45 protein-coding genes and 1 pseudogene (1 of these 46 running past the window's edge) are annotated in these 57671 nt (G+C 69.3%); 30 read left to right on the top strand and 16 right to left on the bottom strand.

Annotated elements, in window-relative coordinates:
- From LR394_RS31560 to ahcY, 5 genes and pseudogenes are all read left to right on the top strand, one after another.
- Positions 1-1155, top strand: the 3' portion of a protein-coding gene (locus LR394_RS31560; protein ID WP_231448265.1) for an SIS domain-containing protein. Its footprint begins 18 nt before the window's first position; the window shows 1155 of its 1173 coding nt (coding positions 19-1173); its start codon lies beyond the left edge, outside the window; it ends in the stop codon at positions 1153-1155.
- A gap of 70 nt (positions 1156-1225) precedes the next feature.
- On the top strand, positions 1226-2167 hold the full coding sequence (locus LR394_RS31555) for a cation diffusion facilitator family transporter (RefSeq protein ID WP_231448264.1): 942 nt from the start codon (positions 1226-1228) through the stop codon (positions 2165-2167).
- Between the two features lie 171 nt (positions 2168-2338).
- The gene (locus tag LR394_RS31550) at positions 2339-2713 is read left to right on the top strand and encodes a hypothetical protein (protein ID WP_231448263.1); all 375 of its coding nucleotides are present in this window, start codon (positions 2339-2341) and stop codon (positions 2711-2713) included.
- Between the two features lie 48 nt (positions 2714-2761).
- A pseudogene (locus LR394_RS31545) lies at positions 2762-3082 on the top strand (ArsR/SmtB family transcription factor); the annotation flags it as partial.
- Between the two features lie 307 nt (positions 3083-3389).
- Entirely contained in the window at positions 3390-4826 is a 1437-nt protein-coding gene (gene ahcY, locus LR394_RS31540) for an adenosylhomocysteinase (RefSeq protein WP_231448261.1), read from the top strand.
- Between the two features lie 1054 nt (positions 4827-5880).
- Here the strand turns inward: ahcY and LR394_RS31535 are convergent.
- Positions 5881-6807, bottom strand: a complete 927-nt coding sequence (locus LR394_RS31535; RefSeq protein WP_231448260.1) for an RDD family protein — start codon at positions 6805-6807, stop codon at positions 5881-5883.
- Positions 6808-7027: 220 nt separating this feature from the next.
- Here LR394_RS31535 and LR394_RS31530 point away from each other — a divergent pair, with 220 nt between their 5' ends.
- Together LR394_RS31530 and LR394_RS31525 are read left to right on the top strand one after the other, a co-directional pair.
- Entirely contained in the window at positions 7028-8023 is a 996-nt protein-coding gene (locus LR394_RS31530) for a stage II sporulation protein M (RefSeq protein WP_231448259.1), read from the top strand.
- Positions 8024-8059: 36 nt separating this feature from the next.
- Positions 8060-8632 carry a dienelactone hydrolase family protein gene (locus LR394_RS31525; RefSeq protein WP_231448258.1) on the top strand — a complete coding sequence of 191 codons (573 nt, stop codon included), beginning with the start codon at positions 8060-8062 and terminating at the stop codon, positions 8630-8632.
- Positions 8633-8859: 227 nt separating this feature from the next.
- On the opposite strand, the gene LR394_RS42275 is transcribed toward LR394_RS31525, so the two are convergent.
- The 5 genes from LR394_RS42275 to LR394_RS31495 are packed head-to-tail and all read right to left on the bottom strand — an operon-like array spanning position 8860 to position 14509.
- Positions 8860-10152 carry a DUF58 domain-containing protein gene (locus LR394_RS42275; RefSeq protein ID WP_331283118.1) on the bottom strand — a complete coding sequence of 431 codons (1293 nt, stop codon included), beginning with the start codon at positions 10150-10152 and terminating at the stop codon, positions 8860-8862.
- Entirely contained in the window at positions 10149-11132 is a 984-nt protein-coding gene (locus LR394_RS31510; protein ID WP_407937161.1) for an AAA family ATPase, read from the bottom strand. The genes LR394_RS42275 and LR394_RS31510 overlap by 4 nt, the downstream gene beginning before the upstream one ends.
- Before the next feature lie 46 nt (positions 11133-11178).
- Positions 11179-12441, bottom strand: a complete 1263-nt coding sequence (locus tag LR394_RS31505; RefSeq protein WP_231448256.1) for a DUF4350 domain-containing protein — start codon at positions 12439-12441, stop codon at positions 11179-11181.
- Positions 12438-13082, bottom strand: coding sequence for a DUF4129 domain-containing protein (locus LR394_RS31500; protein WP_231448255.1), 645 nt, complete (start codon positions 13080-13082; stop codon positions 12438-12440). The genes LR394_RS31505 and LR394_RS31500 overlap by 4 nt, the downstream gene beginning before the upstream one ends.
- Positions 13079-14509, bottom strand: a complete 1431-nt coding sequence (locus LR394_RS31495; RefSeq protein ID WP_231448254.1) for a hypothetical protein — start codon at positions 14507-14509, stop codon at positions 13079-13081. Before LR394_RS31495 ends, LR394_RS31500 begins: the two co-directional genes overlap by 4 nt.
- A 300-nt stretch (positions 14510-14809) precedes the next feature.
- Between LR394_RS31495 and mtrA the strand changes: the two genes are divergently transcribed.
- From mtrA to LR394_RS31465, 6 genes are all read left to right on the top strand, one after another.
- Complete coding sequence (gene mtrA, locus LR394_RS31490) at positions 14810-15487, top strand: MtrAB system response regulator MtrA (protein ID WP_231448372.1); 678 nt, start codon at positions 14810-14812, stop codon at positions 15485-15487.
- Positions 15488-15489: 2 nt separating this feature from the next.
- The gene (gene mtrB / locus LR394_RS31485) at positions 15490-17385 is read left to right on the top strand and encodes an MtrAB system histidine kinase MtrB (RefSeq protein WP_231448253.1); all 1896 of its coding nucleotides are present in this window, start codon (positions 15490-15492) and stop codon (positions 17383-17385) included.
- Between the two features lie 59 nt (positions 17386-17444).
- Positions 17445-19340 carry an LpqB family beta-propeller domain-containing protein gene (locus tag LR394_RS31480; RefSeq protein ID WP_231448252.1) on the top strand — a complete coding sequence of 632 codons (1896 nt, stop codon included), beginning with the start codon at positions 17445-17447 and terminating at the stop codon, positions 19338-19340.
- Between the two features lie 410 nt (positions 19341-19750).
- Positions 19751-20524, top strand: a complete 774-nt coding sequence (locus LR394_RS31475; RefSeq protein WP_231448251.1) for a ComF family protein — start codon at positions 19751-19753, stop codon at positions 20522-20524.
- Positions 20525-20758: 234 nt separating this feature from the next.
- Positions 20759-21508, top strand: coding sequence for a ribosome hibernation-promoting factor, HPF/YfiA family (gene hpf / locus LR394_RS43335; protein ID WP_231448250.1), 750 nt, complete (start codon positions 20759-20761; stop codon positions 21506-21508).
- Between the two features lie 140 nt (positions 21509-21648).
- The gene (locus LR394_RS31465; protein WP_269330111.1) at positions 21649-22869 is read left to right on the top strand and encodes a winged helix-turn-helix domain-containing protein; all 1221 of its coding nucleotides are present in this window, start codon (positions 21649-21651) and stop codon (positions 22867-22869) included.
- Between the two features lie 24 nt (positions 22870-22893).
- Here the strand turns inward: LR394_RS31465 and LR394_RS31460 are convergent, their stop codons facing one another.
- Positions 22894-23454: a GNAT family N-acetyltransferase gene (locus LR394_RS31460; RefSeq protein WP_231448248.1), complete on the bottom strand. Its 561-nt coding sequence runs from the start codon at positions 23452-23454 to the stop codon at positions 22894-22896.
- Positions 23451-24605, bottom strand: a complete 1155-nt coding sequence (locus tag LR394_RS31455; RefSeq protein ID WP_231448247.1) for a GNAT family N-acetyltransferase — start codon at positions 24603-24605, stop codon at positions 23451-23453. Before LR394_RS31455 ends, LR394_RS31460 begins: the two co-directional genes overlap by 4 nt.
- Positions 24606-24779: 174 nt before the next feature.
- On the opposite strand from LR394_RS31455, the gene secA reads away from it, so the two are divergent.
- Entirely contained in the window at positions 24780-27512 is a 2733-nt protein-coding gene (gene secA, locus LR394_RS31450) for a preprotein translocase subunit SecA (RefSeq protein ID WP_231448246.1), read from the top strand.
- Positions 27513-28569: 1057 nt separating this feature from the next.
- Here the strand turns inward: secA and LR394_RS31445 are convergent.
- Together LR394_RS31445 and LR394_RS31440 are read right to left on the bottom strand one after the other, a co-directional pair.
- Entirely contained in the window at positions 28570-29667 is a 1098-nt protein-coding gene (locus tag LR394_RS31445) for an Rv3235 family protein (protein ID WP_231448245.1), read from the bottom strand.
- A complete protein-coding gene (locus tag LR394_RS31440; RefSeq protein ID WP_231448244.1) occupies positions 29664-30695 on the bottom strand; it encodes a LysM peptidoglycan-binding domain-containing protein in 1032 nt (343 codons plus the stop codon). Before LR394_RS31440 ends, LR394_RS31445 begins: the two co-directional genes overlap by 4 nt.
- A gap of 174 nt (positions 30696-30869) precedes the next feature.
- Between LR394_RS31440 and LR394_RS31435 the strand changes: the two genes are divergently transcribed.
- Positions 30870-31433 carry a hypothetical protein gene (locus LR394_RS31435; RefSeq protein WP_231448243.1) on the top strand — a complete coding sequence of 188 codons (564 nt, stop codon included), beginning with the start codon at positions 30870-30872 and terminating at the stop codon, positions 31431-31433.
- Here LR394_RS31435 and LR394_RS31430 read toward each other — a convergent pair.
- Positions 31430-31663: a helix-turn-helix domain-containing protein gene (locus LR394_RS31430; protein ID WP_231448242.1), complete on the bottom strand. Its 234-nt coding sequence runs from the start codon at positions 31661-31663 to the stop codon at positions 31430-31432. The genes LR394_RS31435 and LR394_RS31430 overlap by 4 nt on opposite strands.
- A gap of 281 nt (positions 31664-31944) precedes the next feature.
- Between LR394_RS31430 and LR394_RS31425 the strand changes: the two genes are divergently transcribed.
- From LR394_RS31425 to LR394_RS31405, 5 genes are read left to right on the top strand one after another with little or no spacing between them, the layout of a single operon-like run.
- On the top strand, positions 31945-32622 hold the full coding sequence (locus tag LR394_RS31425) for an SAF domain-containing protein (RefSeq protein WP_231448241.1): 678 nt from the start codon (positions 31945-31947) through the stop codon (positions 32620-32622).
- Complete coding sequence (locus LR394_RS31420; RefSeq protein WP_231448240.1) at positions 32619-33971, top strand: AAA family ATPase; 1353 nt, start codon at positions 32619-32621, stop codon at positions 33969-33971. The genes LR394_RS31425 and LR394_RS31420 overlap by 4 nt, the downstream gene beginning before the upstream one ends.
- 32 nt (positions 33972-34003) lie before the next feature.
- A complete protein-coding gene (locus tag LR394_RS31415; protein ID WP_231448239.1) occupies positions 34004-34642 on the top strand; it encodes an HAD family hydrolase in 639 nt (212 codons plus the stop codon).
- A 49-nt stretch (positions 34643-34691) separates the two neighbouring features.
- Entirely contained in the window at positions 34692-35792 is a 1101-nt protein-coding gene (locus tag LR394_RS31410; protein WP_231448238.1) for a patatin-like phospholipase family protein, read from the top strand.
- 15 nt (positions 35793-35807) lie between these two features.
- Positions 35808-36314: a DUF6912 family protein gene (locus tag LR394_RS31405; RefSeq protein WP_231448237.1), complete on the top strand. Its 507-nt coding sequence runs from the start codon at positions 35808-35810 to the stop codon at positions 36312-36314.
- Between the two features lie 65 nt (positions 36315-36379).
- On the opposite strand, the gene LR394_RS31400 is transcribed toward LR394_RS31405, so the two are convergent.
- The gene (locus tag LR394_RS31400; protein WP_231448236.1) at positions 36380-36880 is read right to left on the bottom strand and encodes a DUF2505 domain-containing protein; all 501 of its coding nucleotides are present in this window, start codon (positions 36878-36880) and stop codon (positions 36380-36382) included.
- 200 nt (positions 36881-37080) lie between these two features.
- On the opposite strand from LR394_RS31400, the gene LR394_RS31395 reads away from it, so the two are divergent.
- From LR394_RS31395 to LR394_RS31385, 3 genes are all read left to right on the top strand, one after another.
- Positions 37081-42045, top strand: coding sequence for an NAD-glutamate dehydrogenase (locus tag LR394_RS31395; RefSeq protein WP_231448235.1), 4965 nt, complete (start codon positions 37081-37083; stop codon positions 42043-42045).
- 132 nt (positions 42046-42177) lie between these two features.
- Positions 42178-43677 (top strand): sensor histidine kinase, encoded by a 1500-nt coding sequence (locus LR394_RS31390; protein ID WP_231448234.1) that lies wholly within the window; start codon positions 42178-42180, stop codon positions 43675-43677.
- Between the two features lie 121 nt (positions 43678-43798).
- The gene (locus LR394_RS31385; RefSeq protein WP_231448233.1) at positions 43799-43942 is read left to right on the top strand and encodes a hypothetical protein; all 144 of its coding nucleotides are present in this window, start codon (positions 43799-43801) and stop codon (positions 43940-43942) included.
- A 182-nt stretch (positions 43943-44124) separates the two neighbouring features.
- Here LR394_RS31385 and LR394_RS31380 read toward each other — a convergent pair whose 3' ends face one another.
- Entirely contained in the window at positions 44125-44373 is a 249-nt protein-coding gene (locus LR394_RS31380; protein ID WP_231448232.1) for a WhiB family transcriptional regulator, read from the bottom strand.
- 754 nt (positions 44374-45127) lie between these two features.
- Between LR394_RS31380 and LR394_RS31375 the strand changes: the two genes are divergently transcribed.
- Positions 45128-45547 (top strand): hypothetical protein, encoded by a 420-nt coding sequence (locus tag LR394_RS31375; protein WP_231448231.1) that lies wholly within the window; start codon positions 45128-45130, stop codon positions 45545-45547.
- A gap of 144 nt (positions 45548-45691) precedes the next feature.
- Here the strand turns inward: LR394_RS31375 and LR394_RS31370 are convergent, their stop codons facing one another.
- The 3 genes from LR394_RS31370 to LR394_RS31360 form a co-directional block, all read right to left on the bottom strand.
- Positions 45692-46747, bottom strand: coding sequence for a SigB/SigF/SigG family RNA polymerase sigma factor (locus LR394_RS31370; RefSeq protein ID WP_231448230.1), 1056 nt, complete (start codon positions 46745-46747; stop codon positions 45692-45694).
- The gene (locus LR394_RS31365) at positions 46744-47247 is read right to left on the bottom strand and encodes an ATP-binding protein (protein WP_231448229.1); all 504 of its coding nucleotides are present in this window, start codon (positions 47245-47247) and stop codon (positions 46744-46746) included. The genes LR394_RS31370 and LR394_RS31365 overlap by 4 nt, the downstream gene beginning before the upstream one ends.
- 258 nt (positions 47248-47505) lie before the next feature.
- On the bottom strand, positions 47506-51663 hold the full coding sequence (locus LR394_RS31360) for an FtsK/SpoIIIE domain-containing protein (protein ID WP_231448228.1): 4158 nt from the start codon (positions 51661-51663) through the stop codon (positions 47506-47508).
- Positions 51664-51860: 197 nt separating this feature from the next.
- Between LR394_RS31360 and LR394_RS31355 the strand changes: the two genes are divergently transcribed.
- The 6 genes from LR394_RS31355 to LR394_RS42260 all read left to right on the top strand — a co-directional run bounded on the left by LR394_RS31355 (position 51861) and on the right by LR394_RS42260 (position 57576).
- Positions 51861-53090 (top strand): CpaF family protein, encoded by a 1230-nt coding sequence (locus LR394_RS31355; protein WP_231448227.1) that lies wholly within the window; start codon positions 51861-51863, stop codon positions 53088-53090.
- Between the two features lie 4 nt (positions 53091-53094).
- Positions 53095-53955 carry a type II secretion system F family protein gene (locus LR394_RS31350; RefSeq protein ID WP_231448226.1) on the top strand — a complete coding sequence of 287 codons (861 nt, stop codon included), beginning with the start codon at positions 53095-53097 and terminating at the stop codon, positions 53953-53955.
- Positions 53955-54869, top strand: coding sequence for a type II secretion system F family protein (locus tag LR394_RS31345; protein ID WP_231448225.1), 915 nt, complete (start codon positions 53955-53957; stop codon positions 54867-54869). The genes LR394_RS31350 and LR394_RS31345 overlap by 1 nt, the downstream gene beginning before the upstream one ends.
- 866 nt (positions 54870-55735) lie before the next feature.
- Positions 55736-56086, top strand: coding sequence for a TadE/TadG family type IV pilus assembly protein (locus LR394_RS31340; RefSeq protein WP_231448223.1), 351 nt, complete (start codon positions 55736-55738; stop codon positions 56084-56086).
- A 455-nt stretch (positions 56087-56541) separates the two neighbouring features.
- Positions 56542-56949, top strand: coding sequence for a pilus assembly protein (locus tag LR394_RS31335; protein WP_231448221.1), 408 nt, complete (start codon positions 56542-56544; stop codon positions 56947-56949).
- Positions 56950-57576: a pilus assembly protein TadG-related protein gene (locus LR394_RS42260; protein WP_331283117.1), complete on the top strand. Its 627-nt coding sequence runs from the start codon at positions 56950-56952 to the stop codon at positions 57574-57576.
- Positions 57577-57671 lie beyond the last annotated feature (95 nt).

The raw sequence follows: 57671 nt of genomic DNA, 5'->3' as shown, positions 1-57671 counted from the left end.
CTGCTCGACGACCCCGACGGCCTGGCCGCGGCCGATCCATCCGGCAGCCTGCGGGCCCTGGCGATGGCCGGGGCGCAGGTCCGGATGGCTCTTTCGGCCACCGCCGAGGCCCCGGTCTCCAAGATCGTGGCGGACGGCCGTCCGCGGGCGGTCGTGGTGGCCAGCCTGGGCGGCTCGGCCGTGGTCGGCGATGTCCTGATCCTGCTGGCCGGCAGCGGTGCCCCGGTGCCGGTCTCGGTCCGGCGGGGTCTGCCGTTGCCGGGCTGGGTCGGCCCGCTCGACCTGGTCGTCGCCGTGTCGATGTCCGGCCGGGCGCCGGGCCCGCTGGGTCTGGCTGCCGAGGCGGCCCGTCGTGGCTGCCGTCTGCTGACGGTCGGCGCGCCGCGTTCCCCGCTGGCCGAGGTGTCGGAGCGCACCGGCGGCGTGCACGTCGCCGTCCCGCGTAACGAGACTCCGGCGGCCCGGGCCTCCCGGATGGCGCTGTGGTCGCTGGCGATCCCGGTGATCTCGGTGGCTCACCAGCTGGGGCTTACGGACGCGTCCAACGAGGTGCTGGAGCGGGTCGCCGACCGGCTCGACGCCCAGGCGGACAAGTACCGGCCCTCCTCCGACGCCTTCGTCAACCCGGCCAAGTCGCTCGCCCTCGAACTGTCCGGCGTGATGCCGGTGGTGCTGGGCGACGGAGACGTCACCGGTGTGGCTGCGCTACGGGCCGTTTCGATGCTCGCCCGGACCGCGCGGGTTCCGGCTATGCGTGGAGCCCTGCCCGACGATGCGGGTGACGTGGTCGCCACCTTCGACGGCCCGCTGGCCCGGCGGCCTGCGGCGGACATTTTCGCGGACCCCGAGTTCGACGACGTCCCGGCCGCCTCACCGCAGATGCGTCTGCTCCTGCTGCGCGATGCGGCGCCCACCCTGGACCGGCCGGACGGTTCCTGGCTGGAGACGAGTCGTACGGCCGATGCGGTTCGGGCCACAGCAGAGGACGCGGGGGTACGGGTCACCGAGGTCGCTGCGGATCCGGGGCATCCCCTTGAGCGGCTGGCCGACCTGGTCTCGCTCACCGACTTCGCCTCGGTGTACATGGCCCTGGCCAGCGGGATCGATCCGCTGACCTCGCCGCACGTGGCCGACCTCAGGGATCGCACTCAATAAGTGGTTTCCTCCGGCAAGTAGTACCTTGCTCCCGCTGTGTTCCAGGCGTTTGTCCAGGCGGGAGACGGGTATGTCCACCGAGGGTGGGTCCAAGGCGATCATTGCGGCGCTCAGCGCCAATCTGGGGATCGCCGCAACCAAGTTCGTTGCCTTCGCGCTGACCCAGTCCAGCTCGATGCTGGCCGAAGGCATCCACTCGCTGGCTGACTCGGGCAACCAGGTGCTGCTGCTGATCGGTGGCCGGCGGGCGGAGAGGCGGGCCAACGAGGAGCACCCGTTCGGGTACGGGCGTTCGCGCTACCTGTACGCGTTCCTGGTGTCGGTGATCCTGTTCAGCGTCGGCGGGTTGTTCGCGCTGTACGAGGCGTACCACAAGTGGTCGCACCCGGAGCCGATCGAGAACTGGCAGTGGGTGCCGGTGGTGGTGCTGCTGGCAGCGATCACGATGGAAGGTCTCAGCCTGCGGACCGCGGTGCGCGAGGCCACCCCGCAGCGGGACGGCCGCAGCTGGTGGCGGTTCATCCGGGAGACCAAGTCGCCCGAGCTGCCGGTGGTGCTGCTGGAGGACACGGCGGCCGAGCTGGGTCTGGTGTTCGCGCTCTTCGGGGTCTCGATGACCCTGGTCACCGGCGACGGGCGGTGGGACGCGGTGGGTACGGCGATGATCGGGCTGCTGCTGATCGTGGTCGCGGTGATCCTCGCCATGGAGACCTCCTCGCTGCTGGTCGGCGAGGGAGCCACGGCCGACGACCTGGCGCAGATCAAGCAGGCGCTGATCGGGTCGGGCGTGAACGGGGTGATCCACATCCGCACGCTGTACGTCGGGCCGGACGAGCTGCTGGTGGCGGCGAAGATCGCGGTGGTGCCGACGGAGTCGGCGGTCGAGGTGGCCGAGGCGATCAACGAGGCCGAGGTCCGGGTCCGGGCCGCGGTGCCGGACGCCAAGCTGATCTTCCTGGAGCCGGACATCGCCCACGGAGACGGCGGACCGGCCGGAGTTCCCGCGAGCTAGGGCCCTCTGGTGGCTGGCATAGGAGTGCTTTAACGACGTGGACAGCGATAACGCTGGCCTAGCAGGCGCTTGACCGTCGATTCGGATTCTGTGGGTAGCGTCGGAACAGTTCCGCCGCTCCACCCTGTTCGGACCCGATTCATGCCTGTCACTTCGAGTCAGGAGGCCGTCGTGCGCGCTGACCCCGCACCCCGCACGCTCCGTCCTGTCCTGCCGCACCAGGCCCGCAGGCCGGATCGCTGGGCGCAGTACCCGGACGGCGCCGAGCCGCAGCGCTTCGGCTGGTTCGGCCGCTGGTCACGGCGGTCCCGGATGGCCGCCACGGTCGTCGTGATCGCCTCGCTGGCCCTGGTCGGCGCGCTGGTGATCAGTTCCGCGCAGGCGGTCAAGGCGGTGGCCGGCACCAACGACGGTTCCCGCTACGGCCGTTCCGCGCAGTACCAGGTGCCGGTCCCGCCGGGCGTCACCCAGGAGCCGGGGTACCTGCCCGGGCACCCCGACGGTGGCACCGGCTCGATCGGGGCGGCGGACATCGACACGCCCTAGGATTGACCCTCCGGTCAAGATCGGCAGCGTGCTGCGGAGGAGGTTCTGATGTCGGTGATACCTCGCTCCGGTGGCCGTCGCCCCCCGCAGCACGTGCATCCGCAGGACGTGAGCATCGAGACCGCGCTCACCGCCCTGGCCGATCCGGTCCGGCTCTCGATCGTGCGGTGCGTGGCCGCCGCCCCGGACTGGGCCCTGCCCTGCGGATCGTTCGAGGTCGGCGTGGGCAAGGCCACTCTCAGCCATCACTTCACCGTGCTGCGCGACGCCGGGCTGGTGGAGCAGCGCGACGAGGGCGCCCGCCGCACGATCCGGCTGCGGCGGGACGAGTTCGACGAACGGTTTCCCGGCCTGCTGGCTCTCGTGCTGCCCCCGCAGGCCCAGGTGGGAGCGCAAACGGGCGCACCCACGTCCGTTGCTCGATCCGGAACTGACCACGAACAAACCGCACCGGCGGATCCCGAACCGTGACCGGATTGCTATCGTGGACCGTGTTCCGGCGTAGGTGATGCCGACGGCCTAGAGGGGCCGCGCCGGGTCTGGCAAGGCGCACGTCCTGGCCGGGTCGCTTCTGACCCGGATTTTCGGTGGACCTGCTTCGCCCTGCCTCGACCCGTTCACCCGCGACTGGGACTTCTCTATTTCCAGCCGCATCCCACGATGCCGAAGGACAGGTATGACGTTCGAATACAAGGTGGCCGACCTCTCGCTGGCCGAGACCGGCCGCCACGAGCTGCGTCTGGCCGAGCACGAGATGCCCGGCCTGATGGCCCTGCGGGCCGAGTTCGGTGACAGCAAGCCGCTGGCCGGCGCCCGGATCACCGGCTCCCTGCACATGACCGTGCAGACCGCCGTGCTGATCGAGACGCTGACCGCGCTCGGCGCCGAGGTCCGCTGGGCCTCCTGCAACATCTTCTCCACCCAGGACACCGCGGCCGCCGCGGTCGTCGTGGGCCCCAACGGAACCCCCGAGAACCCGCAGGGTGTGCCGGTCTTCGCCTGGAAGGGCGAGACCCTGGAGGAGTACTGGTGGTGCACCGAGCAGATCCTCAACTGGGGTGACGGCCAGGGCCCGAACATGATCCTGGACGACGGTGGCGACGTGACGCTGCTGGTGCACAAGGGCGTCGAGTTCGAGAAGGCCGGCGCCGTGCCGGCCACCACCGAGAACGACAGCGAAGAGTACGGCGTCATCCTCGAGGTGCTGCGCCGCTCGCTGAAGGACTCGCCGGAGCGCTTCACCAAGATCGCCTCCGAGATCAAGGGCGTCACCGAAGAGACCACCACCGGCGTGCACCGGCTGTACGAGATGTACCGCAACGGCACGCTGCTCTTCCCGGCGATCAACGTCAACGACTCGGTCACCAAGTCGAAGTTCGACAACAAGTACGGCATCCGGCACTCGCTGGTCGACGGCATCAACCGCGGCACCGACGTGCTGATCGGCGGCAAGGTGGCCGTGGTCTGCGGTTACGGCGACGTCGGCAAGGGCGCGGCGGAGTCGCTGCGCGGCCAGGGCGCCCGGGTCATCGTCACCGAGATCGACCCGATCTGCGCGCTGCAGGCGGCGATGGACGGTTACCAGGTCGCCACCCTCGAGGACGTGCTGGCCCAGGGTGACTTCTTCATCACCACCACCGGCAACTTCGACGTGATCACGGCCACCCACATGCAGGGCATGAAGGACAAGGCCGTGGTCGGCAACATCGGCCACTTCGACAACGAGATCGACATGGCCGGCCTGGCCAAGATCTCGGGCATCACCAAGACCGAGATCAAGCCGCAGGTCCACGAGTGGACGTTCGCTGACGGCCGCTCGATCATCGTGCTGTCCGAGGGCCGTCTGCTGAACCTGGGCAACGCCACCGGCCACCCGAGCTTCGTGATGTCGAACTCGTTCGCCAACCAGGTGATCGCGCAGATCGAGATCTTCACCAAGCGCGACGAGTACGAGACCCAGGTCTACGTGCTGCCCAAGCACCTGGACGAGAAGGTGGCCCGGCTGCACCTGGACGCGCTCGGCGTGAAGCTGACCGAGCTGACCAAGGCGCAGGCCGAGTACATCGGCGTGCACGTCGAGGGCCCGTACAAGCCGGAGCACTACCGCTACTGATCGCGTTTCGCCAGAGGGCGCATCTTCTTCCTTCGGGAAGAGGGTGCGCCTTCGCGCTTTTGGGCTTTCTTGCTTGAGGACGTTGCGGCTGGCCGAGTTTCTCGGTGGCACCTTGAGTTTCGGCCTGGGTGGTGGGGCCGCTTCACCGTCCGGGCCGGAAAGGTTTGCGATGTGTGCATCGCGTACTTCCGGTACCAGGCGTACACATTCGCCCGGCGACTTCACGCGATCCCTTTGATCGCCCGCACCAGCGCCCGGCCAGCGGAGCCACCCCCTCGCTGTGGTGCACCCACGCGGCCTTTACTCCAGTGCTATGGCACAGAGCCCGGCGAACAACTACTCGCGATGTGTAAAGGTGGTGCATCTGGTGCCAGGTGTACACATCATCGAGGTGTCCCCGCCCAACCGCTCACGGTCCGGGACTGCTTCCCCTCTATGCCCGGTGCGGTGACCACACGCCTTGACCAGATCAACTCCGCCCCGCGGTAGGCAAGATCCGCAGGACGGGCCCTCAGGTTGTGTTTTGAAAGTCACGCCGACCTTGCTTCTTCCACACCCCAGCTGCTTCCCGGCGAGAACACGACAATGCGTGAACAAAGTGTCTCTGGCGGCACTTTGTTTACGCACTCTCTCGAGTCGCCTTCGAGTCGCCCGGTCGGCGGGTCCACCCCACCCGGCCCTGGGCGGTCGGGGACCACTTCTCCTTGCCGGGCGCGATGCGGTGGTCACGAACCTTGACCGGGCCGACTGCGCCCCGAAAGTAGGCAAAGATCCGCAGGACCGGACCTGGCCGCAATGTCGTTACTTAGACGCGGTGCGGGCCGACCGACGGGGGCGTGGTCTGGGCGGACAGGCCCAGACTCGGCCTTAGCTGAAAAGCATTGGCCCTAGGTCGTATTCGAAATTCCATGCCTACTGCCGGGCGCACCGGGGCGCCGTCTGACCGTGGCAGGTGGGGCCCCACGTAGAACACCGCTACGAGAGGCCCCACCGGCCACGTCGGCCGACACCTCGGGCGCCTCCTCGCCTACGGCGGCGCATTCCAAAACACTCCCTAGTCGCGGTCGGGCAGGCCGAAACCGGTGGAGGACAGCGGGCTGGCGGCGGCGCGGCTGGCGCGGCGGGCGGCTCGTTGCTGGGACTCTCGCCAGAGGCGGGCGTAGTCGCGGTCGCGGCGCTCGGCGAGGACTGCGGCCAGGAAATCTTCGGGGTGTGTGCCGGGCGGAGGCGGCGGCGCGACGAACTCGCCCACCTGACCGGCCAGTGACCAGCCGAGCCGCTGCCGGGCCTCGGGGGTCAGGCGGGTGGCGCGGGCCAGGAACTGGCGGCAGGCCCGGGCCAGCGGGTCGGGCAGACGGCCCAGGTCGGCGTTGCGGATCCAGGGGGCCAGGTGCGGCGGCATCGGCACGGCCGGTGGAAGCTGCTGGGGCTGGCGCTCGCGGATCACGTAGGTGCCCGCGACCAGGTCGCCCAGGCGTTTACCGCGCTTGTTGAGCAGCGACGTGACCAGGGCGATGGCCCCGAGCGACCAGTAGATCTCGAACACCGCGAGCAGGCCCCGGATCAGCGCGTGCCGGGCCCGGATCGGACCCCCGTCGTCGCGGACCACCCGGAGCCCGGCCAGCCACTTGCCCAGGGACCGGCCCCGGGTGAGGGTCTCGACCAGGATCGGGATGCCGATCAGCACGGCCAGGGAGGCGACCAGGCCCAGCGCGCTGCCCGCGGCCGCGTCTATCTCGCCGGTGGTGGCGTAGAGCAGCCAGTAGAGCAGCAGGAAGGCCACGACGGTGACCAGCACGTCGACCGCCACCGCCAGCGCCCGGGTGATGAACGAGGCGGGCCGCAGTTCGAGGACCACCGCCTCGCCGGTGATCAGTTCGTCGGAGAAGTCCAGCTCGTCGACGCCGACCAGCCCGGCGACGGTCGCGCCGGAGCGGTCCGGCGAAGGGCCGGGCAGCGGGGCGAGCGGGTCTGTGATCACGGGAACCAGACTACGTGGGGCCACCGACAGTCTTCCCGGCTAGGGCTTGTCTTGGAGTTCGCTGCCGTAGCGAGGAGGTGCCCGGGGCGTTGGCTGGGCGTGGCCGGTGGGGCCCTGCGTAGCGGTGTTCTACGTGGGGCCCCACCGGACACGGTCAGATGGCGTCCCGGGTGCCCCGCAGTAGGCATGGAACTTCAAAACATGACCTAGTCTCAGGGCTGTGGACTTGGATGCCTTCGTCGCGGTGCACTCGGCCGACTGGGACCGGCTGGACCGGCTGACGAAGCGGCGCCGGCTGTCCGGCGCCGAGGTGGACGAGATGGTGCTGCTGTACCAGCGGGCGGCCACCCACCTGTCCGTGGTGCGTTCGTTCTCACCCGACGCCGGCCTGGTGGCCCGGCTGTCCGGAACGGTGGCCCGGGCCCGCACCGCGATCTCGGGCGGCAACGAGCCGCTGCTGCGGGAGTTCGCCCGGATGGCCGCAGTCTCGTTCCCCGCCGCCGTCTACCGCTCCCGCTGGTGGGCACTCGGCGCCACGGCCGGGACCGTCCTGGTCTCCTTCGTGGTCGCGGTCTGGGTCGCCGCCAACCCCGAGGTGCAGGCCGCCTTCGGCACCGAGCAGCAGATCCAGCAACTGGTGAACAACGACTTCGAGAACTACTACTCGGAGAACGCCGCCTCGGGCTTCGCGGTCCAGGTCTGGACCAACAACGCCTGGGTGGCGGCGCTGTGCTTCGTCCTCGGCATCACCGGGATCGGTGTGGTCTGGGTGCTGGCGCAGAACGCGCTCAACCTCGGCCTGACCGCCGGGCTGATGGCCGCGAACGACCGGCTGGGCCTGTTCTTCGGCCTGATCACCCCGCACGGCCTGCTCGAGCTGACCGCCGTCTTCGTCGCCGCCGGGGCCGGGCTCAAGGTGTTCTGGGCCTGGGTCGACCCGGGAGCCCGCACCCGGGCCCGGGCGGTCGGTGAGGAGGGCCGGGCGATGGTGACGATCGCGATCGGCCTGGTCGTGGTGCTGCTGGTCTCGGGCGTGGTCGAGGCGTTCGTGACCCCGTCCCCGTTGCCCACCTGGGCCCGCATCGCGATCGGGTTCGTGGTCTGGGCGGTGTTCGTCGGGTACATCTGGCGCTTCGGTAAACCGGCTGCACAAGCCGGTGAAACCGGCGATCTGGCAGCTGAATTGGCGGGAGACGTGCGGCCTGTGGCAGGCTGAGCCGTAGATCGTACATATGTTCGAGGGGAGCGAGCAATGGCCGAGGTTCTTCTGTTCCACCATGCCCAGGGGCTCACGTCCGGGGTGCTGGAATTCGCGCAGGTAGTTCAGCAGGCCGGGCACACCGTGCACACCCCGGATCTGTACGAGGGCAAAACGTTCTCCGGGCTGGACGAAGGGGTGAACCACGCCCGTTCACTGGGCTTCGACACGGTGCTCGAGCGCGGTGTGCAGGCGGCCCAGGCCGTGCCCGAGAACGTGGTGTACGCCGGGTTCTCGCTCGGCGTTCTGCCGGTGGCCAAGCTCGCCACCACCCGGCCCGGCGCGGTGGGGGCGCTGTTCCTGAGCGGTTTCGTGCCGCCGTCCGAGTTCGGTACCTGGCCGGGCATTCCGGCGCAGATCCACGGTATGAACGCCGACCCGGAGTTCGCGGACTCGGGCGACCTGGCCGCGGCGAAGAGTTTCGCGACCGACTCGCAGGGCCGGGCCGAGGTATTCGTCTACCCGGGCTCGGCGCACCTTTTCGCCGACGCCAGCCTGGGGGAGTACGACGAGTCGGCTGCCGGGCTGCTCACCGAGCGAGTACTGGCCTTCCTCACAACGGTCTAGCCCGGCCGGGCGCAGAACACCCGACGCGAGCCGGGCTCGGAGTGCCTGACGTGAGCCGGGTTCGGAGTGCCTGACGTGAGCCGGGTTCGGAGTGCCTGACGTGAGCCGGGTTCGGAGTGCCTGACGTGAGCCGGGTTCGGAGTGCCTGACGCGGGCTGGGTTCGGAGTGCCTGACGCGGGCCGGGTTCGGAGCACCCCAAGAGCGCGCTGGGCCCAGGAGGTCTGGCTCAGAGCAGGCCGGCGGCCTTCAGGGCCAGATACCGGTCGGCCAGTTGCGGCGGCAGATCCTCAGGCGAAGCGTCCACCACATCCACGCCCATCCGCCGCAGCTCGGCAGTGGTTGCCGTACGGTCCAACTCGGCCCGTCCGGCCGCCGCCGCCCCGTAGACCGCATACGCGTCACCACGTCCGTCGGCCATGGCCGCCATCTGCGGATCGGCCACCGAGGCCACCACCACCCGATGCCGCGTGCAGAGCTGACCGATCACCGGCATCAGCCCTTCCTCAATCGCCGCACCCTCCAGCGAAGTCAGCAGCACCACCAGTGCCCGCTGCGACGTCCGCGAAAGCACCGTCGACACAATGGCCGGCCAGTCCGCCTCCACCAGATCCGCCTCCACCGGGGCCATGGCAGTCACCAGACGCGGCAGCAGATCGCTGCGGCTGGCCCCTTCCACCCGAGCCCGCACCCGGCGGTCCATGGCCAGCAGATCCACCCGGTCGCCCGCCCGGGAAGCCAGCGCAGCCAGCAACAACGCAGCATCCATGGCCGCATCCAGCCGCGGCTCGTCACCCACCCGGGCGGCCGAGGTGCGCGAGGTGTCCAGCACCAGCAGCACCCGGCGGTCACGCTCCGGGCGCCAGGTACGCACGACCACCGCTCCCCGCCGGGCCGTGGCCCGCCAGTCGATCGACCGCACATCGTCGCCGCCCACGTAATCACGCAGCGAATCGAACTCGGTGCCCTGCCCGCGCACCCGCAGCGAGGTACGGCCGTCCAGTTCACGCAACTGCGCAAGCTTGCTGGGCAGATGCTTGCGCGAGCCAAAAGGTGGCAGCACACGCGCAGTTCCGGGCGCCGGCAGCGAGAACTGGCGGGCCGCGACACCGAGCGGACCGAAGCTGCGCACCGTCACTTCTCCGGCCCGGCGGTCACCACGGCGGGTAGGACTCAGCGTGGTGACCAAGCGACGGCTCTGTCCGGCCGGAAGGTCCACCGGGTGACGGTCGAGCGCAGCCCCGGCCGAGGGCTGCCAGGCATCCCGCAGCGAACCGCGCACCGTGCGCCGGCCCGCATTCGTCAGCACGAACGACGCGGTGGTGGCGGTGCCGAGCCGGACCGTGGCCACCGGTTCCCGCCGCACCCGCAGAGCCCGCGGCGATCCGGCGAGCAGCAGATCGGCCAGCACGACCACGGCGAGCAGCCCGGCCCAGCCCAGCAACGATCCCCAGCCCGGCCACAGAACAACCGGAATCAGGCCGACCGCGGCCAGAAGCACCGCGCGCCCACTGATCGTCACCGGGGAACGGGAACGCTGGCGAGCACGGTGTTCAGCACGCCGTCGGTGGTCAGGCCCTCCAGTTCGGCCTCCGGGCGAAGCTGCATCCGGTGCCGCAAAGTGGCCGGGGCCAGCGCCTTCACGTCATCCGGGGTGACGTACGGCCGCCCCTGCATCCAGGCCCAGGCCCGCGAGGTGTTCAGCAGACCAGTGGCACCACGAGGGGAGACTCCGAGCGCCAGGGAAGGCGAGGAACGCGTGGCCTGCACGACGTCGACGATGTACCCCATCACCTCACGGCTCACCTCGACGGTACGCACCGCCCGGGTGGCGGCGGCCAGATCGGCCGGGCCCGCCACCGCCTGTACCCCGGCCGCGGCCAGGTCTCGCGGGTCGAAACCGGCGGCGTGCCGGGCCAGCACCTCAAGCTCCACGTCACGCGGGGGCAGCTGCATGTGCACCTTGAGCAGGAAGCGGTCCAGCTGCGCCTCGGGCAGTGGGTAGGTGCCCTCGTACTCGACCGGGTTCTGGGTGGCCGCCACGACGAACGGGTCGGGCAGCTTACGGGCCTGGCCGTCCACGCTGACCTGGCGTTCTTCCATCGCCTCGAGCAGCGCGGCCTGGGTCTTCGGCGGCGTCCGGTTGATCTCGTCGGCCAGCAGCAGGTTGGTGAAGACCGGGCCGTTGCGGAACGAGAACTCGCCGCTGCGGTTGTCGTAGACCAGCGAGCCGGTCACGTCGCCGGGCATCAGGTCGGGGGTGAACTGCACCCGGCTGGTCTCCAGGTGCAGCGCCGCCGAGATCGAGCGCACCAGCAGGGTCTTGGCGACCCCGGGCACCCCCTCGAGCAGGATGTGGCCCCGGCACAGCAGCGCGATCACCAGCCCGGCCACCGCGTCGTCCTGGCCCACCACGGCCTTGCGCACTTCGTTGCGCACCCGGTTCAGCGCCTCCCGGGCGGTCTCGGCGTCGCCGTGCTGCTGGTCGGTGTCCGGGTACACGGTCGGGTAGTCGGTCACGAGGCGAGCCTCTCAGATCGTGAGGAGTTCAACGGTTGCGGGTGGGGGAGGGCACGACGCCGGCGGCACGTTCGATCTGGTCCAGCCGATCGGCCAGTTCGACCAGTTCGCCGTCACTGCCGGGGGTGGGACCGATCAGAGCCTGCCCGATCTCGTACTGGTTGCCGCCGGTCCGGGCCGCCACCTGGACGACCAGCTGTTCCGGCGTAATGCCCGGGGAGGCAGCGATCCGGCTGGCCAGACGCCGGAGGGTGGCGGTACGCAAGGTGGCGGCGGCACGGCCGCGGGCGTGGAACTGCCGATACAGCCGGGCCCGGCCCTCCTGGGTCTCGGCCGCCCGGACGATCACCGGCAGCGGTTCGCCGACCAGGCGACCGAAACGCCGGGCCCGCCAGAACATCGCCAGCAGGGTGATCAGACCGATCTGGATCAGCACCCACACCACCCAGTCCGGCGCCAGTTCGTCGATCGACTGCCGCTGCCCGGAGCCGACCACTTCCAGCGGATCGGGCATGTACCAGACCAGTTCGGGCTGCGCGCCGAAGGTGTGCAGGGCCAGCGCGGCGTTGCCGCCGGCGGGCAGGTACTCGTTGGTGATCAGGTCGGACTGACCGATCACGATGATCTGCTTGCCCCCTGACACGGTGACCACGTACGTGCCGCGATCGGTAGCGCTGTCCACGTCCGAGGTGTCGTCCGAATCGGACTGGGGGTAACAGATGGCGACCCCGCCCTCGGAGGCGCCACCGGAGCGCGCGTACAGATTTCCGCCTCCCCGTACGGCTCCGGCGGTGACGGCGGCCTCGATCGAGCAGCGAGGGTCGCGCACGTCCAGGCGATTGCTGTAGCCGGCGGTACGTACCTGCGGGGCAAGCACACTCAGGGTCAGCTCGTCCGGCTCGATCAGAATCAGGCGGGACGCGTCGTCGCGGGCCAGACGGTCGAGCTGCTCCGGAGCCAGCAGCTTGGTGTCGGTGACGACCAGGGTGCTGTTCGGCGTGGTGGCCTCGGTGACTGCGGTGGAGCGTTCTGCCTGGATCACTTCCACCCCCTGCCGCTGAAGCACCTGGGCCAGACCGCGGCTGCCTTCCGGCGCGGGGTTGGCCGGGCTGAGCCGGCGTCCGTCCGAGGAGGTGGGCACGGTCAGCGCGACCACGGCGACCGAGAGCGCGATGACCACTGCAACGGCCAGCGGCCAGCGCGAGCGGATGGCCAGAGCACGCAGATCCTGAATTACGGACGGGGTGGTCGCCGGCGCTTCCACCGTGGTCTGGGTGGGTGGCTGGGTCATGCCGGCACCACCGGCTCCGCCTTGGCGCTGCGCACCTTCTCGTCCAGCTCCCGAAGGAATCGGTCCACCTCCGGCCCCGCTGACTCCGTCAGCTCCAGATGCCCGTAGCAGACGTCGTCAAAATGCCGTGCCGCAGTAAGCAGTTCCCCCGCCAACCCAGGCACCGCCGCCCCACCGTCGCGCGCTACCTCAGCCGCAGTAGCCCCGGGGGAGGCCGAAACCAGCGCACGCTCGGACAGCTCGCGGGCAACCGCCCGGAACCGCTCCAGCACCGCGTCGGCCCACTCTCCCTGAGCGGCGTGCCGGTCAGCCGCGGACCGGTGATCGGCGGCGGTGGTGACATAGGCCGGCAACACCGCCGCAGCCTTACGCCGGTACTGGCGCCGAATACCGCCGGAGTACCAGATCGCGAACACCGCAGCGATCACCGCCAGCACCGCCAGCACCGTCACGGTGATCTGCACCGGGGAGTCGAAACCCGGCTGCAGGTTGTCGAACTTGTCCTGGACCCACTCCAGTGCCCGCTCGATCAGGCTCGGCCGGGCGTCCTGGTACTCCCGGCGCGAGAGCTCCTCGAGCATCCACTGCCGCGCCTGCTGCCGGTCCGGGTCGAGCGGTACCTCGGTCAGGAGCCAGTTCACCGGGGCTGCTCCGAGCGCAGCACCTCGACGTCCATGCCCTCACGCCGCATCCGCAGGTCGAGATAGAGCAACGCGACCGCGCCGGCGGTGAACGGGTAGACCACGGCCCCGGCCATGATCGTGCCGATGTTGGTGATCAGCAGTTGCACGAGCTCCCCGGAAGCACCGGAGAAGTCGGCCACCCCGGCCAGCAGCACCCCGATCACGCTGAACGGCACCGAGAAGATCTGCTGCACGATGTAGGTGATCACGGCGGTGAGCAGGGTGATCCCGAAGACCCGCCAGAACGTCCCGCGCACCAGCCCGAACGAGCGGCGCAGGGCCGCGGCCACACCCAGGTTCTCGAGCAGCAGCGCGGGTGCCGCCACCGACCAGAAACCCAGGTAGAAGGCCAGATAGGCGACGAAGCTCAGGAGCATGCCGACGATCAGCACGATCGCCCCGACGACCTCGGCGCCGTCCAGGGCGAGCAGCAGGATCAGGCCCGGCGCCACCCCCAGGGCGATGATCAGCGGGGCGATCACCAGCAGCAGCAGCGCCAGCCCGAGCAGGGCCCACAGCCGGGGCCGGGTGCGCTGCCAGAGCGCGCCCGGGGCCAGAGTCTCCCCGCGCACCGCCGCCCCGACCGCGACGATCAGCAGACCGGTGATGATGGTGGTGGCCAGCAAGGACTGGACCATGGCGATCAGGATGGTGATCCCGCCGGCCCCGATCAGCTCGGCCAGGTCGCTGTTGCTGATCTCGGCGCTCTCCGGCGCGGTGCTGATCGGGCTGTTGACGATGGTGTTCAGGGCGAAGGCCTGGGGCACGGTGCCGATCAGCGTGATGATCGCGCCGACCACGGCCGCCAGCCCCACCATGGTGCGCGGGTTGGACCGGATGACCCGGATCGCGCCGTCGTAGATCTCGCCGATGCTCAGCGGTCGCAGCGGGATGATGCCCGCGCCCCGCCCCATGCCGCGCTGCCAGCCCGGCTGCCCGGGGGCCGGGCTACCCCAGCCGCCCTGCTGCGGGGGAGCACCCCAGCCGCCCGGTTGCCCAGGCACGTTCCAGCCCGGTTGCTGAGGTCCGCCCCAGCCCTGCTGCTGGGACCCGTCCCAGCCGGGCGGAGGGGGACCGTTGTACCCAGGCTGCGGCGCATACCCCGGCTGCGGCGGCGGCCCGTTCCAGCCCTGCGACTGCCCCGGTGCATTGCCACCCCACTGCGGCTGGCCCGGAGCGTTACCGCCGTACTGCGGCGACCCGGGAGGAGAGTTCCACCCCTGCGGCCCGGGACCCGCCGGGGGCGACTGCCCGGCGCCAGGAGCCTGGCCCCATCCCGAAGGCGGCGCTCCCCAGCCGGCCTGGGCCTGCTGCTCGTGCGGGTTGGGCGCCTGCCCCCACCCGGGCGGGCCCGCCACCGGGCCGTCACCAGGTGTGCCAGCCACCTCGTCCTTACGCTGTTCGCCCTGGTCGGAGCCGTTTTCGGGAGGCAGGGGACCGGGCCGCTTCTCCGGTTCGCCGCCGGGACCCGTCCATCCACCCGGTTGATCGGACACCCGACAACCCCTCCCGTTCGCTCCACACCGCCGCCGGTACCGCGTTCCAGGGACCACAACGAAGATCCCCGTCCTGGGGTTCATCCTGGCATGTCGGGGCAGAGCAGGGCGGCCGAGAGATCCCCCGGCGGCCGAAGAACGAGGAGCCCGTTTCGTGGTTTGACCCAGGTGTTTGACAACATGTCCCCCATGAGAGGCCGGGTTCTCGTCGTCGATGACGACAATGCGCTGTCCGAGATGCTCGGGATCGTCCTGCGGGGCGAGGGGTTCGAGCCGGTTTTCTGTGCCGACGGGGGTGGTGCGCTGGAGGCGTTCCGCGCCACCCGGCCGGATCTGGTGCTGCTCGACCTGATGCTGCCGGGCAAGGACGGCATCGAGGTCTGCCGCCTGATCCGCGCGGAGTCGGGCGTGCCCATCGTCATGCTCACCGCCAAGACCGACACCGTGGACGTGGTGCTCGGCCTGGAGTCGGGGGCGGACGACTACATGGTCAAGCCGTTCAAGCCCAAGGAGCTGGTCGCCCGGGTCCGGGCCCGGCTGCGGCGGACCGAGGAGCCGGCGCCGGAGGCCCTGGAGATCGGCGAGGTGTCGATCGACGTGGCCGGTCACGTGGTGCGCCGCGCCGGTGAGGTGATCTCGCTGACCCCGCTGGAGTTCGACCTGCTGGTCGCCCTGGCCCGCAAGCCCTGGCAGGTGTTCACCCGCGAGGTGCTGCTGGAGCAGGTCTGGGGTTACCGGCACGCGGCCGACACCCGGCTGGTGAACGTGCACGTGCAGCGGCTGCGCTCGAAGATCGAGAAGGACCCGGAGCGGCCGGAGATCGTGGTCACCGTGCGCGGCGTCGGTTACAAGGCCGGACCGGCCTAACCATGGCCGAGGGCCCGGCGGGCACGAGCACGGGGGAGCCGGCCCGGCCCGGCCGCGGTAAGGGCGGCCCAGCCGCCAAGGCCGGTGCGCCCAAAGCCGGTGCGCCCAAGTCCGGTGCACCCAAGAACAAGGCTCCCAAGCCCAAGGCAGCCTCGCCGTCGTCGGTGATTGCGATCCGGGCTCCCGAACCGCCCCGGCCCCGCGGCCCGGTCCGCCGGCTCACCGGCCGGATCCGGCGCTCGGTGCTGTCCCGGATCAAGAAGCTGCTCAAGAAGATCCGGCGGCGCTGGAGCCGCTCGATGCGGCTGCGCGTGGTCGCCACCACCATGCTGCTCGGCCTCGGCGTGGTGCTGGTGGTCGGCAACTTCCTGCTGATGCGGATCCGCGACGGCCTGATCGACTCCCGCACCGAGACCGCGATGGCCGAGGCCGCGGCGCTCACCCAGGACGCCAACAAACTTCTCGCGGCCAACGACTACCAGGACCCGGCGCGCCAGGAGAGCGACATCAACGACCTCCTGGCCCAGCTCCAGGGGCCGGACGGGCCGGACAACCGCGAGGTCGTGCTGCGCCGGGCCCAGCGCTCCACCCAGCCCACCGAGCTGAAGGACCGGGCCACCCGCGGCATCCCCTTCGACGTGATCCCGCAGACCCTGCGCGATGCGGTGAACTCCCGCGGCCGCCAGCAGTCGCAGATCACCACGGTCCCCACCAGCAGCGGTGAACGGGAGCCGGCCCTCGCGGTCGGCACGATCATCAACATCCCGCTCTCCGGCGACTACGAGCTCTACTTCGTCTTCCCGCTGGAACGCGAGAACCAGATCCTCGACCTGGTCCGGGGCACCCTGCTGCCCTCCGGCCTGGGTCTGGTGCTGCTGGTCGGTGGCGTGGCCTACGTGATCACCCGGCAGGTGGTCACCCCGATCCGGCAGGCTGCCAAGACCGCCGAGCAGCTGGCCTCCGGGCGGCTGGACCGGCGGATGAAGGTGCGCGGTCAGGACGACATCGCCCGGCTGGGGCGGGCGTTCAACGGGATGGCGGCCAGCCTGGAACGGCAGATCCACCAGCTCGAGGAGCTCTCCCGGGTCCAGCGCCGGTTCGTCTCGGACGTCTCGCACGAGCTGCGCACCCCGCTGACCACGATCCGGATGGCCAGCGAGGTCATCCACGAGAGCCGTGACGACCTCGGCGACCCGATCCTGCGCCGCAGTGCGGAGCTGCTGCAGGCCCAGGTCGACCGGTTCGAGCTGCTGCTCGGCGACCTGCTGGAGATCAGCCGGTTCGACGCCGGCGCCGCGGTGCTGGACGTGGACTCGGCCGACGTGCGCGAGGTGGCCGAGCGGGTGGTGGACAACCTGCTGCCGCTGGCCGAGCGCAAGGGCAGCACCATCGTCCTGCAGCTGTCGTTGCAACCCTGCGTTGCCCAGATCGACTCCCGCCGGGTGGAACGGGTGGTGCGCAACCTGGTCGGCAACGCGATCGAGCACGGTGAGGGCCGTCCGATCGAGGTGCAGGTGGCCGAATCGGCCGATGCCGTGGCGATCGCGGTACGCGACCATGGGGTCGGGCTCAGCTCCGAAGAACTGAGCATGGTTTTCAACCGTTTCTGGCGGGCCGATCCGGCCCGGGCCAGAACCATCGGCGGTACCGGCCTGGGGCTGTCCATCTCCCAGGAGGACGCGCACCTGCACGGAGGCTGGCTGCAGGTGTGGGGCGAGCCCGGCGTCGGGGCGGTGTTCCGGCTCACGCTGCCCAAGAAGGTCGGCGCGCTGCTGGTCGGATCGCCGCTGCCCCTGGTGCCGCATCTCGGCCAGGAGACCGGATCGCTGCCGGCGCTGACCGCGGGCCCCGAGATCGAGGGGCAGCTCGAGGAGCCCGAAGTGGGGTCGCAACCGTAGTGATGGCGCACGGCTTTTCCAACAATGGACGGGGTGGTCCCGTCGGCGGGGGACGTCCGGTGAGCGTCGACCGGCTTCGGGCGAAGACCCTGCTGGTGCTCACCCTGGTCGCGATGCTGGGGCTGAGCGGCTGCGCGACGATTCCCGACCACGGCCCGGTGGTCAGCGGCGACGTGGTGAACGACGATCCGCTCGAGGGGGTCTTCCGGCTCGCCGCGGAAGGCCCGAAGGCCGGGCAGACCCCGGTCGAGGTGGTGCGTGGTTTCCTGGCCGCCAGTGCGACCTACAGCGACGACCACGCCGTCGCCCGGAGTTTCCTCAGCCCGGAGCGTCGCCTGGTCTGGCGGCCGGACACTTCGGCCACGGTCTTCCGCTCGCTGACCACGCTGACCACCCGTCAGCTCAGCGACGGCGCTGAGATCCCGGAGCAGGAAGCGGCTACCCCCAGCGCATCGACGGCCGGGACGCCCACCAGTGCCACCCCCGCCTCCACCGCTGCCCCCGGAGTCGCCCGGGCCGCAGGGAGCACCGATCGAGAAGTAGCCGAGGTAGTGGTTCGTACCCCTGCGATCGCGGAGGTGGACAGCAGCGGCCGCTACAGCGTGGTGGCGCCCGGAGCCAAGGTCGAGCAGCGCTACTTCGGACTGGTCCGGATGGACGACGGCCACTGGCGGATCAACTCGCTCGACGACGGAATCCTGATCACCCGCAACGACTTCAGCGTCACGTTCAAGCCGTACGAGGTCTACTTCCCCGACCCGTCCGGTGAATACCTGGTGCCGGCCCCCCACTGGTTCCCCAGTGCGCCCGGCTCCCCGGAACTGCCCACCACTCTGGTCCGGGCCCTGCTGGAGGGGCCGCCGGACTGGCTGGAGGACGCGGTGGCCTCCAGCGTCCCGATCGGCACGGACATGTCGGTGAGCGCGGTGACGGTGGAGAACGGCACCGCCACAGTGGACCTGACCAGCCCGGCCCGGGATGCCGACGACCGGCAGCGACAACTCATGCTGGCCCAGTTGCAGACCACGCTGGGCCAGTTGCCGAACATCTCCTCGGTCCGGATCACGGTCGATCAGGTCACCTTCAACATCCCGCAGGACTCCGGCCCTCGTCCGGTCGTGGACCCCTCGGTCGGTGCCGCAGCTGTCGGCATCGACACCAAGGGACGGGTGGTCCGCCTTGCGGTTGAAGGCAACGAGGTGGTGGAAGGGCTCGAGGCACTCACCCAGTACAACTCGGTCTACGGACTCACCTACCCCGCAGTGTCCTACGACGGCGGCTGGTTCGCCGCCCTCTCCAGCGATCGCACCCGGCTCTTCCTGGCCGAGGCCGGCGCCGACAGCACGTTCCAGCTGCGCGGCAGCGGAATGACGGCTCCGTCGTTCGACCCGCGGGGCTGGGTCTGGACGGTCGGCGACACCGGAGTACAGGCCACGTACGCGGCGGACGCCCGGTCGGAGGAGTCACGGGTGGACGTGGACGCTTCCTGGCTGGAAGGTTTCGAGGTCGAGGCCATGCGGGTCTCCCGCGACGGCACCCGCGCGGTGCTGGCCATCACCGACGGCGGCACCCCGCACGTGTTCATCACCGGGATCGTCCGGGACGACGACGGTCGCCCGTCCCGGCTGACTCAGCCGATGGGCCTGGTACCCGACCTGGTCACCGTGCGCGACGTGGCCTGGGTGGACGAGAGTCACGTCGCGGTGCTGGGCCGCCGCAAGGCCGGGGCCGCCAACAGCGGCGACGAGCAGATCCAGACCGAGGTGGAACGCCCGTGGATCGTCGAGATCGGCGGGCGGATCCAGCCGATCACGGCGGTGACCGGTGCCCAGACGATCGCGGTGGGCGACGGGCCCGCCTCTTTGGTGGCGGGAACGGCGAGCGACACACAAGGACGCTCGGGGTCCACCTGGGCGAAGATCTCCAGTGCCCGGTGGCCGGCTTTTCCGGGCTGAGTGCGGCGTGAGTCCTTACGGTTAAGTCCGGAGGATGCTCCGGATTACCCTGGGTGCCAGCTGATCGGAATGTGCGCAGCGCACGACCGTGATTGTCCCGTGATCGGCCCTGCCCTGAGTGCCAGAACGCTTTGTGATCTGCCTGTGATCGTGGGTGAAACCGGCTTCGATTTCCCGGTGAAGAGCGCAATGCCGAACGGTTCCGATCCGCCAGGAAGCTCCGCAGGATTGGGCCGAACGAGTGGATCCGGATTCGGCCCGGGCCGGATGCCCGGCGGTTTTCCGGCCGTTCGGCCCGAGTGCCGCCAAGGCTGCCCGTTCTACATTCCACAGGTAGGCACGAAGGCGTCCTTATCCACAGATCGGCCGATGCGGCAGATCGGCCGTAGTGAACGCGGCAGGGTGGAAACATGCTTTTCGAACCGAAAGCTGTGAATTTCCCGTCGCCCGCGGCCGGGAACCGGCCGCCGGCCTGGCGTCTCGGGCTCGGCCTGGTCTGGCCCGCGACCTGCGCCGGGTGCGGTGCTCCGGACGTGCAGTTGTGCGAGCCGTGCCGGCGGGTGGTGTCCGGCCCGGCCTTCTTCGAGCCGATGGTCGGCTGGCCCCCGGGCTGGGGCGTCTGGGGCGTCACGGCCTACGGCGGCACCTCGGCCCGGCTCGTCGTGTCCTGGAAGGAGCGCGGTCGGCACGACCTGACCTGGCCGTTCGGCGCAGGTCTGGCGGCCGCGGTGCTGGCCTGCCGGCAGGCCAGCGCGGCCCCGCCGGAGCCTTGGCTGCTGGTGCCCGTGCCCTCCACCTCGGCGGCCCGGCGCAAACGCGGCGGCAACCTGGTGGCGGCTCTGGCCCACCGCGCGGTCCGGTGCGGGGGCTCGGTCTGGGCAGCCGGCGGTCACGGCGCCCCGCCGAGCGTTGCCGAGATTCTCACGCATCGGCGGGATGTCCAGGATCAGGGCGAACTCTCGGGCCGGGCGCGCCGAAAAAACCTTGCCGGTGCACTTGCCGTTCGCCCGGGGCTGCGCTTTCCTCTCCTGCAACGCGGTTGCGTCATCGTCGATGACGTCGTCACGACCGGTGCAACCGTGGCCGAAGCGGCTCGTGCGCTCACTTCTGCGGGTGCTCGGGTCGTCGGGGTATGCGGCCTGACGGTGGCATTACGTCGACAGGGGGTATCCACATCCGAATAGCTGCTCTAGCCTCTTCGCACGGCGATACGGCAGTCGCCACTTCCGCCCTACGCGCCGAATTCCGCGTGGACTGCAGGAAGGAGGATGTCGACAACCAGCCGGCTTCCTAGGCCGGCGATTCCCCATTGATGCTCAGGCGCCCGGTGCCTCCATTCCGCCGGACGGAACTAATCGAGAACCCGCCCCGTTCGGTCAGGCACATGAGGCGTAGCAACGGCTACAGGAGGATTCTTCGTGGACATCGTGATTACTGGTCGGCACGTTGAGGTTACGGACCGATTCCGGCGGATCGCCGAGGAGAAGCTGGCGAAGGTGTCCCAGCTCAGTCCGACCGCCTTTCGGATCGACGTCGAGCTGTCCCACGAGCGCAATCCCCGTCAGTCCAGTCAGTGTGAGCGAGTAGAGATAACCGTCCGTGACCGAGGGCCGGTGATCCGGGCCGAGGCCTGTGGTCAGGACGAGCTCTCCGCCCTCGACATCGCCTTCGGCAAGCTGCTCGAGCGGCTGCGCCGCACCAGCGACCGGAAAAAGGTGCATCACGGCCGGCACGCTCCCGCCACGGTGCGCGGGGCCACCGCCAACGGCCGGGCGAGCGCGATCGCCCACGCCGGAATCGCCCTGGCCGAGCGCCCGGTCGAAGGGCTCAACGGCACGGCCCTGAACGGCGCCCCGGTCCGCACCCCGCTGGACGACGCGGCCGAGGAAGAAGACGGTTTCGCCGCCACGATGGACTGGGCGAACCTGCCGGAGGGGGCCGAGGCACTGGCCGACAGCCCGGTGCTGATCCGGACCAAGGACCATCCGGCCTCGCCGATGACGATCGACCAGGCGCTCTACGAGATGGAACTGGTCGGTCACGATTTCTTCCTGTTCGTCGATGCCGCGTGCGGCAAGCCGTCGGTGGTCTATCGTCGGCGCGGATGGAGCTACGGCGTGATCCGACTGGCGGTCGACGCAGAGGCCGAGGCCGAAGCGACGGCCTGAGTGCCCCGAGTGCAGCGGACCCTGCACCTTCCGTAAGCCCGACCGCAACCAGCGGTCCTCGCCCGCCGGGCCCGGCCACCGCCGGCCCGGCGGGCGGTGCCGTTCCGGCGTCAGCCGGTGCCCGCCCCGCCCGTGAGCGGCTGAGTCTGGCCCAAGCTCGCCGGATCGCCCTGGCGGCCCAGGGTTTCGGCGTGGAACGGCCGTCGGGCCCGATCACCGCCCGGCATCTGCAGCGGGTCATCGACACCGTGGGCATCCTGCAGATCGACTCGGTCAACGTGCTCTCCCGAAGCCACTACCTGCCGGTGTTCAGCCGCCTCGGTGACTACCCACGTCCGTTGCTGGAAAAGGTGGCCAACAACGCTCCGCGCCGGATGGTCGAGTACTGGGCGCACGAGGCCTCGTTCATCCCGCCGCAGACCCACCGGCTGCTGCGCTGGCGGATGGACCGGGCCGCGCACGAGTCCTGGGGCGGGATGCAGCGCATCGCCCGCGATCGCGCCGACCTGCTCGAGGAGGTGCTCGAGGTGGTCGACCGGCACGGCCCGCTGACCGCCTCGGCCGCCGAGAAGATCCTGGACGACGGCCGCCCCCGCGAACGCACCGGTGAATGGGGCTGGAACTGGAGCGACGTCAAACGCGCCATCGAGTACCAGTTCTGGGCCGGGCGGATCACCTCGGCCGGCCGTACCCAGCAGTTCGAGCGCCGCTACGCCCTGCCCGAGCGGGTGCTGCCCAGCGCGGTGACGGCCGCGCCCGACCCGGACCCCGAGGACGCCCGGCGGGAACTGGTCCGGATCGCGGCCCGGGCGATGGGTGTGGCCACCGAACGCTGCCTGCGCGACTACTTCCGGCTCAAACCGGCCGAGTCGCAGGCCGCTGTGCGGGATCTGGTCGAGGCCGGGGAACTGCTGCCGGTGACTGTGGACGGCTGGGGAAGGCAGGCCTATCTGCACCCCGGCGCCCGGATCCCGCGCCGGATCACCGCCCGGGCCCTGCTCAGCCCGTTCGACTCGCTGGTCTGGGAACGCCCGCGGACCGAGGCGCTCTGGGACTTCCGGCTGCGCCTGGAGATCTACACCCCGGCGGCGAAACGGGAGTTCGGTTACTACGTGCTGCCTTTCCTGCTCGGCGACCAATTGGTCGGCCGGGTCGACCTCAAGGCCGACCGGGCTCCCGGGGGCGGCGGGCAGTTGCTGGTGAAGGCCGCCTACTCCGAGCTCGGCGTGCCGGCTGCGGCGGTGGCCGGTGAACTCGCCGACGAGCTGCGGCTGATGGCGCAGTGGCTGGAGCTGGACGGTGTGAAGGCCGAGAAGAAGGGGGATCTCGGCCCGGCCCTGACCAAACTGTTCCGCTCCTGAGGCGACCTTTCAGATCGAGGCGGGTCAGCGTCCCTCATTCGGTTCTGGATCCGAGGCGAGCCGGGCGTGCAGGTGCTCGTCCGAGCGCCTGCCGTCCACCGGGTACTGCATCGCCTGGCGCATCACGCCCTCCTGCAGATACCCGCCGCGCCGGGCGACCTGACACGAACGGGCGTTCTCCACGGCGTGGTACAGCTCGATCCGGTGCCAGCCCAGCCGTCGGAACACGGTGGCGCTGGCCCGGGCGAGCCCGCTGGAGGCCAAGGAACGACCGCGGGCCTCGGGCAGCAGCCAGTAACCGACCACTCCGGTGGCCAGGTGCGCATCGAGCAGACCGAACCGGATCTGGCCCAGCACCTGCTCACCTGGCCCGGTGACCGCCCAGGCTGCTCCGCTTCCCTGACCCCACTGATCCGACCAGGAGTGGATCGCGGCCAGGGCAGCGTCCCGGTCGTCCAACAGCTGCGAGGCGTACTGCCGCACCAGCGGATCCTGCATCGCCAGCGGGATCACCGGGGCGTCGGTCGTGGTCCACGGGCGCAGCCGATGCCCGTCCGCCAGCTTCAGCTCGGGCTGGCGCTTCACGGGTATTGGAGGGTGAGCAGATCCGAGGGGACCATGTCGTACTTCACCAGGTCACCGCGTGGTCCCCCGTCGGGCGGCAGATGTACCCCACGTTCCAAGCCCAGGCGCCGGAAACCGGCCTTCTCTGCCACTCGTTGCGATGCCAGGTTGTCCACGCTCGCCCGGAGACCAAGATTCCCCCAGCCCAGGCCGCCCTCCTCCGTAGGTAGAAGCGCGTGCCTGGCGCCCAGGAACGCTGCCTCGGTAGCCAGACCGCGCCCCCTGGCCTCCGGATGCATCCAGTAGCCGATCTCACCCTGGTTGTCGCGCCGGTCGTGGATGAACACCACCACCTCGCCCAGCATCAGGTCGGTCTGCGGGTCGGCGATCGCCCAGCTCACTGCCTTCCCGGTGGCGTTGTTCTCGGCGTCTCGGCGAAGGTGGGTGCGGGCGTCCTCAGCGGTGTAGTTCTCCTTGATGCCGGGGATCCAGTACTTGTTCGCCGGGTCCGCGTGCCCTTCCACAAAACGGGGGACGTCGGACTCGACGGACGCACGTAGCCGCACCGAGCGTCCGTTGATGGTTACCGGGTCGTACCAGGGGTGGGTGGGCGTCAGGGGAGTGTTCTCGTCGATGCGCATCGAGGCGAGCCAGCCGTCCACGATCTTGCCGCGGTGTTCTAGCAGACCCGGCAGGGAGCCCTCCACCGTGAACCCCACCGACCAGGCCGCCCGCCGGCTGGCCCAGTTACCCACGTTGGCGCGCCACTGCACCACCTCGATGCCCTGCCGGGCGCCCCAGGGGAGGGCCAACCGCAGCGCCCGCGACATCAGGCCCTTACCCCGGGCCTGCGGCGCCAGGGCGAAGCCGAGCTCCGCCAGGGCAGGCAGGATCGGCCTGCGCAGATCCACCGCCCCGACCAGGTTGCCCTCGTACTCGATGCCGAAGTCGAACCGCGATCCCTCGGCCCACGAGCGGCGCCCAGCCGCCACGTACTCCAGCGCATGCTCACGCCGGTACGGCCACGGCACCGTGGTCCAGCGCTCCATCGCCGGATCGTTGCAGTAGGCGACGATCGTGTCGGCATCCTCCTCACGCAGTTCGCGAAGAGTCACCAAACCGTCGGTGAGCTGGGGGACAAGGCCGCTGGAGGGGGACGACAGACCGGACACGCAAGCGAGCCTGACCCATGTTGGGGGGTGGAGCAAACACGTTTGGGTGCTAAGCCTGTCTACGATGTAGGGCACGGCGCCGGACCGCCGTTCGTCATGCCTAGAAGCGGTAGTGTGATCTCTGCGGGTCACGGTGCCGGACAAAGCACGGTTGAAGGACTTGGAGCGCGCCCCGTGGTGAAGATCGTCGAGAAGCTGCTGCGAGCCGGTGAAGGCCGCACACTGAAGCGTCTCCAGAACATGGCCGCGCAGGTCAACGCGCTCGAGGACGACTTCGTCAGGCTCAGCGACACCGAGCTGCGGGAGGAGACCGAGCGGTTCAAGGCCCGGCACGCCGACGGCGAGAGCCTGGACGCCCTGCTGCCCGAGGCCTTCGCCACCGTGCGCGAGGCCGCCAAGCGCACCCTGGGCCAGCGGCACTTCGACGTGCAGCTGGTCGGCGGCGCGGCGCTGCACTCGGGCAACGTGGCCGAGATGAAGACCGGTGAGGGCAAGACCCTGGTCGCCACCGCCCCGGCCTACCTGAACGCGCTGGCCGGCAAGGGCGTGCACGTCGTCACCGTGAACGACTACCTGGCCGAGTACCAGTCCGACCTGATGGGCCGGGTCTACCGGTTCCTGGGCCTGTCGGTCGGCAACATCCTGTCGCAGATGACCCCGTCCCAGCGCCGCGAGTCGTACAACGCCGACATCACCTACGGCACGAACAACGAGTTCGGCTTCGACTTCCTGCGCGACAACATGGCCTGGAACGGCACCGACCTGGTGCAGCGCGGCCACTTCTTCGCGGTCGTGGACGAGGTCGACTCGATCCTGATCGACGAGGCCCGCACGCCGCTGATCATCTCCGGCCCCTCCGACTCACCCACCAAGTGGTACAAGGAGTTCGCCAAGATCGCCCGGGTCCTCAAGCGCGACGAGGACTACGAGGTCGACGAGAAGAAGCGCACCGTCGGTGTCCTGGAGAGCGGGATCGAGAAGGTCGAGGACCAGCTCGGCATCGACAACCTGTACGAGAGCGTGAACACCCCGCTGATCGGGTTCCTGAACAACGCCGTCAAGGTGAAGGAACTGTTCAAGCGCGACAAGGAGTACGTCGTCACGAACGGCGAGGTGCTCATCGTCGACGAGCACACCGGGCGCATCCTGGCCGGTCGCCGCTACAACGAGGGTCTGCACCAGGCGATCGAGGCCAAGGAGGGCGTGGAGATCAAGAGCGAGAACCAGACGCTCGCCACGGTCACCCTGCAGAACTACTTCCGGATGTACGACAAGCTCTCCGGCATGACCGGTACCGCCCAGACCGAGGCGGCCGAGCTGATGTCGATCTACAAGCTCGGCGTGGTCAGCATCCCGACCAACCGGCCGATGCAGCGCAAGGACCAGTCCGACCTGATCTACAAGACCGAAGAGGCCAAGTTCGCGGCCGTGGTCGAGGACATCGCCGAGAAGCACGCCACCGGTCAGCCGGTGCTGGTCGGTACCACCAGCGTGGAGAAGAGCGAGCACCTCTCCGAGCTGCTGCGCAAGGCCGAGGTGCAGCACGAGGTGCTGAACGCCAAGCAGCACGAGCGCGAGGCCGCGATCGTCGCCCAGGCCGGGCGCAAGAACCAGGTCACGGTGGCTACCAACATGGCCGGTCGTGGTACCGACATCATGCTGGGCGGTAACGCCGAGTTCACCGCGGTGGCCACGCTGAAGCAGCGCGGCCTGGACCCGGTGGAGACGGCCGAGGCGTACGAGGAGGCCTGGCCGGCCGCGCTCGAGGCGGCCCAGCAGTCGGTCAAGGACGAGCACGAAGAGGTCATCGAGCTCGGCGGGCTGTACGTGCTGGGCACCGAGCGGCACGAGTCCCGGCGGATCGACAACCAGCTGCGCGGTCGTTCCGGCCGGCAGGGCGACCCGGGCGAGAGCCGGTTCTACCTCTCGCTGCAGGACGACCTGATGCGGATGTTCAACTCGGCGATGGTCGAGTCGTTCCTGACCGCGGCCAAGGTGCCGGACGAGATCCCGATCGAGTCGCGGATGGTCACCCGGGCCATCCAGAGCGCGCAGAGCCAGGTCGAGGCCCGCAACTTCGAGATCCGCAAGAACGTGCTGAAGTACGACGACGTCCTCAACCGCCAGCGTGAGGTGATCTACTCCGAGCGCCGCCGGGTGCTGGAGGGCGCGGACCTGAAGGAACAGATCCGCCACTTCATCGACGACGTGCTGAAGGGCTACATCACCGCGGCCACCGCCGAGGGCTTCGCCGACGACTGGGACCTGGACCAGCTGTGGGTGGAGATGAACCGGCTCTACCCGGCCACGATCTCGCTGGGCGACGTGATCGAGGAGGCGGGCGACCGCGGCTCGATCACCCAGGACATGCTGATCAAGGAGCTCACCGCCGACGCGCAGCTGGCGTACGACAAGCGCGAGGAAGAGCTGGGCGAGACCACGGTGCGCGAGCTGGAGCGCCGCGTGGTGCTCTCGGTGCTCGACCGTAAGTGGCGCGAGCACCTGTACGAGATGGACTACCTGCAGGAGGGCATCCACCTGCGGGCGATGGCCCAGCGCGACCCGCTGGTGGAGTACCAGCGGGAGGGCTACACGCTCTTCCAGGCGATGACCGAGGCGATCAAGGAAGAGTCGATCGCCTACCTGTTCCACGTCGAGGTCGAGGTGCAGCAGCCGGCCGAGGCTGAGGGGCTGTCCCAGGACGCGCCCGTGCTGGTGGCCAAGGGCCTGGTGGCCGGTCAGCAGCGTCCGGCGCAGCTGCAGTACAGCGCGCCGAGCGAGGACGTCGGTGGTGGCGTCGAGGTGCACCAGGAGAACAGCAACGGCACGGTCACCCCGGCCGACGAGGACGGCAACCCGGTGAACCGGGCCTCCCGTCGGGCGGCGCGCAAGAAGGGCCGCCGCTGAGCCTGCGATGAACCGGTGAGGCGCTCGCGGTTGGCCCCGCTGTTGCTGAGCTTTCAGTAGACGGGCTTCGGTTCGGTCGATGAAGGACGGGTCCGGTCGTGTGTCGCACGACGGGCCCGTTCCTTTGTTCGGCTGGCCTTCTTGGGTGTTCGGTGCAGCTTGACCGGTTCGCACGGCTGGTTGCTCGGCTGGTTCGTCCGCGCGTGGGCGTGGCTTGTCGGCGGCAGTTCTGGTCTGGCGGGCTCGCGTTCGGGAGACCTTGTGAATCCAGTTGGCCTTCCGAGCGGTTGTGCCCGCGTGCCGCGTGCCGCGTGCCGCGTGCCGCGTGCCGCGTGCCGCTGGCCCGCTATCGCGTACCCTCGTGCCGCTGACCCGCATGCGGCCCGCCACCGCTGGTTCGGTGGCGGGCCGCGGCCGTTCAGCCGGCCGTCTTTCGCGAACAGCCGCTCCGGCTCTGCTCGATCCCGTCGGCTCGGGCGGTCTCGGTACCGGCTGCCTGCGCTCTGGCCGCTGCCGGGTGCAGGGGTGCGGTCCCTGTACCCAGGCGCGTCCGGCGCCAGGCTCCGTGCACCGAAATGCCGCTTTCGCCGGGGATCTTGCGGATCCGGGCAGAGCGCTCCGGCTGCTCACCTGGAGGCGACCGATCCCCGAAACCGGCCGCCCTCAGGCCTTGGCGGTTGTCCAACCGGTTACGCCTACCGGTCCGACATCCGGAGCCTGCTCTGAACCGGATGCCGGATCGGCACCCCGAGTTCGCGAAGTCCTTGAAGGTGGTGCGTCACGACGCGGCGGATCCGACACCGGCCCAGCCTGATGCCCCTTTCACGCGACACCCCCTGCTGGGCAGGAAGCCGACCCTGGCCCGCACTCTGACTGCTGACTCGAGCGACCGCTGTTCCCCAGATCGCCGACCTGGATAGGCGTGGTCAGACGCAGTAGCTCGAGTGACCACACGTCCGGAAGACATTGATCTTTCAGCCAGGCCAGGCAACCGTGACGCCGGTTTCGGTGGGCAATGTGCTCCTTCCGGCCTGAGGCCCGCGATCCGGTCGTTCCGCTAGCGTTCCTGCTTGGCCTGCATCTCGAATTCGGTGACGCGCCAGCGTCCGTGCAGCCCTTCCATCCGGAAAGCCACTGCCCTGATCCGCTGAGGCTCGTTGATGACGGCGCTGACTTCGTAGACCCCGGCTTTCGGGCTGCAGAGAACCAGCGCTCGCAGCCGAGGTTTTGCGCCAGGACCACTGCTGTTGCGCAACGTGCGAGCGGTGAGAGCACCTCTGCGGACCAGGGTTCCGTGTACTTCCGGGGTGGTCCAGCGCACCAGCTGAGTAGGAGGACGAAGTCCGCAGGCCACCTCCATCGCTGCCTGGATGAAAGCCGCTGCCCAAGGGCGTGGCTCGGGAAGGAGATCAGCAGCATCGGCTGTCTTTGAGGCGCCCGATTCTCCAGGCGCGCCGGCTGAGGATCCGGCCGACCGACGTGCGCCGGAGGCCGAGGAAGTCGGGCGGAAGTCTAATGTCGTCGCGCGCTTTGGGTCGCTGTCGAAACCTGTGGACCGCCGCATCGCCGGCTGCGGGCCCGTAGTCTTAGCGAGACGCTGTAGCCTTTCCGGTCGCAGGCCGGCCGTGTCGCGCAGAGACGGACTTTCCTGGGCGTTGCCCCGGGCAGCGGTGGGTCCAGCGGTGACTCCCCAAGTCACGCCGCCCCGGGCACCCCTGGGTGCATCAATGGTGTCCTGTTCTTCGCCGGACGTCTGGCCTCGGTCTGCTTCGGAGCTCTTGCCATCAGATGCATCTTCCGAAGCGCCACCCGGGCGGCTGTTCTCGCCGTGGCCCTGAGCAGCAGAACGTGACAGGTCGCTCGATGCCGACTGCAGCGTCCCCTGTTGGCTGCTGTTGCCGGCGAATTCCTCACGGGTGGCGTGCGGGAAGGACATGAACGGGTCGGCATCAGGAATGACCAGGGCGAGAATGCCTTGTCCGGGCGATACGGCGTTCGTCCGGTCCTCCAGGGGAATCCTCGCTGCGGCGCAGGGTTCGTTGCGGGGAACCGGCCGCAGTCGCAGCGGAGGAGGAGGGATCTGCGGCGATTTCGGCCGAGGCTGGGCGCGTCGGCGGCGCGGCTTGGCGGTGGAGGTTGCTGTCGGCGTGGTCATCGGCCGCTCTCCTTGGACTGGGACGCTGAGGTGATCGAATCCGGGGAACGCAGGCGCTCACCGGGCAGGAGCCGATGCGGATCGGCGCCGATCAGATGCCGGTTCACGCGGTACCAGCGCGGCCACTCGTGGGCTATCTCCGAGTCGGTGGCGCCCGGTCCGAGATGACGTGAAGCGATGGACCAAAGGGTGTCGCCCTGGCGCACGACGACATGCTTGCGACGCTCGTCGTTCGCAGCTGATGCCCGCCGGGCCGTGGGGGCAACCATCTCGATCTTGCCGTTGGGTGCTGAGGAGGTGGCAGCCGTCGGACGCGGTCGATCCGGGGTCCAGCCGGGCGAAAGCCTCTGAAGCAACTCTTCTCGCCCGGCCGGGGTGGGAGTATCGGCCCGAAGTGAGCTCACCCCGGCAACGCTGGCTCGTGAAGGCAGCGAAGCACTGGCATGCCCAGGTAAAGCCATGATCGTGGCCTGCGATCCCGAAACGGCCGAAGAGTAGGCCAACTCGGCTCGGGGCAGGGTAGACGCAGGCGCCTGCGACCCGGAGAACCCCGGTCTCGTCGGGGTCGTCGCCGGGGTGAACAACAACTCGGGATGAGCTGGACCACCAGCCGAGACCCGGGTGATCGACGGAGTCGACGCAGACGCCGCATGGGCAACGGTCGGTGCCGCGACCAGCGCGACGCCCAGCAAGGTGGCGACGGCGTTGCGGACCGTGGCCGGAGCGATCCGGCGAGCTGCGCAGGTGGCCGGAACGGCCAGCCGTGATGCTCGGCCCAGGACCGCAAGGGTGCTCGCAGCCAGAGCCGACAGCAGCCAGATCGCTACGGCGGTGCCCGCGCTGCCCGCGACCAGGCCGAGAGCCTGGTCCGGAAGTGCAGGTCCGGGCGCTCTGAGATGCGCCCAGGCGTCCACGGTGAGCCGGCCGAGCTGAAAGGCCAGACCGGCGACCAGGGTGAACGCGGCGAGCAGAAGAGCGGCACCGCGCGAGCGGCCGTGCTCTCTGCTGATCCGTGGTTTTTGTGACATTGAGACCCCCGTGGCCCACTCATGACACCGCTAACTTCATCGGACGACGTTTGATGTCGTTTGATGACCTTTAGTGTTGCCTGGAGTCGGGGGTCGCGTCCACTCCGCAACGATGCCTGTGGATAAGTCCGATCCAGCCGTTACTCCTTGTCGGTGCGCGGTAACGTTCGGCGGATGCGCTGGGAGGAGCTCTTCGACGATCTCGAGGCCCGGTTCGCGGAGCAGGAGCGCGAAGAGGCCGAGGCCGACCTGATCGGGCTGGTGCGCGCCGAGCGCGAGCGGGTCTCCTTCGTCGACCGGATGCGCGCTCACCAGGGCGCTTGTCTCATCCTTGATCTGCGGGACGGAAGCAGCCGCCGGGGAACGGTTCTCGATGTCGGTAAGGACTGGGTGCTGCTCCGGGCGCCGGCCGGAGCAGCCGGACGGGAGAACGACCTGCTGGTCCCGGCCGAGTCGGTGGTCTCGGCCGGCGGGCTGTCCCGGTTCTCGCTGGCTGCCGGTGAATCGATCGGGCGCCGATTGCGTCTGAACACGGTGCTGCGGGGACTGGCCCGGGACCGCTCAGCGGTGGCGCTGGACTTCTGGCCCAGCGGTCACCTGGACGGCACGATCGATCGTGTGGGTGCTGATCATCTGGATCTGGCGGTTCATCCGCCGGATGCCGTGCGCAGGCCGGGTGAGGTACGGCAGATGCGTACCGTTCCGTTCTCGGCCCTGGCCGCCGTGCTGGTCCGTTAGAGCTGGTCCTGCTCGGCGTCGGCCGAGGGGCGTCCGCGCACCATCTCGCGGGTCTCCGCGTACTTGCGCTGGATGTACTCCTCCAGGATCGTCGTCTCGACCCGCCACTGGCCTCGGCCGCCGATCTGGATCGCCGGCAACTCACCGGTACGCACCAGTGCGTAAGCCTGTCGGGGGGAGATGTTCAGTTCCTCCGCGACGTCGGCGAGTTCCAGGAAACGGGGAGTCACGCAGCCCTCCTGCGGCGGTGGTGACCGGCCATCCGGGCCGGCCGATCTACAGGCCAGTCTGTCATGCCGGGCTCCTGGTCCCACGAGTTATCCACAGCAAGCACGAAGCCCGGTTTGTCCACAGGCTTGGGCAAATGCGCTTCCGATTGATCCGGTTTCTGCCACGATGTGCGCACGCAGTGACAGGTCGGTCGCCGTCTGCTCGCATGTCCGTTCCGGGCGTCGCGGTGGCTTCGGGAAGACCACGTCGAAACTGCACGGGGATCGAAAAAGGGGGCGGCATGGCGGTGTCCGAACTCGCGCCGGTGACGGCAGCGGCACCACGTCTGAGGCGGCCGGGCTGGCGGGACCCAAGACTCATCGTCGGCCTGGTGCTGTTGTTCGGCTCGGTCGCGGCCGGGGCCCGGCTGATGTCCGAAGCGGGCCAGTTGCGCGCCGTCTATGCGGCCCGCACCGCCCTGCCGCCGGGCACCGCTCTGACCGCGGACGTCCTGAAGGTGGTCCGAGTACGGGTCGAGGGCGCCGGCGCGGGGTATCTGGACGCGGCCAGCCCGTTACCTGCGGGCGCAGTACTCACCCGCACGGTCGGTGAAGGCGAGCTGATCCCGATGGCCGCTATCGGATCAACGGCCAGCCTGAGCGTCCGTCCGGTCGCCATTCCGTTCGACGGCACCCCTCCGGCCGGTCTGGTGGCCGGTGGGCGCGCCGACATCTGGGCCGCCGACAAACATCGTGAGCAAGCCCGCGGTGGATACCAGGCACCCCGCCAGATCGCTTCGGGCATCGAGGTCTTCGCGGTCTCAGGGCCTGGTACCGGGCTGAGTTCGGGGCGCTCCGGAGCGCTCGAGGTGCTGGTTCCGCAGGAGTCGCTCTCCGAAGTTCTGGACGCCCTGGCCAACGAGTCCAAGCTCAGCGTTCTGCCGGTGCTCGGCACGCCTCGTCCGGCCACCCGGTCGTGACGCTCACCGTCCTCACCGCTGTCGTCGGGGATCGCGAGGCCCCGCTGGTCTCCGGTCTGGAACGTTCGCCGTTCGACGTCACGGTGGTCCGTCGCTGCGTCGATGTGCTGGACCTGCTCTCGGCCGCCTCGGCAGGTCTGGCCCACGCGGTTGTCCTGTCCGCCGATTTGCAGCGCCTGGACCGTGACACGGTGACCCGGCTGCAGTTAACCGGTCTGGCCGTGATCGGGCTGGCAGCTCCGGGCGACGCGAACGCCGCCGAGCGCCTGACCCGGCTCGGGGTGGACCCGGTGCTGTCCGCCGATGCTCCGGTCGAGACGATCGCCGCGGCTGTGGCCGACGCAGTCACCGAAGTCGCCGGCCAGCAGAAGCTCCTCGGCCATCCGGCGGTAACCGTGGGGGCCACCGACCTCGGCCTGGGCGATCCGGCAACGGCCTTGCCCGGTCTGCCCGGCCCGGACGGGTCCGACGGGGTCAGGCATACCCGGCCGCCCGGCCGGATAGTCGCGGTCTGGGGTCCGGCCGGTGCTCCGGGCCGCACCACGGTGGCCGTCACGCTGGCATCACAACTCGCCGCCGCCGGGCAGAAGACGCTCCTGGTGGATGCGGACACTCACGGCGCCAGCGTGGCGCAGACACTCGGTCTGCTCGACGAGTCGGCCGGTGTCGCGGCGGCGGCCCGGGCCGCGAACCAGGGTGCTCTGGACCTGGACAAGCTGGCCGAGCTGGCTCCACCGGTAGGACCCGGACTACGGGTGCTGACCGGGTTGCCGCAGTCCCGGCGCTGGCCCGAGTTGCGGGCCTCGGCCCTCGAAGTGGTCTGGGAGAAGGCCCGCACCCTGGCGGCCTGGACGGTGATCGATGCAGGGTTCGGTCTGGAGGCCGACGAGGAGCTGATGTTCGACACGGCATCCCCGCGTCGTCATGCGGCCACCCTGAGCGCGCTGACCGCCGCGGACGTGGTGCTGGCCGTCGGCTCGGCCGAGCCGATCGCCCTGCAACGCCTGATCGCCGGTCTGCCCGAGGTCAAGGACGTGGTCGGCCCGGACGTGCGGGTGGTGGTCACCCGGGTCCGGGACACCGCGGTCGGTCCGCGAGCTGGCCAGCTGATCACGGAGGCGCTGCACCGCTATGCCGGGGTTGCCGAGGTCGTGCTGGTCCCGGACGACCGCTCGGCCCTGGACGCGGCCATGCTGCAGGGCAAGTCGCTGACCGAGCATGCTCCGGGGTCAGTGGCCTGCCGTCCTTTCGAGTCGCTGGCTGCGGCGCTGGTCAAAGAGTTCGGCCCGGTTCCCTCCGCCGGAACTCGTCCCCGTCGGCGCTCGCGCTGGTCGCGGCGCAGCGCGTGAGTTCGCCGGAGCCCGGCTTCTACGATGCCCGGATGGAGACGAGCGGTGAACTGCGGGGCCTGATCGTTGACTGGGGTGGCGTGCTCACGGCTCCTCTGGACGAGGCGGTCACCCGCTGGGCCGCGGCCGAGGGCATCGGGATGGACACCTACGCCTCGGTGATGAAGAACCTGGTCGATGAGAGCGACTCACCGATCCACTCCCTCGAGCGGGGAGAGCTGGATCCGGCTGCCTTCGAGCAGGTGGTGGCGGAACGATTCCGGGCCCAGGGGACACCGGTCGAGGCCGACGGCCTGCTGACCCGGATGCTCGAGGGTCTGCAGGCCCTGTCCGAGGACATGGTCGGGTTGCTGCGCCGGGCCCGCAAAGCCGGGCTGCGGACCGCTCTGCTGTCGAACTCCTGGGGCGAGCACTACCCCGAGCACCTGTGGATCGGGGCTTTCGACGAGGTGGTGATCTCAGGCCGGGTCGGCCTGCGCAAGCCCGAACCGGAAATCTTCCGGCACACCTGTCGGCTCCTGGATCTGGCCCCGCAGCAGTGCGTGTTCGTCGACGACCTACGGGCCAACATCGTCGGGGCCGCGCAGACCGGCCTGATCGGTGTCCACTTCACCTCTTACCAGGACGCCGTGGACGAACTCGAGATCCTGTTCGGCCTCGATCTGCGCTGAGCACCGGCGGACGCGAGAATGTGGTTTCGCATCCGTCCGGGAGGTGCCGATGAAGGCGCGGCCGCGACGACGCCGAGCGCCTTTCGCGGTACAGGCTGCCCGGCGGGCCACCGGTATCAGGATCGATCCCGCACATCTGCATCTCACCCTGCGGTTGCCGGCGCCTGGCGCGCGCCCGATCGCGTCGGGCGGGCGCTGGGGGATCGTTCTCGGCGGTGGTGGCGTCCTCGGATCCGCCTGGTTGATCGGGGCCCTGACCGCGTTGGAGGAACATCGGGGTCTGGACGCCCGCGACGCCGACCTCATCATCGGAACCTCGGCGGGATCGGTGATCGGGGCCTTGCTGGCCGCCGGTATTTCCGTCGCTGAGCAGCGCAAACAGCAGCTGGGCGGTGACACCCCCCCCTTCGGTCGGCGGATCCAGCACTTCTTCGATCCGGACCGGCCGGTGGGCCGGTCCGCGCCGTCGATGCCGAAGCTACGGCCAGGTGGCGTCCCCATGCTCCGTACCCACCGCAAGACCCTGCACGAGCTGCCCTTCATCACCGTGCTGGCCGGCCTGGCCCCGATCGGCCGGCAGCGGATGAGCGGGGTCCGGGCGCTGGTCGAGGCAGCGGTCCCGCCGGGTGAATGGCTGCCGGACGACCGGTACCGGGCGGTGGCTCTCGACTACGACAGCGGGAATCGCGTGCAGTTCGGTGCGCCGGGGGCTCCGGCCGTGGGCCTGTCCGACGCGGTCCTGGCCTCCTGCGCGATTCCCGGCTGGTTCGAGCCGGTCGACCTGCTCGGGCGCCGGTACGTGGACGGCGGAATGTGGTCCAACAGCAACGCCGATCTGGCCGCCGGGGCCGGTCTGGACGAGGTCTTCGTGCTGGCCCCGATGTTCTCCGCGGTCTACGACGAGCCCGGTGACTGGCGCGCGCGGACCGAGCGCCGGATCCGGGTGCTGAGCACCCGCCGGGTGCTCAACGAGGCCCGGCTGGTGCAGCGGGCCGGCGCGACGGTTACGGTTCTGGGTCCGGGCCCCGATGACCTGCGGCTGATCGGGCACAACCTGATGGCTCCGTCCCGGAGGAGACTGGTGTTGAGCAGCGCCATCCGGTCCGCTCGGATGGCGCTCGGCGAACCGGCCGTCCCGCCGGACGAGTGAGACGAAAGTGGACCAATGACGAGGGTGTACGTCCCGACCACGCTGACTGTTCTGGCGCAGATGGCGAAACGTGGGGTGCTCAACCCGGACGCGGCCGACTCTGCGCCCCTGCCCGCGCACGCCGTGACCGCGGCGATCCGCGAGTGGTACACCGACGACGACGTCGAGAGCCTGGAGTTCGCCGCGCTCACCGAGGCCGGCGAGGCATCGCTGCGGATGCTGGCCGAGGACCCGCGCTTCCCGCGCCGGGTCGTGCTCGCGCTGGACGTCCCGGCCCAGGCCGTGCGACCGGAAGGCCCGTTCCGGTCCTCGGTCACGCTCGAGGTCGAGGTGCCGTTGTCCGAGGTCGTCAGCCTGCACGTGGACGAACCCGAGGCGGAGGACATCATGCTCGCCGCGATCGCGGCGCTGAACGCGGCTGACGCCGGTGACGAGGACGCGCAGTTCCTCCTCGAGGAGGCCAACGCCTGTGACCTGCTCTGGTACGACATCAGCGAGATCGACGACCTGATCTCCGACTGATCGCTGATCGGTGTGCGGCCCGTCAGCCGGCGGTGAGCCGCCGACGGGCCGAACAACGATGCCGGTCAGGAACGCTCGGCCAGCCACTGGGCGCCGATGCGCCCCTCGGCGTCGATCGCGGCCCGGACCGCAGGTTCGGCCGCCTTCTCCACCTTGCTCCCGAACAGCGGGATCTTGGCCTTCAGTTCGCCCACGACCTGCTCGACGCACCCACCGTCGGGTGCCGGGGCAAGCGTGAGCGTGCCCGTCAGCCGGACCGGCACGCCGCTCAGTTCGACGTCGATGCTGCCGTTGCGGCTGCCGTCGGGGGCGGCCGGGCCCCACTTCTCGGTCTGCGTGATCGTGATGCTCGTGCTGATCATCGCCCGGAACGCATCCGGGACGACTTCCGGCGGCAGCGTCCGGTGGCTGACGATCACCGCGGACTCGCCTTCCTGCTGCACCCGGACGTCCCACGCGCCCTTGGAGATGGTCCCCACCTTGCGCTCCTGGAACGCCTGGTCCGTGAGCATGGCGAAAACGCTGGCTGGGTCGGCTCGGTAATGCATGTCAGCGGTCACGCGCACGGATGACACCCTTTCGGCTCATACAGATGATGGCCCGATCGAATCGACAAGACTCCTCGGACGACCGGACCGCGTTGTCGGCTGGTCGCCGTCGCAGGCAAGGGTAGGGTCACGGGTCGGAGGCCGCGCCAGGAGCGTGCCGCCGTGCACAGCGTTCTCTCTCACATGTTCTGGGGTGCCGCGTGATGTCGGGTGGTCCTTTGACGTTGCCGACGACGGAAGGGGACAGGGAGGCGCTGCTCGCAGGCGCCCAGCGGGCCGGGCGGGAGATCACCGCCCAGGAGCCACCAGGCCGGCCACAACCGGACCCGGGTGAGTTCCTGCACCGCTACTTCCGCAACGTCGCTCTCGACGACCTGCGTGAGCGGTCCGCTCTCGATCTGGCCGGGCTGGCGTTCTCGCACCGCGAGCTGGCTGCGCTCCGGCCTCAGGGCACCGCGCTGGTCCGGGTGTTCACTCCCACCGAGGAGACGCACGGCTGGTCGTGCGGCAACACGGTGATCGAGATCGTCGTCGAGGACATGCCCTTCCTGGTCGACTCGGTGAACGCCGAACTCGCCCGGCTCGGTTGCGAGCTGCAGATGACGATCCACCCGCAGTTCGTGGTGCGACGCGACGTCACCGGCGCGATCCTCGAGATCCTGCGGGTGGAACCGCACCTGGCCGCCTCGCGTTCGGCCGGTGCCGGTGGCCAGTCGCTGCCGCGCGACGCCCAGCCCGAGTCGTGGATCCACGTCGAGGTGGGCCGGGAGACGGATCCGCAGCGTGTCGCCGCGATGGAGCAGGGCCTGCGCCGGGTGCTGGACGACGTGCGGGTCGCGGTCGAGGACTGGCCCAAGATGCGGGCCACCGCCGACCGGATCGCCGACGACCTGCAGCACACGCCGCCCGTCGGCCCGGCCCGGGCCGAGGCGGAGGAGGGCGCGGAGCTGCTGCGCTGGCTGGCCGCAGGCCACTTCACCTTCATCGGCTACCGCGAGTACGACCTGATCGAGCGCGACGGCGAGGACCTGCTGATCGCCCGCACCGGCACCGGGCTGGGTGTGCTGCGGCACGACCAGGACGCCCGGGGCGCCCGCGCACTCACCCCGCAGGCCCAGGTCAAGGCCAAGGAGCCGACGCTCCTGGTGCTGACCAAGGCGAACTCCCGCTCCACCGTGCACCGGCCCGGTTACCTCGACTACATCGGGGTGAAGACGTTCGACGAGAACGGCCGGGTCACCGGGGAACGCCGATTCCTCGGCCTGTACGCCTCCACCGCTTACACCGCCGACGTCCGGGACGTGCCGGTGATCCGCCGCAAGGCCGAGGCGGTGCTCTCGGCGGGCGGGTTCTCCCCGGACAGCCACTCCGGCAAGGACCTGCTGGAGATCCTCCAGGTCTACCCCCGCGACGAGCTGTTCGAGATCCACGCCGAGATGCTCGCGTGGATCACGATGACCGTGATGCAGCTGCAGGAACGCCGGCGCACCCGGCTTTTCCTGCGGGTGGAGGACTACGGCCGTTACGTCTCCTGCCTGGTCTTCCTGCCCCGGGACCGCTACGTCACGTCGGTCCGGCTGGCGATCGAGCGAGTCCTGCGGGAGGCGATCGGGGCCCGGACCGCCGACTACACCGCCCGGGTCACCGAATCGGTCCTGGCCCGGCTGCACTTCGTGGTCCGGGTGGAGCCCGGCGCGGCCGTGCCCGATCTGGATCTGCCCGCGCTCGAGGAGCAGCTGGTCCGGCTGACCCGCAGCTGGGACGACGACTTCGCCGAGGCCGCCGCGCAGCAGGTGGGTGACGCCGACGGCGCCCGGCTGGTGCGTGAGTGGGGCTCCGGCATCGGCCAGGCCTACCGGGTGGACGTCGAGCCGGAGACCGCGGTCGCGGACCTGTGCCGGCTGGACGGGATGGACGCGGCCGACGACCGGGCCGCAGTGCTCGGGATGAAGCTCTACGAGCCGGAAGGCGCGGCCCCGGGCGAACACCGGTTCGTTCTCTACCGCCGGGAGCCGCTGTCTCTGTCGGCGGTGCTGCCCTACCTGACCAACCTCGGGGTGGAGGTGGTGGACGAGCGGCCCTACGCGTTCAGCTCGGCCTCCGGCCGCCAGGGCTACATCTACGACTTCGGTCTGCGCGGGGCCCAGCCCCAGGTGACCGGCAGCCTGGCCACGCACGAGCGGCTGCACCGGCTGTTCTGCGAGGCGTTCGAGTCGGCCTGGTGGGGCGACGCCGAGAGCGACGGCTTCGAACGCCTCGTGCTGGTGGCCGGCCTGGACTGGCGGCAGGTCTCGGTGCTGCGCGGTTACGCCCGCTACCTGCGCCAGACCGGCTCGACGTTCGGCCAGGACTACATCGGCGACTGCCTGGTCTCCAACCCGCAGATCGCCGTCCTGCTGACCGACCTGTTCGAAACCCGTTTCGACCCGGACCGGTTCGGCGGCCAGAACGCCTCCGGCCTGGACACCGAGGGCCGCCACACCGAGTCGGTCGCCCTGGTCTCGAAGATCTCGGCCGCGCTCGACGAGGTCTCCAGCCTCGACCAGGACCGCATCCTGCGCTCCTTCCTGGCCCTGGTCCAGGCCACCACCCGCACCAACCGCTACCTGTTCGAGGACGACGCCCAGCCGGCCACCGGGATCCGCCGCTCGCTGGCCTTCAAGCTCGACCCGCACGCGGTGCCGGAACTGCCGGCCCCCCGCCCGGCGCACGAGATCTTCGTGTACTCGCCCTGGGTGGAAGGCGTGCACCTGCGGTTCGGCGCCGTCGCCCGCGGCGGCCTGCGCTGGAGCGACCGGCGGGAGGACTTCCGCACCGAGATCCTCGGCCTGGTCAAGGCACAGATGGTGAAGAACGCGGTGATCGTGCCCACCGGCGCCAAGGGCGGTTTCGTGGCCAAGCGGCTGCCCGACCCGGCCGTGGACCGGGACGCGTGGCTCGCCGAGGGCATCGCCTGCTACCGCAGCTTCATCGGCTCGCTGCTCGACGTCACCGACAACCGGGTGGTCCAGGAGGACGGCAGTCAGCGGATCGTGCCGCCGCCCCGGGTGTTCCGGCACGACGGCGACGACAGCTATCTGGTCGTTGCGGCGGACAAGGGCACCGCGGCGTTCTCCGACCTGGCCAACGAGGTGGCCGCCGGCTACGGGTTCTGGCTGGGCGACGCGTTCGCCTCCGGCGGCTCGGTCGGATACGACCACAAGGTCATGGGCATCACCGCCCGGGGAGCCTGGGAGAGCGTCGACCGGCACTTCCGCGAGCTCGGCCACGACGTCGCCACGATGCGGACCAGCGTGGTCGGTGTCGGGGACATGAGCGGCGACGTGTTCGGCAACGGCATGCTGCTGTCGAAGGCCCTGCAACTGGTGGCCGCCTTCGACCACCGGCACATCTTCCTCGACCCGGACCCGGATCCGGACACCTCCTACACCGAGCGCTCGCGGATGTTCCGGCTGCCTCGCTCCAGCTGGGCCGACTACGACACCGGCCTGATCAGCGAAGGGGGCGGTGTCTTCCCCCGCAGCGCGAAGTCGGTGCCGATCACCCCCCAGGTCGCGCAGCGTCTGGGCATCCCCGCCGACCGCACCGCGATGCCCCCGAACGAACTGATGAAGGCCATCCTGGCCGCCCCCGTCGACCTGCTCTGGAACGGCGGCATCGGCACCTACGTCAAGGCCTCGAAGGAGAGCCACGGCGAGGTCGGGGACAAGGCCAACGACGCCATCCGGATCGACGGCCGGCAGCTGCGGGCCCGGGTGGTCGGTGAGGGCGGCAACCTCGGCCTGACCCAGCTCGGCCGGGTGGAGGCCGCGCTGTGCGGGGTGCGGGTGAACACCGACGCCATCGACAACTCGGCCGGCGTGGACTGCTCCGACCACGAGGTCAACATCAAGATCCTGCTCGACGCCCTGGTGGTGGCCGGGCGCCTGGACGCAGGTGAACGCACCGAACTGCTGGCCTCGATGACCGACGACGTGGCCCGTCTGGTGCTGCGCGACAACTACGAGCAGAACGTGCTGCTCGGCAACGCCCGCCGCCAGTCGCGCGGCATGCTGCAGGTGCACCAGCGCTTCATCCAGGCGCTGGAAGCCCGGGGCGCGCTGGACCGGGCGCTGGAGTTCCTGCCGGACGACGCCGGCCTGGCCGAGCGGGCCGCGGCCGAGATGGGACTCAGCTCGCCGGAGTTCTCCGTGCTGGTGGCCTACGCCAAGCTCACCCTCACCGAGGACATCGTCGACACGGCGTTGCCTGACGACCCCTGGCTCGACCGGGTGCTGGTCGGCTACTTCCCGCCGCAGATCGGCAAGAACTACGCCGACGCCCTGGCCGCCCACCCGCTGCGCCGGCAGATCGTCACCACGTGCCTGGTCAACGACATGGTCAACCGCGGCGGCATCACCTTCGCCTTCCGCTGCCAGGAGGAGACCGGCGCCGACCCGGAGCAGATCGCCCGCGCCTACATCGTGGCCCGGGAGGTCTTCGGGTTCGAGGCCTTCGCCCGCTCGGTGGAGGCCCTGGACGGCCTCCTCTCCACCCACGACCAGGCCTCTCTCTACCTGGGTTTCCGGCGGCTGCTGGACCGGGCCGTGCGCTGGTTCCTCCAGGCGGTGCCGGGGACCATCGACATCGCCGAGCAGGTGGCGCGGTTCGGCCCGGTGATCGCCGAGCTGGCCCCGCAGATCCCCGAACTGGTCGGCCCGGAACAGCGCACGGTGCTGGTGGCCGAGATCGAGGAACGCAAGCGCAGCGGGGTACCTGAGCCGCTGGCCCGGCAGGCGGCCGGCCTGCTGACCCGCTACATGCTGCTTGACATCACCCAGATCGCGAACCAGGTGGGAGCCGACCCGGCCGAGGTGGCCCGGGTCTACCTGACCCTCTCGGAGCGCTACGCCGGGCAGAGCCTGCTGCGGCGCATCTCCGGCCTGCCCCGCAGCGACCACTGGCAGTTGCAGGCCCGGGCGGCGCTGCGGGCGGACCTGTACGCCGCGCTGGAGTCGCTCACCGTGGCGGTGCTGACCCGGACGGAACCCGGTGCGCCGGCCGACCGGATCGCGCAGTTCGAGCAGGCCAACGGCGACCGGCTGGTCCGGGTGCGCTCGACCCTGGAGGAAGTGATCCGGCTGCCGGCGGCGGACGTGGCGGCGCTGTCGGTGGTGCTGCGCTCGCTGCGGAGCATTGTCTGACCCGGCCTGCGCATCCTTCATACCTGGTAAACGCCGGGGGCATCCCGAATGTGAGGCCCCCGGCGGAAAACCTGCCCCGGCGCGATCACCGCAGTCGGACGTCTACTACGACCGATAGTTAGAGTTGCCCGCATGCCCACGATGAAAGACCTGGTTGCCAAGCACACCAACCTCGGCCAGGCCGACCTCGAGTGGCTGCAACTGCTCACCGGCGACTGGCAGCTGCTGTCCGACCTGTCGTTCGCCGACCTGGTGCTTTGGGTCCCGCGCAAGGACGACGGGGGCTGGGTCGCGGTCGCGCACTGCCGGCCCAGTACCGGCGTGACCGTCTACTACGACGACGTCGTAGGTACCACGGTCGAGGCCGGACGGCGTCCGCTGCTCGATCGTGCCTACGAGCAGCTGCGGATCTGCCGGGAGCGGGGGACCGACTACCAGGAGGACGTCACGGTCCGCGAGGAGACCGTGCCGGTGCTGCGGGCCGGCCGCCCGATCGCGGTGCTGGCCCGGCACACCAATCTCTCCGCCGCCCGCACCCCCAGCCGGCTCGAGCTGACCTACCTGCAGTGTGCCGATGAGCTGACCCGGATGATCTGTGAGGGCGAGTTCCCGGCCCCGGGGGCACCGAGCGGTCCTCGCCGGGGCGCCCCGCGGGTCGGTGACGGCCTGATCCGGATGGACAAGGACGGCAAGGTCACCTACGCCAGCCCGAACGCCGTTTCCGCCCTGCACCGGCTGGGGCACTTCGGCGAGGTGGTCGACCACAGCCTCTCCGAGATCGTCACCTCGTTGCTCGACCAGCCCGGACTGGTCGACGAGTCGCTGCCGCTGGTGCTGATGGGCCGGGCGCCCTGGCGCAGCCACATCGAGAACCACGGCGCCACGCTGTCGATGCGGGCGGTGCCGCTGAAGACGGCGGGGGAACGGACCGGCGCCCTGCTGCTGGTGCGCGAGATCTCCGAACTGCGCCGGCGGGAGCAGGAACTCCTCACTAAGGACGCGACGATCCGTGAGGTCCATCACCGGGTCAAGAACAACCTCCAGACGGTGGCCGCCCTGCTGCGCCTGCAGGCCCGCCGGATCAAGTCCCCGGAAGGCCGCGGGGCCCTGCAGGAGGCGATGCGCCGGGTCTCCACGATCGCTCTGGTGCACGAGACACTGTCCGAGGGCTTCGGCGAGAAGGTCGACTTCGACGATGTGGTGGGCCGCACCCTGTCTCTGGCAGTCGAGTTGGCCGCGCCCTCTACGTCGGTGAAGATTCGCAGGGAGGGGCGCTTCGGCGAACTGCGGGCCGAGAACGCGACCCCGCTCGCTCTGGTCCTGACCGAATTGGTGACGAACGCGGTCGAGCACGGCTTCCGGGAGCGCGGCGGCACGGTCACCCTGATCGTCGAGCGCAACGGCGCCGATCTACGGGTGACGATCCGGGACGACGGCACCGGGCTTCCCGAGGAGTTCCGGGCCGGGCAGTCCGGACTCGGCACGCAGATCGTCCAGGCCCTCGTGAGCGGTGAGATGCGGGGGCGCATCTCGTGGGCGCCGGCACCGGAAGGCGGCACCGACGTCATTGTCGAGGTCACCCTGCGTAAGGCGACGGCGAGCGTCTCGCGCGACGAAATGCCCGAGGGCTGAATTACCCCGCAAACACACGATGTCCCGGGCATCCAGGTGGCGATGCTCCGGGACATGCAGTGACCGGTGGTCCAGACGGCGCGGTTCGGTTTCCGCGCTGGATCAGGAAACCTGCTGCGCGATGGTGGTCTTCGCCGAACGGGCCGCCGGATCCGGTACCTATGCGCCGCCGCGTCTCAAATGCCTGGTCGAGTGGCATTTTCGAAGGGCCGGTGGCGCGTCGTCGTTCGATGGTGCGGAAGTGCTGCTGCCGCAGGCTGTATGACTCAACCGCGGCAGCGGTGTTGCTGATAGGTGCTGTGTCGCCGAGAAGCGGCGGCGGATACTGCGATCTTTCGACTGCTGACGTTGCGGTTGCCGAACCCCGATTGTGTCGGCGGCTCGGCCGCACGTTCCTGAGCGACCGCAGTACCCGCGCCGGCCTGGTCCACGGTGGGCTGACGAAAGTCAGCCGGCGCGACGGGCCCGAGCGTTACGGCGCTTCAGCGCACGACGCTCGTCCTCCGAAAGGCCACCCCAGACACCGGCGTCCTGGCCGGAGTCGATGGCCCAGCGAAGGCACGTCTCGACGACCTCGCATCGACGGCAAACAGCCTTGGCTTCCTCGATCTGAAGGATCGCAGGGCCGGTGTTCCCGATCGGGAAGAACAGCTCCGGGTCCTCCTCGAGGCAAGCTGCCTCATGGCGCCAGTCCATGGGATCGTCCACTCCTCACGCCCGGGTGGGCGGTCGTATACGGTACGAGGCGCGGCGGCAGACGCCTTGCCTCATGGGTTGGTGGCCTGCTCCCGGTTTACGGGTTGTGGCCCAGGTCGACCGGAGAGTCTCCAGCCGTCGGTGATTGCGTTTTTCTTGCTCCCACCGGATCTAACGACCAGCCTCACACGCTTGTGCCCGCTTTCACAAGGGTTTTCCCCGAGTGATCTGAGCGACGTTTCGTTGCCCACGGTCACGATGCAGGACTGTAGTCGTTAGAACACGCTGCGTATATACGTAGCTGGTCATTGCTATCGGCAGAATCTGCCTGGTTGGACAGTGGTTCGGTTCTGTCGTGTCCGTTCTGTGACCCTGAGTGTGGGGCAAAGAACGCATTAGGTGAACGCGTTCCCACGGCGCGTACATTCCTGGGTGCACGCCGTGAAAGAGCCAGAAGAGTGGTGTCAGGATTCTTCTGGGTGTTCCACGCAGAGTGATCCGTGTCTTGCCTGCCCCTTATATTGGCGCACGCGCAAGCGGTTTGCAGGCCGAAGTGCCCAAAAGACCCCAATAGGGCCGAGCGGGTGCAGCACCGGAAGAATGGCTTTCGCGCTCTTAAGTCGGAGCTGATGCGCTTGTGACATTCGTTGCGGCGGAACGATCCTCGTGACGGGGAACCGTGGCGGGTTCGGTTTTACGGTAGCGCGTTTAATCGCTATCGGGTGAATGGACGATGAAGGAGAGGATGTGTTCGATGCCGAGGCAGGAAAGCCCGGCGGGGCAGGACCAGGAGGGTCCAGGCGGTCGTGAGGACCTCCGTCTCCTGGTTGCTGTCCTGGTCGGGCTGGAGGCGCTGGCTCTGCTCGTAGGGGCGGTGCTCCTGGTTGTCGAAGGGCTGGGCGCATCGCGGCCGGTGAACGGGATCGGGCTCGGCGTCATAGCGGCCGTCATCGGCCTGGCTCTGGCCGGCTGTGTTCGTGGGCTGCGGGAGGGCGCGCGCTGGACCAGGGGGCCGGTGATGACCTGGCAGCTGCTTCAGGCGGGGGTAGGTATGCCGGTGTCTGCAAGCAACTACTGGTACTACGGCATTCCCATCCTCGCCATTGCGGTCGTAGTGGGCTTCCTGGTCGCAGGGAAGCACGTGATCGTCCGGGAGGAAGACGCAGCCGCCTGAGGGGCGCTCAGAAGGCGCCTGGCGGCGCAGAAGGCGCCTACGCGGCCTTTGTGCCGCTCCGGGCGGCCGAGGGTGTTCAGAAGACGTTGCCAAAGACAGAACGGGTGTCACTCGGGATCCCGAGTGACACCCGTTCTGCGTTCGTCAGAGCTCTTGGGTGAGTCCGCTGCGCAGGATGTTCAGGCTCTTGGTCAGCAGCCGGGAGACATGCATCTGGGAGACGCCCACCTCGGCCGCGATCTGCGCCTGTGAGAGGCCCTTGCCGAACCTGAGCTCCAGAATCCGCTGCTCCCGCTCGGGCAGGCGGGCCAGTAGCGGGCGCAACGTCTCGCGCTGTTCCACCAGTTCCAGCCCGGCGTCCTCGAAGGCTTTGCCCATTCGGTCCGACTCGTCGGCCGTTGTGGGCAGCGGGACCGTGATGTAGGCGCTGGCGGTGTCCAGGGCCTCGATCACCAGGTCCGCATCGACGTCCAGGTGCTGGGCGATCTCCTGGACGGTGGGGGAGCGGTCGAGGGTGTGGGTGAGGGTTTCGCGGGCTTCGGAGACGCGGCGGCCGAGGTCCTGGATGCGGCGGGGGATGCGCATGGCCCAGCCGCGGTCGCGGAAGTGGCGGCGGATTTCGCCGACGATGGTGGGTACGGCGAAGGCGGCGAAGGCTCCGCGGTGGGGGTCGAAGCGGTCGACGGCGTGCAGGAGGCCGATGGTGCCGACTTGGACGAGGTCGTCGTAGGGTTCGCCGCGGCCTTTGAAGCGTTGGGCGAGGTGGTGGACCAGGGGGAGGTGGGCCTCGATCACTGTGCGGCGTAGCTGCTGGTACTGCGGATCGGTCTTGGGCAGGGCAGCCAGCCGGAGCAGATCAGGATCGGACTGGGCGGGGGTGTCGCCCTCGTCCTCCCGGACGTGACGGCCCCGCGGGCGGGCCGCCCCGGCCGTCTCCTCGTCCAGGTCTTCGTTCTCGCGTAGCCGGGCAGCCACGCTGCTGATCGAGGCGGCCGGGGTCTGGGCGGCCCGTCGGTGCGGGGCCCGGACCGGTGCCGCCTCGGCCGGAGCACTCACCTGGTCGTCGAGAACGGACTCCGGGGGGAGGGCCGATTCGTCCTGCTGGCCAGGTGGATCAGTGCTCTCGCCGGCGTCCGGGGTCTCACCCCGCTGGGGTGTGCGCTGCAGCACGCTAAGCGTCGTCTCCTGCTGCTGGATCACTGGTCTCCCCGTCCGACGTACGTCAGTTTGATCCACGCGCCGTGCTCGCCGACGCCGGTGACGACCTCTCCGGCGAGGGCCCGGAGCACCGACCAGGCGTAGCCCTGCCCTTCGGGAAGCCGGCTGAGCGGGCCAGTGATCAGGATCGAGAGCGTCCCGCTGCCGGGCGGCCCGACCTCGAAGCCGGCGGTTAGCACCTCGCCCGGGTGGGAACGCCCACGCAACAGCAGGGAGCAGGCCTCGTCCACGGCGATCCGCAGGTCCTCGATCTCGTCCAGCGTCAGATCGAGCCGGGTGGCCAGCCCTGCGGTCGCGGTCCGGATCATCGCCAGGTACGCCGGATCGGCCGGTACTCGCAGATCTACGGTGTCCGTGCTCCGGACGGTCTCGGAGCGGCTGCCGAGCGAAATCGTGCCCACACCCTTCCATGACCACGCAGAACGCGCCGGATTGTTGCGGTGCGCGGTTCGTCCGTTACCGAACGAGACCAATGTCACCATGCGGCAAGAATAGAACACACTGCGTTGTGCATGTCGACGTAACTAGCGCACTAGTCGTGAGCATTTTCCGAGCCTGTCGCTGTATGTCACAACCTGCTGGACGGTGCTTGCATATCGTCACACCCGCCTCTCTCCGAGCGTCCAAGCGTGACGGTTTCGACATCTGGGGACAGATTCGTTGCTGTCCGAAATCGCCTGCCGGCCGAATTCCTCATGATGGACGTCGGCGGGTCCCGGAGCGAGGTCGCGTTCACCATCTCATCGCGTCCGGCCGTCATCGGCAGGTCCGTCCGGATGCGCCACCTGTAAGGAGAGCACCTTTCCTCCGACGATCAGCAGCCCACGGCCCGGTGGTCCGGCCGGGCGGCGGTTCAGCCGGACACCCAGCACATCGCCGTCGATCGGCGAGACCGCGCCCAGGACCAGCCCTTGCCGGGCATCCCGGGCCAGCGCCAGAACGCCGCGGTAGGCAGCCGCGATCTCCGGTCCGGAAGCCGCGACCACGAGGTGGCCTCCGGCGGCAAGGTGCAAAGCCAGGACCTCGGGAAGCTGATCGGTGCCGGGACCCGGCAGTTCCGGGCCGGGGGGATGATCCAGAAGCACTACCGAGCCTGGTTCTTCTCTGAGGTACCCGGCCAGGGTGGACACGTCCTGCGCTTGCCGGGCGGTGCCTGCAGGAAACAGGAACGCGGGAAGCCCACACTCGCGCAGGCCTTCCCACAGGCTCGCCAGCGCGGTGGAGCGTCCGCTGCCCCGCGATCCGAGAACGACTGTGACCGGAGCGGCCAGGACATCCAGGCGGATCGGCTGCGTCCGGTCGCCGCCGATTCCGATCGGGACCAGGCCCGGTGAACGCCGGCCGTGTGCACCGACCCGCGGCAGATGGGCTCGCGAGATTTTCACCGGCAGGGCGGGCACCCGCCACGCATCGTCTGTTCTCACCCGTCGACCTGAGACTCCTGTGGCCGGGCGAGCAACCTGAAGCTGATGAAAGGCGTTCCGCGGCGGGGCGAGCCACCAGCCACGGCCGGGAGGCCCGGTGCCGCGGGCGGCTCCCGCCGGAACTCCGAGCACCATTGCGTCGGCCGGATCCGGCAAGGCAAGCACCAGCCGTTGCGGGAACAGCGATGACAGGTGCCCGGTCAGGAACTGGACGCCTCCGGTCACGGCCACACAGATTCCGCAGCCCGGTCCATCCCGCAGCAGTCGCAGCAGATCGTCGTGGAGGTCCATCAGACCGGGCTCCGCCCAGGCGGAGGTCAGTGCTTCCCAGCCGTCCACCAGGAGGAGCACCGGGTCCCGGGCAACCGGCTCGGCCTGGCGTTCCTGCAGCACGCCGAGCATGAGCCGGAGCAGCCGCTCGGCACGTTCATGATCGTCCGGCCGGATCACGGCCGCCCAGCCGTCCCGCTCCAGATCGCCGAGTTGCCCGGTGGCGTCCAGAACACTGCAGTGGACGTCCCTCACCCCTGCGAGCCCGACGATCCGGGCCGCTGTGGTGCACAGTGAGCGGATCACGTTCGAGCGCCCGGACCGAGGTCCGCCGACCACCGCCAGATGCCCCGTGCTCAGATCCCAGAAAGCCGGTTCCTGGAGTTGCTCCTCCGGCAGGTCGATCAGTCCGAAGGGCAGGCTTCGGCCGGTGACCGGTGCGGCGAGATCAGCGGTGCTCAGGTCGGTCGGCAACTCCGGCAGCCAGGGCGCCTGGGTGTGATCGAGCCCAAGTAACGCGGCGGCCGACTGAGCGGCCACCACGACACGCTCGAGATCGACCGGCCCTGCTTCTTCCTCGTTCTCCATCGTTGGTGCTGGTGCCTGGGCAGTGTCGAGCACTCTTACTGTCGCTTTCTTCCCGGTGGTGAGTGCCGGTGTTCTTCCCAGCACCCGGGCCGTCTGGAACTGGACTGGAGGATCGGCTCCGGCCCGCAGCAATGCCCGCCCCGGAATGCTGGGCAGGACGGAGGCCGCCGGATCCGAGATCAGGTCCTGGGAGTCGGCGGCGTCGCGCACCCGCAGGGCGATCCGCAGATTCATGTTCGCGGTGATGTCCGGCGATACCACGCCGGCCGGACGCTGGGTGGCCAGCACGAGATGGATCCCGAGTGAGCGGCCGACAGTGGCGATGCGGACCAGTCCGGTGACGAATTCGGGAATCTCCTCGGCGAGCACCCGGAACTCGTCGACGATCACCATGAGCCGGGGCATCGGATCGAGGCTTCCATCGCCCTGCCGGGCCGTGAGGTAGCTCTCGATGTCGACGCAGCCGGCGTTCAGCAGAATCCGTTCCCTTCGGCGTAGTTCCGCGCTGAACGAGATCAGGGCCCGTTGAGCCGACTGCGGATCCAGGTCAGTGAGAACGGCACCGACATGGGGAAGGCGGGTGCAGGACTGGAAGGCGGCCCCACCTTTGTAGTCCACCAGCAGAAAGGTCAGGCGCTGCGGGCTCGAGCCCAGGGCCAGCGAGGCGATCAGGGTCTGCAGCAGTTCGGACTTGCCTGCCCCCGTTGTTCCGCCGATCAGCAGGTGCGGCCCATCCGCGGCCAGGTCGACCACCACCTGTCCGGTTGCCGACCGTCCGAGCACTGCACGAATCGGGTCTGAGCGGGCCCAGGCCTGAGCCAGTTCGGTCGTCTCGACCGGCTCCGGGCGGCCGCCCTGCCGAAGCTCCTCGAGCAGGTGCACCTGCTCGGGAAGGCCGCCGGCGCCCTCGGGAGTGGCGTCCCTCAGCGGTGCGAGATCACGGGCGAGGCGGGCTGCCCAGCGAGAACCTGCAAGGTCCGGCCGGAACGACAGCGGCGGCTGACCGGCCCGACGCAGGGTGGCCCGGGCTTGGTCGGTCGCGTGGACGATCGTCGCCGAGCATTCGAGGGGAAGCGCGGACTCGTCCCGTTCCAGGCAGACGACGACGCAGACCGGTCGGTCGGCGTGCGGGTCCGCAGTACCGGCCTGAGCGAGCACCCGGGCCACGTCTGCCTGCCCACGCAGGCGCCGGGCGCCGTCAAGAACGAGAACACTGGGCTGATTCTTTCTGGAACCTGAGGTTTCGGGTGGCCGGTGATGAGGGAGCCAGTTCAGCCAGTCCCACTCGTCGGCCCCTTCCGGCGTTGCGGCGAGGTCGGCTCCTGGTGGTTTGGATCGCAGCAGACTGATCGACAGGTCGAGTGGTGAGTGCAGAACCGAGAGCTGGCCGATGATCGACCGGGCGGTGCTCAGCGCCGACTCACGCCGACCGCTGATACCGATCACCCGAAACGCTTTCAGCTCCAGCACGACCGGTGCGTCGGGGTGCGTCGGCCGACGGTGACCGGCCGGGGATGAAGCATCGCGGATCACGGCGGAGGAAGGCACCTCGCCGCGGCCCAGCCGTACCGTCAGGGCCGCAGGGTGCTCAGCCGTGCGATGCCACAGTTCGGTGGTGGGGATACGTGCCATCGTCCCGATCCGGGCCAGGTCGGGGTGCGTCAGGTCCAGATATTCGGCGTCTGCGGTGAGTGATCGCTGCAGTTGCTGCTGTGCCTCGCGGACGGCGGTCTGATGGCCCACCGTACGGGCAAGACCTTCTCGCCTGCCCCGGCGCCGGTCGGTGAGGTATTGCGCCAGCATCAGCAGGGGACTCAGAACGGCGATCAACAGATAGGCGGGCTGGCGCCAGATGATTGCGGCGGGAACGGCGAGCAGCAGCGGGGCGAGAACCATGAGCCAAGGCAGATGCTGACGGGCCGGTTCCTGCGGGGGCGGCGGCAACTCGACGATTGATTCGGGTCTCGGCGCTCCGAGCGGTCGGCGCCGGTTCACCAGCAGGTGTCCTTCGCCATCGGGGACGGCGGCTGCGGCCGGCTGATCGGGGGTGCGTACCAGCAGTGTGCTCCCGCCGACCCGGACCGCGGTATTCACCGGAAGCGGGCGGCCTGTCTCGCCGACGGCCGATCCGGACAGCCAGGTTCCGTTGGCTGACAGCAGATCCCGGATCCGGACGATGCCGTCTGCGGTTTCGAGTTCGGCGTGCCGCCGGGAAAGGTCTGGATCGGCCAGTGGTACATCACAGGAACTCTGTCGCCCGATCAGCAGCGGGCCGCCGGGTGTCAGCGGATAGGTAAACCCGGCATCAGGCCCGGAGACCACGTGGAGTTCGAGCCCGCCGTCGTACCTGATCGGCAGTTCTCCAGGGTCCCCCATAACCAGCGTCGCCCCGTGCAGGACCGGAGGTAGACCGATCGGCTGCGTTGATGGTAGGGCTCGCCCGGAGCAGTGAAATAAATTGAACGAGAGTGCATTACGTTGGTGCGGAGAGGATCGGAGCGCATCGCTCAAGGGGCCGGTCGCCATGTCCAGGGTGGTTCCGCGATCGGCCTCGATCTCGACATCAACTGGCTTCACTCCAATCTCAGGAAGCACAATGGTCAGCCGAAGTTTCATGGTTCGATTGTGCGCCTCTTATAGGGCATCTCGGGACGCCCTGTGGATAACTTGCGAAGGACTGCCGGAACGGGCGGTTTCGTTCGGGGTTGTGGATAACTGAATTGGCATCTGTCCGGATTTGCGTATGCTGCGGGCCACGGGGAGTTGCGGCGAGTCCGCACTGAGAACGGATCGATCCGGCGGGGGAGGAATCGATGGACGCTGTCGCGATCGTGTCCGGTGAAGTGCGGGAGCTGATCCGGCGGGAAGGGATTGACCCGGGCCGGGATTCGGCCGGTCTGCGACGGCTGGTCGAGGCGGCGATCGCGGCGTACGACGAACGCTCCCTCACTCGGGCGCTGCCCCCGCTGGCGGATACTCGTCAGGCGGTCAAGCGGGTGCTCGACGAAGTCTCCGGTTTCGGGCCGCTGCAGCCGTATCTCGACGATCCCTCGATCGAGGAAATCTGGATTAACGATCCAGGGCAAATATTCATTGCACGTTCCGGTGTCAGTGAGCTCACCACGACCGTCCTCTCCGACCAGGAGGTTCGTGACCTGGTCGAGCGGATGCTGAAGTTCTCCGGCCGCCGCGTCGACCTGGCGAGCCCGTTCGTGGATGCGATGCTGCCCGACGGCTCCCGGCTGCATGCTGTCATCCCGGACATCACACGATCCTCCTACGCGGTCAACATCCGCAAGTTCACCGTGGTCTCCACCCGTCTGGACGACCTGGTCACTCTGGGAACCCTCAGCCCGCACGCTGCCGAGTTCCTCAAGGCATCGGTGGCCGCCGGGCTCAACATCCTGGTCTCCGGGGGTACTCAAGCGGGCAAGACCACCTTGCTCAACTGTCTTCTGGGCGCCGTCCCGGCCCGTGAGCGCATCATCACCTGCGAAGAGGTGTTCGAGTTGCGGGTCGCGCTGCGCGACTGCGTGGCCATGCAGTGCCGGCAGGCCAGCCTCGAGGGCACCGGTGAGATCCCGTTGCGGCGGCTGGTGAAGGAGGCCCTCCGGATGCGGCCCAACCGGCTGATCGTCGGCGAGGTCAGACAGGCCGAGAGTCTCGATCTGCTGCTGGCACTCAACAGCGGTCTACCCGGGATGGCCACGGTGCACGCCAATTCGGCCCGCGAGGCCGTGGTGAAGATGTGCACCCTGCCGCTGCTGGCCGGGGAGAACGTGAGCGCCCGGTTCATCGTCCCGACCGTGGCCAGCTCCATCGACCTGGTGGTCCAGATCCGGCTGGATGCCGACGGACGTCGCCGGGTCAGCGAGATCATCGGTGTGCCGGGCAGAGTCGAGGCCGACGTGATCGAGACGACCGAGATCTTCGCCCGCCGTCACGACCGGCTCAGCCGGGCCGAGGGATTCCCGCCACACCCCGAACGCTACGAACAGGCCGGGATCGACATCGCGGCGTTGCTCCGCGGCGGCTGGAGGTGAACCGATGGGAGCGCTGCTGGGACTGATCGCCGGGGTTGGGCTCTTCCTGGTCTGGTGGGCCTGCTGGGAGCCGGAACCGCGCCCCGCGGAGACCAGGACCAGCGTGATCGGGCGACTGCGCTCGTTGCTGCGCGAGGCCGATCTGCCCTCGGTCTCGCCCGCTGCCTTCTTCACGGTCTGCGGGGCGACCGCCGTCGGCGTCGGTCTGATCGTCCTGGCCTTTACCGCTGTCGCCTCACTGGCCGGCTGTTTCGCAGTCATCGCAGGCTGGGCGCCCTACTCGGTGATCCGGGCCCGGGCCCGTCGGCGCCGACAACGGCTGCGCGAACTCTGGCCGGACGTCGTGGACAACCTCGCCTCCGGCGTCCGGGCCGGTCTTTCCCTGCCGGACGCGCTTTCAGCCCTGGCCGACCGTGGTCCTGAACCGCTGCGTCCGCCGTTCCGGGCCTTTGCTCATGACTATCGGCTGAGCGGCAACTTCGCGGACTCGCTGGACGCGCTGAAGACCCGACTGGCCGACCCGACCGGTGACCGGCTCTGCGAGGCCCTGCGGATCACCCGTGAGGTGGGCGGGTCCGACCTGGGCAAGCTCCTGCGTAACCTGTCGATGTTCCTGCGGGACGACGCCCGGGTCCGTTCCGAGATGGAAGCCCGGCAGAGCTGGACGGTTTCCGCCGCCCGTCTCGCAGTGTCGGCCCCCTGGCTCGTCCTGGCTCTGCTGGCCACGAAACCCGAGTCGGTACAGGCCTACAGCAGCGCCACGGGTTCGGTGGTGCTGATCTTCGGAGGTGCTGTCTCCGTGCTGGCCTATCGCCTGATGACCGTGATCGGCAGGCTTCCGGAGGAACGGCGGGTGCTGCGCTGATGGCCGCGGCAGGTGCATTGCTCGGAGCTGTGGCCGGGTTCGGGGCCTGGCTGGTCATCCTCGGGGTGCCCTGGCGCAGCGGGCCCACGCTGGACCAGCGCCTGGCTCCCTACCTCCGGGGCGCCCGGCTGTCGACCGATCTGGACCCGGCTCGTGGATCGGCCTGGCAGGAGTGGCTCCAGCCGGTCCTGGCCACCGCATCGGCCTGGGCCGCGCGGGTGAGCGGAGGCAATGCCTCGGTCGAAAGAAGACTTCGGCGGCTGGGTTCTGGCCTGGCGATCGAGCAGTTCCGGGCGCAGCAGGTGCTGGCCGCAGTAGTCGGTGCCTGTCTTGGCGCCGGTGTCAGCGGGCTGATCGCAGCGAGCAACGGTCTCAGCGTGGTCACTCTTGTCGGGCTCGTGCTGATCGGTGCGTTGCTCGGGGTGCTCGGCCGCGACCAGGCGCTGGATTGGCAGGTACGTCGACGAGAGCAGCGCATCTTGGCCGAGTTTCCCTCCGTCGCAGAGATTCTGGCGCTTGCGGTCGGTGCCGGTGAAGGGCCGCTGGGCGCTCTGGACCGGGTGGCCCGAACCTGCTCGGGCGAACTGTCCGACGAAATTGCGCAGACTCTCGCCGACGCCCGTACCGGTCGGTCGCTGACCGATGCCCTCAACGATCTCGCCGTTCGCACCTCCATCCCCAGCGTGGCACGGTTCGTCGACGGCATGGTGGTGGCGATCGAACGCGGCACTCCCTTGGCCGACGTGCTCCGGGCTCAGGCCCAGGACGTCCGAGACCTCACCCGGCGAAGACTCATGGAGGCCGGTGGGCGGCGGGAGATCGGGGCCATGGTGCCCGTGGTTTTCCTGATTCTGCCGGTCACGGTGCTCTTCGCGCTCTATCCCGGCTTGGCAGTACTCGAACTCACGGTCTGATCGTCAGATCCAGCAGAAACCGAACGGGGAATGCAATGTCCGAAGTAGTTCAGCCGGATCGGCTGTGCGCCCACCGTCCGAACCGGCTGCTCCAGGGGAGCAAGTCACATCAGCAAGGCGGATCGCACCGGACGGGTCGACTGCACCACCTGAACGGCCCGGACCCCGTGAACGGGAAAGGTGGCGTGGACAGGCGGCGAGGCGTGAGTGGGGACCACAGCGTGTGTGGGGAGCACGGATTGAACAGGGAGCACGGCTTGAACGGATTGCGCCCCCGGTACCGGACGCGCCCTCGGTACCGGGTGTATCGGCCAAGCCCATCGCAGGGAGCGAACTGGCTGGCCAGCCTCACGCACTACGTGGCCGCATCCGTCTCCACCCGGATTCACCTGAGCCGTAGGGAGATCCGGCGCAGCCATGAGCGGGGCGACGTGCCCGGCTGGGTGCTCGTGACACTGATGACGGCTGGTCTTGTCGTGGCGCTATGGGGAGCGGCCGGCCCGCGGCTGGTACAGATTTTCAACGACTCTGTGGACAACGTTGTGGGCGGCCCGTGACCGTAGCGGCGGCGGTCGGCAGGCGACGGGAGTCCGGCGAACCCTGAGCGTCACCACCTGACAGCAGGGCACAACAAGACGTGGACAGTTGGGGGCAGTTCGGGTGAGTAGCAATTCGCGGGGGAGGGGCAGTTCTCCAGCCACCAGCCCGGCTGAGTCAAAATCCCGTCCGGACAGGCAAGGCATGCCCACGGCACGGGAACGCCGGTGAATTGGCAAGAATGCAGCGCCGCCGCATCCCTGGGGCGGCCCGAACGCGATCGTGCTGCGAACGGAAAGCGGTCGCACAGCAGTGACTCTGGATCGGCAGTGACCGATTTCGTCATGGTCGGTGCCCTGACAGTGTTCCTGTTTCTGGGCCTCGTCCAGCTTGCGCTCACCGTTCACGTTCGCAACGTCCTGACCGACTGCGCGGCTCAGGGCGCCCGGTTCGGAGCTCTGGCCGACCGCGATCCTGAGGCAGGTGCCGTCCGCACCCAAAGTCTCATCGCTGAGGCGCTCTCCCCGGGATATGCGGAACAGGTCTCGGCTCGGTTGGTCGATCTGGAGGGAGTCACCACGGTCCAGGTAGAGGTGCGGGCCCCGGTGCCCGTTGCCGGCTTGATCGGGGTAGGGCGCAGCATCAGCGTCACCGGGCACGCATTGGCCGAGGCGCCATGATCACAGCAGACGCAAATCGAAGCCCGGCCAAGGCCCGAGGTAGGTCTAGGACCAAGGCCAAGCCCAGTGCCGGGGGCAGGCAGACGGTCGAGGACAGGCCCAATACCGAGGCCACGAACAGAACTGGCACCAAGCCCAGACCCAGAACTGAGGCCAAGCTCAGCATCGGAACCCGAGCCGAGGCCAGGCCCGGAACTGAAGCCAGGCCCAGCGTCGGGATCCGGGCCGAGGACAGGTCCAGAACTGAGGCGAAGCTCAGCATTGGGATCCGGGCCGAAGACAGGTCCAGAACTGAGGCCAGACCGGGAACTGAGGCCAAGCTCGGCGTCGGGATCCGGGCCGAGGTCAGGCCCGGAACTGAAGCCAGGCCCAGCACCAAAGGCAGGGCCGGGGACCGACCCAAGGCCGAATCCAGACCCAGAGCCATGAGAACCGGCGGCGACGAAGGCTCGGCGGTGATCGAGTTCGTGGCTCTGGGCCTGCTGCTCATGCTGCCGGTTGCCTATCTGGTGCTCGTGCTCGGCCGGATTCAGGCGGCTTCGTTCGCGGCCAACGGTGCGGCCCGCGAGGGCGCCCGTGCCTTCGCGGCGGCCGACAGCGATGCCGAAGCACAACGTCATCTCGCCATCACCACCGAACTTGCCTTGAGAGACCACCATTTCGCTGACGAAGCAGGCGAGGTAGCCATCTCCTGCACTGCTTCGCCCTGCCTGACTCCGGGAGAACGGGTCACCGTCGAGGTGCAGATCGCCGCGCGATTCCCCTGGCTGCCCGCCGGGTTTGCCGACGCATTGAATGCGCGCGTCGTGGTGAGCGCCAGCCAGGCCGAGGTGGTGGACGAGTTCCGGGAGGCAGGACCCTAGATGCCACGGTCACCTATGGACGAGACGCCGCCGAATAATCGGCAGCGATCTGGGGATGAGCAGTTTCCCCAAGGCCGGCAACCAGGTGGAGGCCGGCGATCGCCGAAGGGCCAGCGGCTCTCCAGAGGCAAACACGCGTCGAGGGAGAAGCAGCCACCTGAAGGCCGGAGACCCGCGCACCTCGAAGCTGAAAGCGGCCAGATCCTGCTTCTTGTAACCGGATTCGTTGTCCTGGCGATTCTGCTGGTTCTGGTGACGGTCGATGTCACGGCGCTGCATCTGCAGCGTCAAGCCTTGCAGGCGGCCGCCGACGGGGCTGCCCGGGATGCCGCCGATGCGTTGGACGAGGCAACGTTCTACGAGCACGGCGCCCAGGAGCGACCCGTTGCATTGACGGACGCCAGTGTCCAGGAGAGCGTGCGTGACTACCTCAGTCAGGCGCCGGAATCACTGGTAGAACTCCAGATCGGGGTGGGTGGGCCGACCGGCGCTCTGGACGAGGCCACCGCTGAAGTGACGCTGACTGGTCGAGCTCGCGTTCCGCTGGTGGCTGTGGTGGTGCGGCGCTGGGCGTCAGGAGTGCCGCTGGAGTCGACGAGTCGCGCCTCGGCCCAAGAAGAGCCCTAAGAGACAGCCTGCCGGCAAGGATCCCTCGGATGCGCTACGCGCAGACGAGGTGGCCCGCGCAGACGAGGTGGCCCGCGCAGACGAGGTGGCCCGCG

Source organism: Kineosporia babensis (genome assembly GCF_021129305.1).
Classification (GTDB): domain Bacteria; phylum Actinomycetota; class Actinomycetes; order Actinomycetales; family Kineosporiaceae; genus Kineosporia; species Kineosporia babensis.
Note: the sequence above shows the minus strand (reverse complement) of the source record. Positions and strands in the feature narration are given on the sequence as shown.

Excerpts from the sequence above, each read along its gene's own strand:
- LR394_RS31435 (WP_231448243.1), top strand. The coding sequence starts at position 30,870 with ATGCGCTGGGAGGAGCTCTTCGACGATCTCGAGGCCCGGTTCGCGGAG.
- mtrA (WP_231448372.1), top strand. The coding sequence starts at position 14,810 with ATGAGAGGCCGGGTTCTCGTCGTCGATGACGACAATGCGCTGTCCGAG.
- LR394_RS31350 (WP_231448226.1), top strand. The coding sequence starts at position 53,095 with ATGGGAGCGCTGCTGGGACTGATCGCCGGGGTTGGGCTCTTCCTGGTC.
- LR394_RS42260 (WP_331283117.1), top strand. The coding sequence starts at position 56,950 with ATGCCACGGTCACCTATGGACGAGACGCCGCCGAATAATCGGCAGCGA.
- LR394_RS31425 (WP_231448241.1), top strand. The coding sequence starts at position 31,945 with ATGGCGGTGTCCGAACTCGCGCCGGTGACGGCAGCGGCACCACGTCTG.
- LR394_RS31445 (WP_231448245.1), bottom strand. The coding sequence starts at position 29,667 with ATGACCACGCCGACAGCAACCTCCACCGCCAAGCCGCGCCGCCGACGC.
- LR394_RS31440 (WP_231448244.1), bottom strand. The coding sequence starts at position 30,695 with ATGTCACAAAAACCACGGATCAGCAGAGAGCACGGCCGCTCGCGCGGT.
- ahcY (WP_231448261.1), top strand. The coding sequence starts at position 3,390 with ATGACGTTCGAATACAAGGTGGCCGACCTCTCGCTGGCCGAGACCGGC.
- LR394_RS31475 (WP_231448251.1), top strand. The coding sequence starts at position 19,751 with ATGCTTTTCGAACCGAAAGCTGTGAATTTCCCGTCGCCCGCGGCCGGG.
- LR394_RS31365 (WP_231448229.1), bottom strand. The coding sequence starts at position 47,247 with ATGGTGACATTGGTCTCGTTCGGTAACGGACGAACCGCGCACCGCAAC.
- LR394_RS31410 (WP_231448238.1), top strand. The coding sequence starts at position 34,692 with ATGAAGGCGCGGCCGCGACGACGCCGAGCGCCTTTCGCGGTACAGGCT.
- LR394_RS31505 (WP_231448256.1), bottom strand. The coding sequence starts at position 12,441 with ATGACCCAGCCACCCACCCAGACCACGGTGGAAGCGCCGGCGACCACC.
- LR394_RS31405 (WP_231448237.1), top strand. The coding sequence starts at position 35,808 with ATGACGAGGGTGTACGTCCCGACCACGCTGACTGTTCTGGCGCAGATG.
- LR394_RS31385 (WP_231448233.1), top strand. The coding sequence starts at position 43,799 with ATGGTGGTCTTCGCCGAACGGGCCGCCGGATCCGGTACCTATGCGCCG.
- LR394_RS31360 (WP_231448228.1), bottom strand. The coding sequence starts at position 51,663 with ATGAAACTTCGGCTGACCATTGTGCTTCCTGAGATTGGAGTGAAGCCA.
- LR394_RS31375 (WP_231448231.1), top strand. The coding sequence starts at position 45,128 with ATGCCGAGGCAGGAAAGCCCGGCGGGGCAGGACCAGGAGGGTCCAGGC.
- LR394_RS31525 (WP_231448258.1), top strand. The coding sequence starts at position 8,060 with ATGGCCGAGGTTCTTCTGTTCCACCATGCCCAGGGGCTCACGTCCGGG.
- LR394_RS31355 (WP_231448227.1), top strand. The coding sequence starts at position 51,861 with ATGGACGCTGTCGCGATCGTGTCCGGTGAAGTGCGGGAGCTGATCCGG.
- mtrB (WP_231448253.1), top strand. The coding sequence starts at position 15,490 with ATGGCCGAGGGCCCGGCGGGCACGAGCACGGGGGAGCCGGCCCGGCCC.
- LR394_RS31390 (WP_231448234.1), top strand. The coding sequence starts at position 42,178 with ATGCCCACGATGAAAGACCTGGTTGCCAAGCACACCAACCTCGGCCAG.
- LR394_RS31380 (WP_231448232.1), bottom strand. The coding sequence starts at position 44,373 with ATGGACTGGCGCCATGAGGCAGCTTGCCTCGAGGAGGACCCGGAGCTG.
- LR394_RS31345 (WP_231448225.1), top strand. The coding sequence starts at position 53,955 with ATGGCCGCGGCAGGTGCATTGCTCGGAGCTGTGGCCGGGTTCGGGGCC.
- LR394_RS31415 (WP_231448239.1), top strand. The coding sequence starts at position 34,004 with ATGGAGACGAGCGGTGAACTGCGGGGCCTGATCGTTGACTGGGGTGGC.
- LR394_RS31555 (WP_231448264.1), top strand. The coding sequence starts at position 1,226 with ATGTCCACCGAGGGTGGGTCCAAGGCGATCATTGCGGCGCTCAGCGCC.